This window comes from Cryobacterium sp. TMT2-4, assembly GCF_004402575.1.
Classification (GTDB): Bacteria; Actinomycetota; Actinomycetes; order Actinomycetales; family Microbacteriaceae; genus Cryobacterium; species Cryobacterium sandaracinum.
The window spans coordinates 1-57671 of record NZ_SOGE01000033.1 but is presented as its reverse complement, the minus strand read 5'-3'; the positions used below and the strand labels follow the sequence as shown (position 1 = coordinate 57671).

The window sequence follows — 57671 nt, the reverse complement described above, 5'->3', positions numbered from 1 at the left end:
TCGACGGCACCGAGGAGCTCACCTCCCTCGACCCGGCTCGCACTGGCATCGCACTGACCGGGGAAGGCCGCCTGATCAACTCGGGCGCGCTCAACGGCCTTAGCAAGAACACCGCGATCAAGCGCATGATCGAGCAGTTGGCCGCCGACGGTACCGGCCGCGCCGCCAAGAACTACCGTCTGCGTGACTGGCTCATCTCCCGTCAACGCTACTGGGGCACGCCGATTCCGATCATCCACGGCCAGGACGGCGCCGAGATCCCCGTGCCGGAAGACCAGCTTCCCGTGTTGCTGCCGCCCACCGACGGCCTCGACCTCAAGCCCAAGGGCACGTCGCCGCTGGGCGGCGCGGCCGACTGGGTCAACGTGCCCAACCCGATCGACGGCACCCCCGCACGCCGCGACGCGGACACCATGGACACCTTCGTCGACAGCTCCTGGTACTTCCTGCGCTTCCTGAACCCCACCGACGACACGAAGGCGTTCGACCCGAAGGAAGCCGAGAAGTGGGCGCCCGTCGACCAGTATGTCGGTGGCGTCGAGCACGCCATCCTGCACCTGCTCTACGCGCGCTTCATGACCAAGGTGCTTTTCGACCTCGGCTATGTCAGCTTCACCGAGCCGTTCACGGCTCTGCTGAACCAGGGAATGGTCATCCTTGACGGGGCCAAGATGTCCAAGAGCAAGGGCAACCTGGTCTACTTCACCGAGGAGGTCGACCAGTTCGGCGTCGACGCGGTACGGCTCACCATGGCTTTCGCCGGACCGCCGGAAGACGATATCGACTGGGCGGATGTCTCGCCGGTCGGCTCCGCCAAGTTTCTGGCCCGCGCCTGGCGCGTCGCCCGCGACGTCACGAGTACGCCCGACATCGATTGGAGGTCCGGCGACGCCGGTCTCCGCCGGGTCACCCACCGCTTCCTGGCCGATGCGCCCGGCCTGGTCGAATCGTTCAAGTTCAACGTGGTCGTCGCCCGACTGATGGAACTCGTCAACGCCACCCGCAAGGTGATCGACACCGGCGTCGGCCCCGCGGATGCCGCGGTGCGCGAGGCCGCGGAGGTCACCGCCATGGTGCTCAACCTGTTTGCTCCGTACGCGGCCGAGGATATGTGGCAGCTCCTCGGCCATGAGCCGTGTGTCGCCCTCGTGCAGTGGCGCAAGGCCGACCGAACCCTGCTCGTGGAGGAGTCGGTCACGGCCGTCGTGCAGGTCGACGGCAAGGTGCGCGACCGCATCGAGGTGTCCCCGAAGATCTCCGGCGACGAGCTGGAACGCCTCGCACGTACCTCGGCCGAGGTCATCCGCCGGATCGGTGACCGCGAGATCATGAACGTGATCGTGCGCGCGCCGAAACTCGTCAGCATCGTCACCCGCGGCCAGTAGCACCGCCTGCCTCGCCTCCCCAGGGCGGCACCTCGCGGCGCCGCCCACAGTGTACGGCCGTCCGCTGGGGGACCGGCACCCGTCGGCTTAGCCTGCGGGGATGGAGCCTGACCCGGTAATCGCGGCACTCGACCGCCTGGCCCCGAGCGCGCAGGGGCGCGCCCCTGCGCGCGTGCGCATCGGGGTGGGCGCAGCCGTCGTGCTGTTGATATTGGCGTTGGCCACCGCGGTAATCGTGTCCGCGCTCGGTCAGCAGGCCGGGCACCAGGTGGTGTCCCCGGCGCACCCGACCGCGGGTTCGGGTTCCGGTGGAGCCGACAGCGGCCCGGACCCGAGTTCCTCGGGGGCAGCCTCGGCATCCGGTGCCCTCATCTTCGTTCATGTGCTCGGCGCCGTGCGGCGTCCCGGTCTCTTCGAACTCTCCACCGGCGCCCGGGTGATGGATGCCGTGGCCGCCGCCGGCGGGCTGACCGAGACCGCCGATCCGGCCGGCACCAATCTCGCTCGCAAGGTCAGCGACGGCGAGCAGCTCTACCTGCCCCAGCTCGGCGAAGTCCCCGAGGGACCGCCGCCGGGCAGCGGTGCATCCCTCGGCGGCGCATCCGACCCAGGTGGCGGCGGCCCGGCGGTCCTGGTCAACCTCAACACGGCCAGCCTGGCCGACCTCGACACCCTGCCGCGCATCGGCCCGGCCATGGCCCAGCGCATTCTGGACTTCCGCGACGCCAACGGGCCGTTCGCGGCCGTCGAGGACCTGCGCAATGTCACCGGTATCGGTGAGAAGACGTTCGAGGGGCTCAAAGCCCTGATCACCGTGTGAGAGTGGCCGTGAACGGAGGGTGCCTGAAGTCCTGACGCATCGGTGCGGCGAGCGTATCCGGTGCTTGAAAACTGACCGACTGGCGGCAATGGGCGCTGTCGGCGGCCTGCTCGCGGGCTGAAGCGTGTCGTTTTTCACGAGCCGCTCCGTCGCCGCGGACCGGTGGCGAGGTCACCGGGCACGCCTCCACACCCCCGGTCCCGCGTCAACCGGGCACAGATTCCGGTGGCCACCGGGGGGAGCCGCGGGCGCACCTAGCCTCCCGGTATGGATTTTACGCGCGACATCGTAGCTCGCCGCCCGGATCACGGCATGACCGGGCTCGACCTGCGCTTGGTTTTCCCCGCGGCGACCGCCTGGCTGGCGGCCTGGTTGCTCATCGCCTTCCCCGGGTGGGCACCCGGCGCTCAGGCCGCGTTATGGGCCGCCGCACTGGGCGTGGGTCTGGTTGTGGCGCGTCGACTGCTCCGCGCCCGGGGGGTGTCGGCCTGGGGTGTCGGCCTGGTCTGTTGCGCTGCGGCCGCGCTGATGGCATCCGCGGTCACGGTCGCTGCGCCCGGGCGGCTGCCGGAAACCGTGCGGGAGAGCGCCGCCCGGCAGGAGTCAGTGACCGTGCTCCTCACGGTGGCGTCAATCCCGGTGCAGACCCAGTCGTTCGGTGCTCCCGCACTCTTCGGCCCGGCTGGCTCTGACTCCGGAGCGTCCGCCCGGGTGCGCTTCCGCGGCACCCTGACCGGGATCGACCAGGGCGAGGTCGCCCGGAAGGGTGCTGGGCGGGGTCTGTCGGTTCCGGTGGTCGTGTTCGCGGAGACTGCGAGCGGACAGACGACCGCGCTTCAGATCGGCAGTGTCGTGCGGCTGGACGCCACCCTTCGGCTCACGGCGGCCGGGGATGCGGCATCCGCCCTGGTGTTTGGGCGTGGTCCGCCCGAGCTCCTCGTGACACCACCCTGGTGGCTCGGCTGGGCCGGGGAACTGCGCACCCTGTTCACGACCGCCGCGGGCGATCTGCCCGGCGACGGCGGTGACCTGCTGCCCGGCCTGGCCATTGGTGACACGAGCTCGGTTGAGGCAGACCTCGACGCGGCCATGAAGACGAGTTCGCTCAGCCACCTCACGGCCGTGTCTGGAGCGAACTGCGCCGTGGTGATCGCGGGCGTCATGCTGCTGACCGGGTTTCTGGGACTGCGCCGCGGCATCCGGATCGCGATCTCGCTCCTCACCCTGCTCGGGTTCGTGGTGCTCGTGACGCCCGAACCCAGTGTGCTGCGTGCCGCTCTGATGGCGACGATCCTGCTGCTCGGGATTGCCTCCGGTCGGCCGGGCCGAGGTGTGCCGTTGCTCGCACTCGTCGTGATCCTACTGCTGGCGGCCGACCCATGGCTGGCCCGCAGTTACGGGTTCGCTTTGTCGGTTCTGGCCACGGCCGGCCTACTCGTGCTGGCCGGGCCGCTGACCCGAATGCTGCATCGGTGGCTGCCCACCTGGCTCGCCGCCGTGATCGCCATCCCGCTGGCCGCGCAGTTGGCCTGTCAGCCGGTGCTCGTTCTGCTCACTCCCACCCTCCCGCTCTACGGGGTGCCCGCGAATCTGCTGGCCGGTCCGGCAGCCCCGGCCGCCACCGTCATCGGTCTGATCGCGTGCCTGCTCTTGCCCTGGCTGCCCGGTGTCGCCGGGGGAGTGCTCTACCTGGCCTGGCTGCCGGCCGCCTGGATCGCGGCGATCGCCCGAACATCCGCAGAGCTGCCCGGCAGCCGCCTACCCTGGCTGGGCGGCCCGCTCGGTGTTCTCGTGACCGTTCTACTGACGGTGGCCGCGGTGGCGCTGGTGATGCGGGGCCGGGGGCAGGTTCGGGCGCGCTGGCCGATCGCGGCGATCGCGGTGCTGGTTCTCGCCGCCGGAAGCTACGCGGGCAGCCTGATCGGGGCAGGCGTCGGCCGGGCCGTGGCCTTCCCCGCGGACTGGCAGATCGCGGCCTGCGACATCGGGCAGGGTGATGCGGTCGTCGTGCGCGACCGCGACCGGTACGCGCTCGTCGACGTGGGGCCCGACCCGGCCCTGCTCGCCGACTGCCTCGACACGCTGGGGATCGACCGAATCGACATCCTCGTGCTGACCCACTACGACCTGGACCACATCGGCGGGGTCGCCGCCGTGATCGGCCGCGTCGACACGGCGCTGGTCGGCATCCCGGAGAACGCCGACGATGAGCGACTGCACGATGCCCTCGCCGCGGGCGGTGCCGAACTGCGGGGCGCTGCCCGCGGCGACACGGGCACCCTCGGGGAGCTGCGCTGGGAGATCCTCTGGCCGGTGCGGGGCTCAGCGGTGATGCAGACCGGAAACGAGGGGAGCGTGACGATCGGATTCGACGGTCGCGGCATCCGTTCCCTGTTCCTCGGGGATCTCGGCGAGGAATCCCAGGACGCGCTCCGGCGCAGCTCCAGCCCGGGCGAGGTGGATGTCGTCAAGGTCGCCCACCACGGGTCGGCAGACCAAAGCCCGGAGCTCTATGCCGATCTTCGGGCAACGGTGGGGCTGATTTCGGTAGGCAGGGAGAACGGCTACGGCCATCCCACCGACACGGTCCTGGACATTCTTGCGGCCGCGGGCACACTGCCCCTCCGCACCGATCAGCAGGGACTGCTGGTGATCGCTCCGGGGCCAGGTGGTGGTGCGCTGACGGTCTGGAGCGAGACCGTGCGGAACGAGACCGTGCCGGACACCGACCCCGGATAGTCTTAATGGATTCCGCACAGCCTCAATCGAAGGAACCCCGAGTGGCCGCACGCACAGCTTCATCCGGCCGGACCGCGCCCCGCGCTGTGCCGAAGTCGGCCGCCATCCCGCAGCTGGCCTGGCACCAGGTGCGGCCGGCGCCGATCATCCTGGTCTCCGGAACCGAAGTGTTCCTGGCCGAACGCGCGATCCGCCAGCTGCGGGACTTCCTCAAACTCGAAGACCCCAGCCTGGAGATCAGCGACGTGCAGGCCGACAGCTATGCGCCCGGCGAACTGCTCACCATGGCCAGCCCGTCCCTCTTCGGCGAACCGCGGCTGATCCGCGTCAGCTCCGTCGAGAAGTGCAGCGACACGTTCCTCGCGGAGGCCCTGGACTACCTGCAGAACCCGGCCGAGGACACCTACGTCGTGCTCCGGCACGGCGGCGGCGTGCGCGGCAAGAAGCTGCTCGACACCATCCGTTCGGGCGTCGGCGGCGCCATCGAGGTCGTCTGCACCGAGCTGAAGAAAGACTCCGACCGGCACGACTTCGCCTCCGCGGAATTCAAGACGGCCGGCAAGCGGGTCACTCCCAGCGCGCTGCGGTCCCTGGTCGCCGCGTTCTCCGGCGATCTGGCCGAACTCTCCGCGGCCTGCCAGCAGCTCATCGCCGATGTCGGCACCGAAGTGACCGAGACGACCGTGGACCGCTACTACGGCGGTAGGGTCGAGGCCAACGCGTTCAAGGTAGCCGATGCCGCCATCGCCGGGCATCAGGGGGAGGCGCTCGTCATCCTGCGCCACGCCCTGTCCTCCGGCGCCGACCCGGTCCCGGTGGTGGCCGCGTTCGCCATGAAGATCCGCACCATGGCGAAGCTCTGCGGGGTGCGCGGCGGCTCGGCCCAGCTTGCCTCCCAGTTCGGCCTCGCCCCCTGGCAGGTCGAGCGGGCCCAACGTGACCTGCGCAGCTGGTCCGACGAGGGTCTCGCCCGCTGCGTCGTGGCGCTGGCCGAAACGGATGCCGCAGTGAAGGGTGCCGAGCGCGACCCCGTCTTCGCTCTCGAGCGGCTCATCGGTGTGATCGCCCGCCGCGGTGAGAGCTGACCAGACCCGGCTTTCGCGCGCCTCCTTACCCTCGACGGTGAGCTCCGCGCCAGGGAGGGGTCGCTCACTGTGGTGCGCGCCGACTGATGCCCGAACTGAGAGGTGTGGGCCTGGGCGGACTCGGCGCGCACGACACGATCAGCGCGGCGAGCGGCAGATAGGCGACGGCTGCCAGGACCGCCGTCAGGGCGATGCTGCTGCGCCTGACCGGGCCCGGCCGTGATGAATTTCAGGTGACCGGTCCCCGACGGTTCGAGCCTCTGCCCGGACACACGAAAGCCCCCGCCGAGATGGCAGGGGCTGTTGTGTACGCCGGTCAGGGCCGGTGAACGATCCTGATCCCGGTCGGGCGCAGACTAGACGAGGGCGTTGACCGACTTCGCGATCGCGGACTTCTTGTTCGCGGCCTGGTTCTGGTGGATGACGCCCTTGCTGACGGCCTTGTCGAGCTTTTTCGAGGCAACGGCGAGGCTGGCAACAGCCTTGTCCTTGTCGCCCGAGGCGATCGCCAGGCGCGTCGCGCGGACAGCGCGCTTGAACTCGCTCTTGACCGACTTGTTGCGCTCCTGGGCCTTTTTGTTGGTGCCGATACGCTTGATCTGCGACTTGATGTTTGCCACGTTTATACGCTTTCGTTAGATTCTTTTTCGGATGGGCCGCTTGGCGGTAGAGGGCGCCGTACGGCAATTATCGTGTGGGGTGGGACCCAACACGCAAGCCAACAGGCAACGATACCAGTTATTCGTTCAGGTCGACAATCGGCCCGGGCCAGTCGATCGCAACCTCCGTGAGGATGCCGCTCAGCACCGCGGCGAAGCGTTCCGGTTGGGCCAGGCTGACGAGGTGCGACGCCCGGGGGACGATCACGAGGCGCCCGTCCCGGCAGGCGGCGAGGAAGCGGCGCTCATGCAGCCGGAACTGATCCAGAGAACCGTTGACCAGCCACACCGGGCCGGGATAGCGAGCCAGGCTGTCCAGCGGGCGGAGGCTGCCGGTGGCGCCGAGCCCGGCATCCATCACCGTCAGCGGCACACCGCCGGCGAGCGTGTCGGCGGCCCCTGCCGATGGGAGGAGCACCCGCACGAGTGTGGTGTGGAGCCACAGTCCCTGGTCGGGCAGTCGGCGGATCAGCCGGGCCAGGCCCCGGTAGGCGTCCAGCAGCCAGCCGGCCGGGAGCGCGCAGCTTCCCGCGGCGACCAGCCCGGCCACCTTCTGCGGGTGGCGCGCGGCGTACTCGATGGCGTAGTAGCCGCCGAGGGAGAGGCCGACCAGCAGCACCCGGCCGCCCAGAGCAGCGACGCCCTCGTCGATGGCGGCCAGGGCGCCCGCCACGGTGAACGTTTCGTCCATGCGGGCGCCGTGCCCCGGCAGATCGATCGCGAGTGCCGGATGCCCGGCCTCGCCCAGCATGGACAGCTGTCGTCGCCACATGGTGCCCGACGTGCGGATCCCGTGCACGAAAAGAACCGGGACGGCGGGTGTCATTCATTCCTCCTGGTGAGCAGCCGCACGAGAGGGTGACGGCGATACCGATGATAGACATCAGGGAGTAGCCGCACCAGATCAGCAGTGACAGCACCCGGTTCGCGTCAATCACTTCTGGCTCTTCCGTGGGTGAGTGCTCGGCCGGGCGCTGCGTCTGTGGCCAACTCAGGACATCCGTCGCACGGGTGGCCGGGCCACCGCGGACCAGTGCGGAACCGGTGCGGATGTCCGGCCTCGCCCGGTCGGATCTCCTGAGATGGCCACACTACCCGCCGAAGAGCCACGGCAGTGGTTCACGGCAGTGGTTCGCGGCAGTGGTTCGCTGCGAGCCGCCGGGTGCGGCCGTTCCCGCGCGCAAGCCTGGAACGATGCGCGGCAACGGCGAAACCGGGACCCAGCCACCTATGGGAGAATTGCAAGACCATGTCACCGAGACCCCTCACGGCGCTTGAACCGGCCGCCACCCCGCCCGAGTTCATCCGCAATTTCTGCATCATCGCCCACATCGACCACGGCAAGTCCACGTTGGCCGACCGGATGCTGCAGATCACCGGCGTCGTCGATGACCGTTCGATGCGCGCCCAATACCTTGACCGGATGGACATCGAGCGCGAGCGCGGCATCACCATCAAAAGCCAGGCCGTTCGTATGCCGTGGGAACTCGACGGGCAGACCTACGCCCTGAACATGATCGACACCCCCGGCCACGTGGACTTCACCTACGAGGTGTCTCGCAGCCTGGCCGCGTGCGAGGGAGCAATCCTCCTCGTCGACGCCGCCCAGGGGATCGAGGCGCAGACCCTCGCCAACCTCTACCTGGCGCTGGAGAACGACCTCACCATCATCCCGGTGCTGAACAAGATCGACCTGCCGGCTGCCGACCCCGACAAGTACGCGAAGGAGCTCGCCAGCCTGATCGGTGGCAGTCCCGACGACGTGCTCCGGGTTTCCGGCAAGACCGGTGTCGGTGTCGCCGAACTCCTCGACCGCGCCACCCGCCTCATCCCGGCTCCGGTCGGCGACCCGGCCGCCCCGGCCCGCGCGATGATCTTCGACTCGGTCTACGACAGCTACCGTGGCGTCGTCACCTATGTGCGCATGATCGACGGCAAGCTGGGCCCGCGCGAGAAGATCCAGATGATGTCGACCCGTGCCACGCACGAGATCCTCGAGATCGGCGTCACCTCGCCCGAGCCCACCACCAGCAAGGGCCTCGGCGTCGGCGAGGTCGGCTACCTGATCACGGGCGTGAAGGATGTGCGCCAGTCGAAGGTCGGCGACACGGTGACCACCGCGCTCCGCCCCGCCACCGTCGCCCTTCCGGGCTACACCGAGCCGAAGCCCATGGTCTTCTCGGGCCTCTACCCGATCGACGGCAGCGACTACCCGGCCCTCCGGGAGGCCCTCGACAAGCTCAAACTCTCCGACGCGTCCCTCGTGTACGAGCCCGAGACATCCGTCGCCCTCGGTTTCGGTTTCCGCTGTGGTTTCCTCGGGCTGCTGCACCTGGAAATCATCACCGAGCGGCTCGACCGGGAGTTCGGCCTCGACCTGATCACCACGGCGCCCAGTGTGATCTACGAGGTCACCACCGACGACAAGAAGTCTGTCACGGTCACCAACCCGAGCGAGTTCCCGAACGGGAAGATCGCCAAGGTCGAGGAGCCGATCGTGAAGGCGGCCATCCTCGCACCCAAGGACTACGTCGGCGTGATCATGGAACTCTGCCAGAGCCGCCGCGGCACCCTGCTCGGCATGGACTACCTCGGCGAGGACCGGGTCGAGATCCGCTACACGATGCCGCTCGGTGAGATCGTGTTCGACTTCTTCGACAATCTCAAGAGCCGCACCGCCGGCTACGGCTCGCTCGACTACGAACCCATCGGCTCTCAGGAGGCCGACCTGGTCAAGGTCGACATCCTGCTGCAGGGCGAACAGGTCGACGCGTTCAGCGCGATTGTGCACCGCGACAAGGCCTACGACTACGGCGTGCTGATGACGGGAAGGCTGCGCAAGCTCATCCCGCGCCAGCAGTTCGACGTGCCCATCCAGGCCGCGATCGGCGCCCGCATCATCGCCCGCGAGTCCATCAGTGCCATCCGCAAGGATGTTCTCGCCAAGTGCTACGGCGGCGACATCTCCCGCAAGCGCAAGCTGCTGGAGAAGCAGAAGGAGGGCAAGAAGCGCATGAAGATGGTCGGCCGGGTCGAGGTTCCCCAGGAGGCGTTCATCGCCGCCCTGTCCGGTGACGAGCCCCCGAAGAAGAAGTAGACGGATGCGCCGCGCCACCTTCACCGATACCGCCGTCACCTACGCGTCCATCGGCGGCACCCTCGCCCCGGACCTGCTCCGGTTCCCACCCAAGGGCTACCGGCCCCTCGAGCGCACCGTGCGCCTTGGCAGCGGTGAGGAGCGCTTCCAGCTGGCCTCGAAGTCGCTGATGACCTGGGGCGTGCAGCGGGGGAGTGGAATGATCGTCACCGACCTGCTGGACGGCACCGGCCAGCAGTACACGGGACTCGTCTTCGACGCCGACGGCCAGGCCGCCCGCGACCAGAAGCCCGAGCCGGACGAGGCCGTCTTCGCCGAGGACGGCACGCCCTACATCGTCAACGGCATGTCCGCGCACCTCACGAGCAAGTTAGGCCCCTTCACCATCGATGCCCCCGTGCGCGTGGTCTACGTGATCGATGAACCCGACCGCCTCGGCTTCGCGTACGGCACCATGGCCGGGCACCCGGCCAGCGGCGAGGAATCGTTCATCGTCGACAGACGCGAGGACGACTCGGTCTGGCTGACCATCCGCGCCTTCTCCCGCCCCGGCAACTGGTTCTACCGGCTGGGCTGGCCGTTCGTGCGGCGGCAACAGGCCAAAATCACCGCTCGGTACCTACGCGCGCTGCATCCGATCGGCGCGGTCTAACCGCATGGGCAGTGCCCTTCCCCTCGGCGACCCCGCACCCAGCGACGGACTGCTGCCGGCCTCGGCCGCCGTGGGAGCAGCCCAGCGCGATTTCGGCGTCTACCTGCATGTGCCGTTCTGCCGGGTCCGCTGCGGCTACTGCGACTTCAACACCTATACCGCCACCGAGTTGCGGGGCGCAAGCCAGCATGACTATGCCGGCCAGGCGATCACCGAGGTCCAGTCGGCTGGCCGGATCCTGACTCAGTCGGGCGTGCCGGCCCGCCAGGCGGCGACCGTCTTCTTCGGCGGCGGCACCCCCACCCTGCTCCCGGCCGACGACCTGGTGCGGATGCTGGAGGCCGTGCGCTCCACCTGGGGGATCGCACCCGGCGCCGAGGTGACCACCGAGGCGAACCCCGACTCCGTCGACGCCGCCTACCTCGGCCGCCTCGCCGAGTCCGGCTTCACCCGGGTATCCTTCGGCATGCAGTCCGCGGTACCGAGCGTGCTGGCCACCCTCGAGCGCACCCACGACCCCGAGCGGGTGCCGCTTGTGGTGCAGTGGGCGCGCGAGGCCGGCCTCGACGTGTCCCTCGACCTGATCTACGGCACACCGGGGGAGACCCTCGTCGATTGGCGCACCAGCCTCGAGCACGCCATCCGGCAGGCTCCCACCCACGTCAGCGCCTACTCGCTTATCGTCGAGGAGGGCACCAAGCTGGCCCGCCAGATCAAGCGCGGCGAACTGGCCCCTGTCGATGACGACGTTCAGGCCGAGTTCTATGAGCTGGCCGACGACCTACTATCCTCGGCAGGCTACGGCTGGTATGAGGTCAGCAACTGGGCGACGGATGACGCGCACCGCTCGCGCCACAACCTCGCCTACTGGCGCAGCCAGGACTGGTGGGGTGTGGGGCCCGGAGCCCACAGCCACATCGGTGGGGTGCGCTGGTGGAACGTCAAGCATCCGTCGGCCTACGGCGATCGGATTCGCGCCGGCGACTCACCGGCTGCCGGGCGGGAGACCCTCGATGCGGCCACTCAGGAGGTGGAGCGGGTGCTCTTGCTCACCCGAATCCGCGAGGGTATCCCCATCGACTCGCTCAGCCCGCTCAGGCGCCACGAGGTGGCGGGACTCATCGCCGACGAACTCATCGACGCGAAAGCAGCCCTCTTCGGTTCGATCGAACTGACCCTCAGAGGACGCCTCCTGGCGGATGCCGTCGTGCGCCGCCTGCTCGCCGACTGAACTCAGTTCACGAACTTGATCGACAGCGGATACGTGTAGTACTCGCCCCGGTTTGCGGCCAAGGCGGCCATGATGCCGAACACGACCATCAGAACGAAGGCAGCCAGGAGAACGAGGTAGCCGACGAGGATGATCGTCAGGACGCCGCCGACCGCGTAGGCGATCAGGAGCGTGAGCTGGAAGTTCAGTGCGGTCGCGGTGTGTGCCCGGATGAACGGGCCGCGGTCCTTGAGCACGATGTAGCCGATCAGGGCCGGCACGAAATAGAACAGAATGCCGCCGACGTGCACGAGGGTGGCCCACAGTTTTTCGTCGGCCGGGTTCATCGGGGTGGGAGCCTGGTTCGGGTTGGCGGGCGGTGGTGGGGTGGAATTGGTCATTGGTGCTCCTTCTGAAGAAAAACCGAGTGCGCCGGGCTACTTGATCAGGCGCAGGGCGAACGGGTACCGGTAGTGGTTGCCGTCCTTCGCCTGGAGGTAGCCGAGCACCGAGAAGACAACACCGAGGATGTACAGCACCCAGGCGAGACCGCCGATGACGCCGCCGATGCCGAATGTGAGGAAGCCGATGACCGTTGCAAAAAAGTTGATCGCGAAGTAGCCGATCAGAAGCGTGATCTGAAAGTTGAGCGCTTCCTTCGCCTCGACGCTGGTCAGAGGTCCGCGGTCTTTGAAGAGCAGCCACAGCACCAGGGACGGCACGAACATGAGGATCCCGCCCAGATGTGCGAGGGACGCCCATTGGCGGTCATCCGCCTCCGTCAGGGGTGCCGACGGTCCCGGGGCGGCAGGCTGGTAGGGCGGTTGCGGCGGCCGTTGGCCCTGGTACGGATCATCGGATCCGGGACCAGTGAAATTACTCATGATCATGCCTTTCAGTGCACCGGGGAAGAGGTGCTACATGCCTAAGTTACTGCGCCCCAACATTGGGGAGCAATGGGTAAGCCCAGCCGGTCGCGGTATGATTGGCAGTCACATACCGCGAGTGCCAATCGATGCTGCACTCGCGACGCTGGGAGGAGGCGAGCGCCATGGTGTCCGATCGCAGTCTCGAAGTCCTGCGTGTGATCGTTCAGGACTATGTAGCCTCCCGCGAACCCGTCGGTTCCAAATCTATCGTCGACCGGCATTCCTTCGGGGTCTCGGCGGCCACGATCCGCAACGACATGGCCCTGCTCGAAGAGGAAGAGTTGATCGCGGCTCCGCACACCTCGTCGGGCCGCATCCCCACCGATAAGGGCTACCGCCTGTTCGTCGACCATCTCGCCGATCTGCGCCCGCTCTCGGCGGCGCAGCGCCAAGCCATCGAGACGTTCCTCGGTCAGTCGGCCGACCTTGACGAGGTGCTGGCCCGCAGCGTGCGGCTGCTCTCGCAGCTCACCCATCAGGTCGCCCTGGTGCAGTATCCGTCGCTGTCCCGCGCGAAGGTGCGCCACATCGAACTGGTGCCCCTGTCCGAGACTCGCCTCCTGTCGGTTCTGATCACGGATGCCGGACGGGTCGAGCAACGCGTCGTCGACCTGCCCCGGCCTCTGGCTGAACCCGTTCTGATCGAACTGCGCACCCGGTTGAATTCTGCTCTGGTCGGGCTGGGCATGAGCGAGGCCGCCAGCACCCTTACCGGCAGCTCTCTCACCGCCGGCTCCGGCCTCGGCCCGCTCGAGCAGCAGGAGGCGGTGGATCTGATCACCGGCACCCTGCGGGACCAGGTCGGCGCGAACAGGCAGGACCGGCTCGTGATGGCCGGCGCCGCCAACCTCGTGCGCACCGAGGAAGACTTCACCGGCAGCATTTTCCCGGTGCTCGAGGCCATCGAGGAACAGGTCGTGCTTCTGCGGCTGTTCGGCGAGATGGCCTCTGACCAGCACGGCGTGTCCGTCAGTATCGGCCGGGAGAATGCCCCGTTCGGTCTGGCCGAGACATCCGTGCTCACCAGCGGCTACTCCTCGCAGGGCGGCAACCTGGCGCGCCTCGGCGTACTCGGCCCCACTCGGATGGACTACTCGAACAACATGGCGGCCGTCCGTGCGGTCGCCCGCTACCTTTCACGCCTTCTCGGCGAGAATTGACCAGTTCCCCTCGGCCCAGAAGCCGGCGGAACACCACATTTCAGAACAGACCTAGGAGAGCCAGCTTTGGCTGACCATTACGAAGTACTCGGCGTTGCCCGCGACGCCTCGACCGACGAGATCAAGAAGGCCTACCGCAGGCTGGCCCGGCAGCTGCACCCCGACGTGAACCCGGGCGCGGATGCATCCGAGCGCTTCAAATCCGTCACGCACGCCTACGACGTGCTCAGCGACGTCAAGCAACGCGACAACTACGACCGTGGCGGCAACGGCCGCTCGGGCGGCGGCGGAGGCGCCGGTTTCGACGGCAACTTCGGCAACTTCGGCGACATTTTCGAGACCTTCTTCGGCGGCGGGGGATCCAGCCGCGGGCCTCGGTCGCGCCGAGAGCGCGGCCAGGATGCCCTGATCCGGGTCGACCTCGACCTCGATGAGATCATCTTCGGCACGCACCGGGAGCTCGAGGTCGACACGGCCATCATGTGCGCGACCTGCAGCGGCACGTGCTGCCAGCCGGGCACCGCGCCCGTCACCTGCGACATCTGCCACGGCACCGGCACCATCCAGCGCGCCGTGCGGTCGCTGCTCGGCAATGTCATGACGAGCAGCCCCTGCGGTTCCTGCCGCGGCTACGGCACGATCATCGCCACTCCCTGCGTCACCTGCCAGGGCCAGGGCCGCGTGCGAGCGCGTCGCACGGTCCCCGTCGACATCCCGGCGGGGGTCGACACGGGCCTGCGCCTGCAGATGCCCGGCAGCGGCGAGGCCGGTCCGGCCGGCGGTCCCAACGGCGACCTCTACCTTGAGATGAAGGTGCGCCACCACGACGTGTTCAGCCGTGACGGCGACGACCTGCTCTGCACCCTCGAGGTGCCGATGACGGATGCCATCCTCGGCAGATCCGCGACCGTCAAGGCGCTCGACGGCGACATCGAGGTCGAGCTCAGGCCGGGCACGCAGAGCGCCGAGATCATCACGGTCAAGGACCGCGGCGTAACCCGTCTGCGCGGGAACGGACGCGGCGACCTGAAGGTCGGCGTGCACGTGGTCACACCGACCCGTCTCGACCACAAGGAGCGGGAGCTGATCGAGGCCTTTGCGGCCCGCCACAAGGCGCCGGTTCCTGCCCTCAGCGCCTTTCAGCAGGGACTTTTCGCCAAGCTGCGCGATCGGTTTCGCGGCTAGGCGTCGATGGCACACTTCTTCATCGATGAGGCGCTCCACGCCGCCGATTGCGTGCCGGGGGCGGTCGTCGGCATCGGCGGCGCCGAGGCCCGGCACGCGGTCACCGTCAGCCGGGTGCGCCCGGGCGAGCGCCTGCAGATCGGGAACGGGGCCGGGCTCATGCTCGCCGCCACCGTCGTTGACGCAGATGCGAGGCTGCTGACCCTGCGCGTCGAGACGGTGACCGTGACCGCGCTGCTGACGCCGCGCATCCGTCTGGTCCAGGCTCTCGCCAAGGGAGACCGGGACGAATTGGCTGTGCAGGCGGCCACGGAGCTCGGCATCGACGGGGTGATCCCGTGGGCCGCATCCCGCTCCGTGACGCGCTGGGAGGGAGCCAAAATCAAGAAGGGCCGGGATCGCTGGTCCAGCATTGTGCGCGAGGCCTCGAAACAGTCGATTCGCGCGTGGCTGCCCACGGTCGGGGAACCGGCGAGCACCAAAATGCTGGCCGAGCTGGCCGGCACTACCCGGATGCTGCTGCTGGAGCCCACCGCGAGCGAACGGCTGACCTCGCAGGCGGCGCCGACCGACGACCGGGATATCCTGCTCGTCGTCGGACCCGAGGGCGGCATCTCCCCGGCCGAGCTGACCCTGCTCGAGCAGGCAGGCGCCACCCGGGTGCGCCTGGGCGACAATGTGCTGCGCACCTCCACCGCCGGCCCGGCCGCCCTCTCCATCCTGAACGTGACGCTCGGCCGCTGGTAGCGCGTGAGCTTAAGATAGAGACATGTCTTCCACCGGCCAAGAACCGTCCATCTTCACTCGCATCGCCGCGCGCGAGGTCCCGGCGACCATCGTCGCCGAAACCGAACGGATCATCGCCTTCACCGACATCGCCCCGCAGGCGCCCGTGCATGTCGTCATCACGCCGAAAACATCCGAGTACAGCAACGTGGTCGAGCTCGCGGCCGGAGACCCCGGGCTGCTGACCGAACTCATCGAGGTGGCGGATGCTGTGGCGGCCCGGCTGTCCAACGGCCAGTTCCGGCTCGTGTTCAATACCGGCGCCAGCGTCGGGCAGACCGTTTTCCACGTCCACGCTCACCTGCTCGCTCCGCAGGCCGCCGGCGGAACCCTCGGGGAGGGAACGCTTGGTTTCCGGTGAGCCCGGGCCGGGCCAGGCCGAGGTGCACATCACGGTCGACGGCATTGCCATGGTGCGCCTGCTCGGCGCCGACGACCGTCTGCTCGCCGCCGTCGAGAAGGAACACCCCGGCGTCAGCGTGCACGTGCGCGGCAACGAGGTCACCCTGATCGGTGAGACCGAGCACGTCGAGGCGGCGCGTCGCCTGATCGAGGAGCTCCTGCTCATGGTGCGCGGCGGGCGTGACCTCGCCGAGTCCGAGGTGAGCACCTCCTCACGGATGCTCGACACGGACATCTCCACGAGCCCTTCCGAACGTCTGGGCCCGGCCATCCTCAGCTCCCGCGGCAAGAGCATCCGCCCCAAGACCATCGGGCAGAAGGAATACGTGGACGCCATCGACACCGACACCATCGTGTTCGGGATCGGGCCGGCCGGAACCGGCAAGACCTACCTGGCAATGGCCAAGGCCGTGCAGGCGCTGCAGCGCAAGGAGGTCGAACGGATCATCCTCACCCGCCCGGCCGTCGAGGCCGGGGAACGACTCGGCTTCCTGCCGGGCAGCCTCATCGAGAAGATCGACCCGTACCTGCGCCCCCTGTACGACGCCCTGAACGAGATGATGGACCCGGAACTCGTGCCCAAACTGCTCGCAGCCGGAACCATCGAGGTGGCCCCGCTCGCCTATATGCGCGGCCGCACGCTCAACTCCTCCTTTGTCGTGCTCGATGAGGCGCAGAACACCACTGCCGAACAGATGAAGATGTTCCTCACCCGGTTGGGGTTCGGCTCGAAAATGGTCGTGACCGGGGACATCACTCAGATTGACCTTCCGGCGGGCTCGAGCGGGCTGCGCTTGGTGAGCCGGGTGCTCGACGGGGTCGACGACATCCGTTTCGTGCGTCTGAGCAGTGCCGACGTCGTGCGGCACTCCCTGGTCGGCCGGATCGTCGACGCCTGGACCGCATACGACGCGCAGAAGCAGGCCGAGCGCTACGAAAGCGATCAGGCGCGGGAATTCGCAGGTCGCGGACCCGGCCGCCCCAACACTCCCCGCGACCGCCTTCCGAAACGGAGATCCTCTTGAGCATCGAAATCAACAACGAATCGACTATCCCGGTCGATGAGGCCGCCATCCTGCGTCTGACCGCCTACGCTCTGGACTCCATGCACGTGCACTCTGACGCCGAACTGGCGATCGTCCTCGTCGACGAGGGTGCGATGGAGCAGCTGCACGTGCAATGGATGGATGAGCCGGGCCCCACCGACGTGCTCAGCTTCCCGATGGACGAATTGCGCCCGGGCACCGAAGACGCCGAGACCCCGCCGGGGCTGCTCGGCGATATCGTGCTCTGCCCGCAGGTGGCCCAGGGCCAGGCCGAGACAGCCGGGCACAGCGCCCTCGAGGAACTCCTGCTGCTCACCACGCACGGCGTGCTGCACCTGCTCGGATTCGACCACGTGGAACCCGCCGAGGAGAAGGAAATGTTCGGCATCCAGCGAGACATCCTGATCGGCTTCGCCCTGCAGGAACGCCTCCGCGACCGATGATCGGGTGGTTTCTCACGGCGGCCATCCTGTTGGTCGCCTTCGGCGGCCTGATGGCCGCGGTGGACTCCGCCGTCACGAGCCAATCCCGGGCCGACATTCTTGACCTGGCCGAGAAGTCCCGTGCCAAGCGCTCCCTGACGGCGATCGCCGCCGACACCGGGGCGCACCTGAACACGATCAATTTTGTACGGATCATCGCCGAGACCACGGCGGCCGTGCTGGTGACCCTCGTCTTCGCGACCACGATCGAGGAGCTGTGGCTGGCACTGCTACTGTCCTCCCTGCTGATGACCGCGGTCTCCTTCGTGCTCGTCGGCGCCAGCCCGCGCAGCGTGGGCCGGGCCCACCCCGTGGAGTTGCTCTCCGCGACCGCCCCGCTGGTGCACTTCCTCCGGGTGCTCCTCGGCCCCATCGCCAACGCGCTTGTCGCCCTCGGCAACCGGGTCACCCCCGGGCGCACCCGGCTGGCCACGTTCACGTCGGAGGACCAGCTGCTCAGCATGGTCGACGAGGCCACCGAGCTCGACGTACTCGAGGAGGACGACCGGGAACTGATCCACTCGATCTTCGAGTTCAACGAGACCGTCGTGCGCGAGGTGATGATTCCGCGCACCGACATGGTCACCATCGAAGCGGACTCATCGATCGGCGCGGCGATGGGCCTGTTCCTGAGTAAGGGCTTCTCCCGGGTGCCGGTCATCGACGGCGAAGTGGATGACGTCACGGGCATCCTGTACCTGCGCGATGTGGCCCGGCTCGTCTACGAGCGGCCGCCGAACGCGGAGAGCCTCACGGTGCGGGAGCTCGAGCGACCGGCCGTCTTCGTGCCCGAGTCGAAGAAAGCCGACGCGCTGCTCCGCCAGATGCAGCTCGAGTCAAACCACCTCGCGATGGTGGTCGACGAGTATGGTGGCATCGCCGGACTGGTCACCCTTGAAGACCTGATCGAGGAACTCGTGGGAGACATCTCCGACGAGTACGACCGCGACGTTGTGGAGGTCGAGGTACTCGGCGACGGTCGCTTCCGGGTGAGCGCGCGGCTTCCGGTCGACGAGCTCGGTGAACTGTTCGACCTGGAACTGGACGACGACGAGGTTGATTCGGTGGGTGGCCTGCTGGCCAAGGCCCTCGGGCGCTTGCCGGTGGCGGGCTCGGTCGCCAGGGCGAGCGGGTTGGTCCTCACCGCCGAACGCACCGAAGGCCGCCGCAAACGAATCAGCACCGTGCTGGTTGAACGAGACCAAGCGCTGATAGACGCGCAGAACGCATTCCTCGGAGTGTCGGACGATGAGAGAGTGAACGGTCATGACTGAAGTAGAAGGATTCCGAGCGGGGTTCGTGTCGTTCGTGGGACGCCCCAACGTGGGCAAATCCACGCTGACGAACGCGCTGGTCGGGGAGAAGGTCGCGATCACGTCGTCGAAGCCGCAGACCACCCGGCGCGCCATCCGCGGCATCGTGCACCAGAAGAACGGTCAGCTGATTCTGGTCGACACCCCGGGTATCCACAAGCCGCGCACCCTGCTGGGCGAACGACTGAACAGCCTCGTGCAGTCGACGCTGTCCGGCGTGGACGTGGTGGGCCTCTGCATTCCGGCCAACGAGCCGATCGGCCCGGGCGACCGGTTCATCAACGAGCAGCTGGACAACTTTCCGCGGGCCCGCAAGGTGGCCATCGTGACCAAGATCGACATGTCCTCCAAAACCAGTGTCGCCAACCAGCTCCTCGCCGTGTCACAGCTGCGTGACTGGGAGGCGATCGTGCCGATCTCGGCGACCAGCCGCATCCAGCTCGATATCCTCAGCGCAGAGCTGCTGCGCCTGCTGCCCTTGTCGGATGCCCCGCTCTACCCGGCCGACGCGGTCACCGACGAGAGCCTCGAGTCTCGCATCTCGGAGTACATCCGGGAGGCGGCGCTCGAGGGCGTCACCGACGAGCTGCCGCACTCGATCGCCGTGACGATTGACGACATCATCGAACGCGACGACCAGGAACTGGTCGAGATCTACGCGAACCTGTTCGTCGAGCGCGACAGCCAGAAGGGCATCATCATCGGCAAATCCGGCAGCCGGTTGAAGGATGTTGGTGTGCGCGCCCGCAAACAGATCGAACCGCTGGTGGGAAAGCGGGTCTTCCTCTCGCTCCGGGTCAAGGTCGCCAAGGAGTGGCAGCGCGACCCGAAACAGCTGGGCCGCCTCGGTTTCTAGCCGGCACTCCGCCAGCACCCCGAACCGCCAGCACCCCGAACGAATTCGACGGAGATTTTGCCTGTATCGGCCACGGACAGCCGGAAACCTGCCATTTCCCGAAATTCTCCGTCGAATTCGTGCAACGCCGGATGCGATCGGGTGGCGTGACCCGATCCGCTGCCGAGGGTGCTGCCGAGGGTGGTAGCCTGCACTTATGTTTTTCGGTGAGCTGCTTCTTCGCTGCCGCGACGAGTCCTAATCTGAGGCCTCCCTCGTCGCGGAGTTCGTCGTTGGCTACCCACCATTCGCGAGGAGATCCCAGATCATGAAAAACAATCAGACCGCATCCCAGATGCCGATTCACAAGTATCGCCCGTATCAGGAGCAGTTCACGATCGAGCTGCCCGACCGCACCTGGCCGGACAAGCACATCACCGCGGCCCCGCGCTGGTGCGCCGTCGACCTGCGGGATGGCAACCAGGCGCTGATCGATCCGATGAGCCCCGAGCGCAAGCGCATCATGTTCGACATGCTCGTGCGGATGGGCTACAAGGAGATCGAGGTCGGCTTCCCGTCGGCCAGCCAGACCGACTTCGACTTCGTGCGCAGCCTGATCGACGGAAATGCCATTCCAGACGACGTGACCATCCAGGTGCTCACCCAGGCGCGCGAGCACCTGATCCGGCGCACCTACGAGTCGATCGCGGGCGCCAGGCAGGCCATCGTCCACCTTTACAACTCCACCAGCGTGCTGCAGCGCAAGGTCGTGTTCCGCGAAGACAAGCAGGGCATCATCGACATCGCGTTGGCCGGCGCGCGTCTCTGCCGCGCCGCCGAGGCATCCGTCCCCGGCACCACGGTCTACTACGAGTACTCCCCGGAGAGCTACACCGGTACCGAGCTGGGATTCGCCGTCGACGTCTGCAACCAGGTGCTGGAGGTCCTCGAGCCCACGCCGGAGCGCAAGGTCATCATCAACCTGCCCGCGACCGTCGAGATGGCCACACCCAACGTCTACGCCGACTCCATCGAGTGGATGTCCCGCCACCTCGCCCACCGCGAGAACGTGCTCATCTCCCTGCACCCGCACAACGACCGCGGCACAGCCATCGCGGCCGCGGAATTGGGCTACCTGGCCGGGGCCGACCGCATCGAAGGCTGCCTGTTCGGCAACGGGGAGCGCACGGGCAACGTCGACCTGGTGGCGTTGGGCGTCAACCTGTTCACCCAGGGTATCGACCCGCAGATCGACTTCAGCAACATCGACGAGGTCAAGCGCACCGCGGAGTACTGCAACCAGCTGCCTGTGCCCGAGCGCAGCCCCTGGGCCGGCGACCTGGTCTTCACCGCGTTCAGCGGCTCGCACCAGGACGCCATCAAGAAGGGCTTCGAGGCCATGGCAGTGGATGCCGCCACGCAGGACTGCGGCGTCGACGACCTGCTCTGGGCGGTCCCATACCTGCCGATCGACCCGAAGGACCTCGGACGCAGCTACGAAGCCGTGATCCGGGTCAACTCCCAGTCCGGCAAGGGCGGCGTGGCCTACCTGCTCAAGACCGACCACGCCCTGGACCTGCCGCGCAAGCTGCAGATCGAATTCTCCGGCGTCGTGCAGTCCAAGACCGACCAGGAGGGCGGCGAGGTCACCAGTGAGCAGATCTGGGAGATCTTCAACGACGAGTACCTGCCGGCCAGCCACACCACGCCCGACGCCAAGTGGGGTCGGTTCGAGCTGCACGCCACGCGCACCTCGAGCGACCTCTCCGGTTCGGTTGAACTGTCCGTTGACCTGCGCGACGACACGACCGTGTCCAGCGCGGTCGGCGCGGGCAACGGCCCGATCGCGGCGTTCCTCGGCGTGATGGCCGAACGCGGCATCGCCATCACCCTCTACGACTTCGTCGAGCACGCCATGTCGGCAGGCGGCGACGCCCTCGCCGCGGCCTACGTCGAACTCGACGTCAACGGCACGCGGTTCTGGGGCGTCGGCATCGACGCGGACATCTCGACCGCCTCGCTCAAGTCGGTGGTGTCGGCGGTCAACCGCGGCATCCGCGCCGAGGCCGGCAAGCGGTCTCTGGCGGACGCGACCGCCTGACCCCGGGTAGCCTCAGCCGGCACGTGAACTCAGCCGGCGCGTGAGCAGAAAATCGTCAGCCCGGCCGAGTGCCTTCCCCGGGGGAGGCGCTCGGCCGGAGCGATGGTTCTCGGCTGCGTGCTGTCAGTCCGGCTCTAGACCCGCGCCGTGTCCTTCGTCTTCGCCCGGTGCGTCGGAGCGACGTGAGTCGGGTCGGCAGTCGCCCTGGCCGGTCGTGCCTTGGGCGCAGGGGTCAGCACCATCGTGCAGTCGTCGATCGCGCCGGCGAGCAGGTCGTAGAGCTGGCCGTCCGGGTCGGGAACGCACGCTTCCGCGATGCCCTGCACGGACACCCGGATGATGGTCTCCGCCGTGCGGTCCGTGAACTTGCTCCGAGACCAGGATCCCATCGAGGCGATGAAGTCTCGCGCCCACCGTTCGGTCGCCGGTGCCGCGTCAAACGAATTGCGGATGCGCAGGGCGACGTCGTCGGGAATGGTGCCGTTGGCCTCGGTCAGGTACCGTTCGCAGTTGAGGATCCCCACGGCAAGGGCCCGTTGGTGGTCTGCACTCGTGACCGGGAGCGCGGATGTGGCCGCCCGCAGAGCGATCAGCAAGCGCACCCGTGCGTTGTCCCCGCGCAGACCGATCACCGACGGGATCAGCGGGACCAGCCGGGCCCGGGCGGTGTCCGACGTGCAGTCGTTCACCATCCGAGCGACGGAGGCGAGTAACGGATGAGTGCAGGCAGGGTGGTCACTCCAGGCCACTCCGGCGAGATAGGAGGCGAACTCCATGAAACAGGCGCCGGAACGTGGGTTTCTGTGCTTGCCTCGGGACAGGACCGGCATCAAATCCGGCATCGAATCGGGCACGTTGCCCTTCATCATGTTCATGAGGTTCCTCCAAACGACGTGAGATCTTCTTACCAGTCTGACCCGGGACGCAATGAAAGGCGAGAGCGGAATCCGTCGTTTGTGGACCAGTTTCGGGCCCGTTCGGGGCCTCAGGCGCCGCGGTTCCTGCGCCGCCGGAAGGCGACGATATTGTCGCGCCGCCACCGGGGCCAACTGCCGATCGCGCGCTGCTGCGGCAGGCTCCAGCCGTACCGCGCGGCGAGGATCCGGATGACCGTCGTCACCACGACGCAGGCGATCCCGGCGATGGTGATGGGCACCTGCAGCATGAAGAGCACCACGAGCAGGCCGCTGCCGACCCCGGCCGCGACGGCGTAGAACGAGCCGACGTGCATCACGGCGATCGGCACGTTCAGCATCATGTCCCGCAGGGCCGACCCACCCACCGCCGTGACGACCCCGACGAACAGGGCGGGGATCTCCGGCAGGCCGACGGCGAGTGCCTTGCTCGTGCCGAGGGCGCCGAACAGCCCGATGGTCACGGCGTCGAGGGCGATGATGAACGGGCCGAGCCGGTTGAACAGGCTCTGCAGCAGCATGCCGAGCAGAGCCGCCCCCGCGCACACCGGCAGGTACCAGTTACTCTGCAGCGCGGCCGGCACGCCGCCCAGCAGGATATCGCGGAGCAAACCGCCGCCGAGCCCCACGGTGACGCCGATCAGCGCGATGCCGAGCAGGTCGAAGCGGCGGTCGGTGAAGCGACCGGCGAACATGGCGCCCTGCACGGCTCCGATGGCCACGGCCGTGAGGTCGAGCCAGAGCGGGATGAAGAATGAGGTGGAGGGCACCCCTAATGAAACCACTGAAACGGTGGGTATCGGCGCGCTTGACGACCCCGCGCTCCCGCCAGGTGGGAGAATTCAGGGGTGCCTGTCTACCGTGATGATGTCGTCGTGCTGCGCACCCAGAAACTGGGCGAAGCCGACCGCATCGTCACCATGCTCACGCGCCAGCACGGGAAGGTGCGCGCGGTAGCCAAGGGTGTGCGCCGCACCGCGTCGAAATTCGGGGCCCGGCTCGAACCGTTCATGGTCGCCGACGTGCAGCTTTGGGAGGGGCGGAGCCTCGACGTCATCACGCAGGCGGAGTCCATCGCTTCTTACGGAGCCCTGATCACGGCCGACTACCCGAGCTACACGGCGGCCAGCGCCATGGTCGAAACCGCCGACAAGCTCACCGAGGCGGAGGGTTCGCTGCAGCAGTACCTGCTGCTCGTGGGTGCCCTCCGGTCGCTCTCCCGCCGTGAGCACGGCGCCGGCCTTACCCTCGACTCCTATCTGCTCCGAGCACTGTCGATGGCCGGCTGGGCACCCAGTTTCCAGGACTGCGCACGGTGCGGAGCCCGGGGAGCCCACTCAGCGATGGTTGTGCAGGCTGGCGGGATCGTCTGCGACGATTGCGCAGCCCCTGGTTCGCCGAGGCTCGATCCGGCCACCATCACCCTGCTCGGCTCCCTCCTGACCGGCGACTGGGAGCACACCAAATCCACCCCTCCCCAGACCAGAGCCCAGGCCACCGGGGTTGTCGCCGCCTACACGCAGTGGCACCTCGGGCGCGGCCTTCGATCGTTGGAACACGTGAGTCGATGACCCCTGCGCCCTTCCTCAATCCCTTCGGCCAGAAGCCCCTGACCCACAAGGATGCGGTGCCGTTCAAACCCTTGGACTGGACGGGCCTGTACCCGCCCGCCCTGCCGAAGCAGGCCGTTCCCGAGCACGTGGCGGTCGTGATGGACGGCAACGGCCGGTGGGCGAACGCGCGCGGGCTGCCTCGGGTGGAAGGCCACAAGGCGGGGGAGGCTGCGCTTCTCGACGTCGTCGCCGGGGCCATCCAGATCGGCGTCAAACACCTGAGCGTCTACGCGTTCTCCACCGAGAACTGGAAGCGGTCACCCGACGAGGTTCGCTTCCTGATGGGATTCAACCGGGACGTCCTGCACCGCCGGCGCGATCAGCTCAACGAATGGGGGGTGCGCGTGCGGTGGGCCGGACGCAAGCCCCGGCTGTGGGCATCCGTCATCAAGGAACTGCAGTTCGCCGAACGGCTGACCACCGGGAACGACGTGCTCACCCTCACCATGTGCGTGAACTACGGCGGGCGCACCGAGATCGCGGATGCCGTGCGCGCCTTGGCTGAGGACGTGGCCGCAGGCAGGTTGAAGCCCGCCGGGATCACCGAGAAGTCGATCCAGCGGTACCTGTACACCGCGGACCTCCCCGACGTGGACCTGTTCCTGCGCAGTTCGGGGGAGCAGCGCACCAGCAACTTTCTGCTCTGGCAGAGCGCCTACGCGGAGATGGTGTTTTTGGACACCCTCTGGCCGGACTTCGGCCGTGGGGACCTGTGGCGGGCGATCGAGCTCTACGCGGCCCGTAACCGCCGCTACGGCGGCGCCGTGGACGCCCCGACCGTCTAGGCCGGGAATACAACGTGGGGCTCCATCGGTTGACCTCACAGTGAGTGAAGCCATCAAAGTAGACATCTGGTCCGACGTTCAGTGCCCCTGGTGCTACATCGGAAAGCGCAAGTTCGAGGCCGGGGCGGCCCTGTTCGACGGGAACGTCGAGGTTGAGTATCACAGCTTTGAACTCGCCCCGGATACCCCGGTCGACTTCGATGGCAGCCCCGTCGACTACCTCAGTCAGCGCAAGGGCCTGCCGGTCGCCGAGGTCGAGCAGATGCTCGAGCGCGTCACCGGCATTGCCGAGAGCGTCGGGCTGCACTACGACTACGACTCCGTGCATCAGACCAACACGGTCATCTCGCACGAGCTGCTGCACTACGCGAAGGCGCACGGCCGCCAGCTCGACATGAAAGAACGACTGCTTAAGGCCTACTTCGTCGACGGCCGCCACGTCGGCCGGATCGCCGACCTCGCAGACCTCGCCGCCGAAATCGGCCTGGACCGTGACGACGTCATCCGCGCCCTGACCGCCCACGACTTCCTCGCGGATGTCAAGGCCGACGTCGCTCAGGCCAACGCCTACGGCATTCAGGGGGTGCCCTTCTTCGTCATCGACGGCAAATACGGGATCTCCGGCGCCCAGGACCCCGACACCTTCGTCCAGGCCCTCCGCCAGGCGCACACCGAAAAATCCGAGGAGAAGAACAAATGAGCGACGCACCAGATACCACCGCCCCGGTCGCCCCCGCCGAGGCCGCGTCCGTTCCCACGATCGAACTTCTCGGCCAAGCCGCGGCCGGCGGATGCTGCGGCGGCGGCTCCTGCGGCGTCTAGCCGGGTCGTCAGGTAGGCGTCCCGGCGTGGGGGAGAATTGAACGGATGACTTCCGTAACCCAGACCAGCCCGGCGAACCTCACGATCGGCCCGCTCACGCTCGACGTGCCCGTCGTTCTCGCGCCCATGGCAGGGATTACCAACACGGCGTTTCGTCGTCTGTGCCGTGAATACGGCGCAGGCCTCTATGTCAGCGAGATGATAACCTCCCGTGCGCTGGTCGAACGCACGCCGGAGTCGATGCGACTGATCAACCATCACGAGAGCGAAAAGACCCGCTCAATCCAGCTGTACGGCGTGGACCCGAAGACCGTCGCCGAGGCGGTCACCCTGCTTGTGGCCGAGGACCGGGCCGACCACATCGACCTCAACTTCGGCTGCCCGGTTCCCAAGGTCACCCGCAAGGGCGGCGGCGCCGCCCTGCCCTGGAAGCTCGGGCTCTTCCGTCAGATCGTCGAGGGTGCCGTCACCGCGGCCGGTGACGTGCCGGTTACCGTCAAGATGCGCAAGGGCATCGACTCCGATCATCTGACCTATCTGGAGGCCGGCAAGGCGGCCGAGGGCGCCGGTGTCGCGGCCATCGCCCTGCATGCCCGCACGGCCGCCGAGTACTACTCCGGCCAGGCCGACTGGTCCGCCATCGCGACCCTCAAGAAAACCGTCACCAGCGTGCCCGTGCTCGGCAACGGTGACATCTGGTCCGCCGAGGACGCCCTGCGCATGGTCGCGGAGACCGGCTGTGACGGCGTCGTCGTCGGGCGTGGCTGCCTGGGCCGCCCCTGGCTGTTTGGTGACCTCGCCGCGGCTTTCCGCGGCGGCGAGTTCGGCGCGGCGGCTGCCAGGATCCAGCCCAACCTGGGCCAGGTCGCCGACGCCTTCCGCCGCCACGCGGTGCTCTTGACCGAATTCTTCGAGAGCGAGGAGCGAGCCTGCCGGGACATCCGCAAGCATGTGGCCTGGTATTTCAAGGGCTACCCGGTCGGCGGCGACCTGCGGGCGAGCCTGGCCTCGGTCGTCTCGCTCGCGCAGCTCGACGATCTGCTGGGCACCCTCGACGGCGATCAGGACTACCCCGGCGAGGGCGCCGAGGGGCCCCGTGGTCGGGCCGGCAGCCCGAAGAAAACCTCACTTCCTGAACACTGGCTCGACTCCCAGGAGCTGGTGTCGGCGGAGCGCGCCAATCTGACCGAAGGTGAAGGGGACACAAGCGGTGGCTAATCAGACCGGATACAGCAGGCACGACGAGGAACGCTGGCTGCCTGAGGAGCACGGCTCCAGGCGCAGCGATTTCGCTCGCGACCGGGCCCGGCTTTTGCACTCGAGCGCTCTGCGCCGGTTGGCCGCGAAGACCCAGGTGCTGAGCCCGGCCGCCGGTCTCGATTTCGCGCGCAACCGACTCACCCATTCTCTCGAGGTCGCCCAGGTCGGGCGCGAACTCGCTCTGCGGCTGGGCCTCGACCCGGACATCGTCGACACCGCCTGCCTGGCGCACGACATCGGCCATCCGCCCTTCGGCCACAACGGCGAGAAGGCCCTCAACACCTGGTCCGCAGACATCGGCGGCTTCGAGGGTAACGCGCAGACGCTCCGCCTGCTCACCCGACTCGAACCCAAGGTCTTCGGCCGTCACGGCCGCAGCTATGGGCTCAATCTCACACGGGCGAGCCTCGACGCGAGCTGCAAATACCCCTGGCCAGCCGACTCGTCGGTCGCCGATCCGAGCGGCCGCGCCAAGTACGGCTTCTACCCGGACGACAGGGAGGCCTTCGAGTGGATGCGCTCCGGCGCCGCGGAGCGCCGGCGCTGCATCGAGGCGCAGGTGATGGACCTCTCCGACGACATCGCGTATTCCGTGCACGACTTCGAGGACGCCGTCGTCAACGGCTACATCGACGTCGGCCAGCTCGGCAGCCGGACCAACCACGAGTCGCTTCTGGCCACGATGACCGAGTGGACCGGCGATGGTCTCTCCGAGGAGGACCTGGCCGACGCCTTCGACCGGCTGGACTCGCTCAACGCCTGGCTTGAGACCTGGTCGGGCAGCCGCCGCGACCAAGGCCTGCTGAAGAACTTGACCAGCCAGCTGATCGGCCGCTTCAGCGGTGCCGCCGTGCGCGCCACCCGCGACGCCAACCCGGGGGGCGACCTGATTCGGTTCGGCGCCCACGTGGTCGTGCCGCGGGAGGTCGAGGCGGAGATCGCCGTGCTCAAGGGCATCGTGGCGACCTTCGTGATGACGCGACAGACCCGCAAGCCCATCTATGTGGAGCAGAGGCAGGTGCTCACCCTGTTGGCGCGCACGCTGCACGCGACGGGGGACGAACACCTCGACGCGGGATACCGGGAGGACTGGCACGCAGCCGCCGACGCCGCAGCCCGCAAACGCGTCGTCGTCGACCAGGTCGCCAGCCTTACCGACCAGTCCGCGCTGGCCTGGTACGAACGCCTGGTAAAGCACTGACCCGCGCGAACAACAGCACGGACAGCACGGGCAGCACCGCACAGAACGACGCCACTACACCGAACACCGACACGGGCAGGACTAACATTCAGCTATGGCAGGCCTGATTCGACAAAACGACATCGAAGAGGTCAAGTCCCGCACCAACATCGCCGACATCGTCGGCGACTACGTGAGTCTCAAGTCCGCCGGCGTGGGATCGATGAAGGGGCTGTGCCCCTTTCACGACGAGCGCAGCCCAAGCTTCCACGTGCGCCCACAGGTCGGTTTCTACCACTGCTTCGGTTGCGGCGAGAGCGGCGACGTCTACTCCTTTCTGCAGAAAATGGACCACGTCAGTTTCAGTGAGGCCGTCGAACGGCTCGCCGGCCGGGTCGGTATCGAGTTGCACTACGAGGGCGGCGCCGGCGAGGCTCCCGACCACACCAATCGGGCCCGCCTTTACGCCGCCAACCAGGCCGCGGCCGACTTCTTCGTGGAACGCCTCGGCAGCCCCGGCGCCCTGGTCGGGCGTACCTTCCTCGGCGAACGCGGCTTCGACTCCCTCGCGGCCGCCCGGTTCGGGGTCGGCTTCGCCCCGAAAAGCTGGGACGAGCTCACCAACCACCTGCGCGCCAGGGGGTTCTCCACCGAGGAACTCACGCTGTCCGGTCTCGTTTCCAGCGGCGACCGCGGCGTGTACGACCGGTTCCGCGGCCGCCTGGTCTGGCCGATCCGGGACATCACCGGGCAGACCATCGGCTTCGGGGCGCGTCGGCTCCTCGACGACGACAAGGGACCCAAATATCTGAATACCCCCGAAACGCCGATCTACCACAAGTCCCAGGTGCTCTACGGGCTTGACCTCGCCAAACGCGACATTTCCCGAGGCCACCAGGTCGTCGTCGTGGAGGGCTACACCGACGTCATGGCCTGCCACCTTGCCGGGGTGACGACCGCGGTCGCCACCTGCGGCACATCCTTCGGGGTCGATCACATCAAGGTGCTGCGTCGCGTGCTCGGCGACGACAGCGGGGTCGGCGAGGTCGTGTTCACGTTCGATCCGGATGCCGCCGGCCAGAAGGCCGCCGTGCGCGCATTCAGCGAGGAGCAGCGTTTCTCCGCCCAGACGTACGTGGCCGTCGCGCCCGAGGGACTGGACCCCTGCGACCTGCGACTGCACCGCGGCGATGACGCCGTGCGCCGGCTGATCGACTCGAAAAAGCCCATGTTCGAATTCATGATCCGGCAGTTGCTCGGCCAATACAACCTCGACACGGTGGAGGGTCGCGTCGCCGCGCTTCGCGCCGCGGCGCCGATCGTCGGCGACATCCGTGACCCGACCCTGCGACCCGGTTACACGCACGAGCTGGCGCGCATGCTCGGCATGGAGCTCGGCGAGGTCGGCAAGGCCGTCTCCGCCGCCCTGTCGCGCTCCCGGAGCACCGGTACGGCCACTCCGGGATCTCGGCCGGGGGAGAACGAGCCGGTGCCCCGGGAGCAGCCGTTCTCCATGATCGACCTGGCGACCGACCCCGTCACCCGGCTGGAACGCGACGGTCTGATGGCCATGCTGCAGCGCCCTACCGTCGTCGGGGTGGATCTGATCCAGCGCGCCGCGGCCACGAACTTCGTGAACACCTCCCTGGCGGTGGTGCGCGACGCCATCGCGGCCACCGCGCCCCAACACGACGCCGTCGACTGGCTCGACCGCATCGTCGCCGAGGTCCCGGCCACGCTGGAAAACCTGGTCAAGGAGTTGGCGATGGCTTCCCTGCCCGAACGGTCCGAACGCGAAATCGGCCGCTACGTGCGCGACATCACCGTGGCCCTGATCGACCGGGACCTGCTTCGCCAGAAAGCCGAACTGCTCGGTCGGCTCCAGCGCGCGGATGCGACCAATCGCGACGTCTATGTGGCACTCCAGCGGGAGCTGGTGCGAGTCGAGGCCGAGCGCCGCAACCTCCGGGAGGATTAGACCGGGCTCGTCTCGCCCGGCTCCTCCTTGGTTGCAGCTCGATAAAGATGCATCGTATTGCGCCGGGACACCGCGCATTCTGTGCTATTTCTTTTCCTACAGCAATGCTGGCCGTGCACGATTCCTGCGCCCGGCATCGGTTTTCTAGAGGAAGAGGCTCACGGCTATGGCATTCTCATCCACTTCACGCGCGAGAGGGCTCAGTGCCGCCGCGGTTGTCGCGGTCGCCGCGTTGACCCTGGCGGGCTGCTCCGCCGGCGGAACCGACGACGAGACCAGCTCGGGTGGCGAAGCCATCACGATCGGCACGACCGACAAGATCACGTCGCTCGACCCGGCCGGTTCCTACGACAACGGCTCGTTCGCGGTGCAGAACCAGGTCTTCCCATTCTTGATGAACACGCCCTACGGCAGTCCGGACGTCGAGCCCGACATCGCCACGGCCGCCGCGTTCACCAGCCCCAACGAGTACACGGTCACCCTCAAGCCCGGTCTGAAGTGGGCCAACGGCAACGAACTCACCTCCTCCGACGTCAAGTTCACCTTCGACCGCCAGCTGGCGATCGCGGACGACAACGGCCCCTCCTCGCTGCTCTACAACCTGGACAGCGTCGCGGCCCCCGATGACACCACGGTTGTCTTCACCCTCAAGCAGGCGGACGACCAGATCTTCCCGCAGATCCTGTCCAGCCCGGCTGGCCCCATCGTCGACGAGGACACCTTCTCGGCCACGAAGCTCACGCCGGACCAGGACATCGTCGACGCCAACGCGTTCGCCGGCCAGTACGTCATCACCAGCTACGACTTCAACAACCTGGTCGGCTACAAGGCCAACTCAGACTACGAGGGTCTCCTGGGCGCGGCCAAGACCGACGTCGTCAACGTGAAGTACTACGCCGACGCCTCCAATCTGAAGCTCGAAGTGCAGCAGGGTGATATCGACGTGGCGTTCCGTAGCCTGTCGGCCACCGACATCGAGGACCTGCGCGGCAACGATAAGGTCAAGGTCGTCGACGGACCCGGCGGCGAACTCCGCTACATCGTCTTCAACTTCGACACCCAGCCGTTCGGCGCCAAGACCGCCGAGGCCGACCCGGCCAAGGCCCTTGCCGTGCGCCAGGCCGTGGCCGACCTGGTCGACCGCGACGAAATCGCCGAGCAGGTCTACAAGGGCACGTACACCCCGGTGTACTCCTACGTTCCCGCCGGACTGACCGGTGCCACCGAGTCCCTCAAGGGCCTCTACGGCGACGGTGAGGGTGCCCCCGACGTCGACAAGGCCGCGGCAACCCTCAAGTCCGCCGGCGTGACCGGTCCGGTAAAGCTCAACCTCCAGTACAGTAACGACCACTACGGCCCGTCGTCCGGCGACGAGTACGCCCTGGTCAAAGACCAGCTGGAAGCCTCGGGCCTCTTCACCGTCGACCTGCAGACCACCGAGTGGGTTCAGTACTCGAAGGACCGCACGACGGATGTCTACCCCATCTACCAGCTCGGTTGGTTCCCGGACTACTCTGACGCCGACAACTACCTGACCCCGTTCTTCCTCGAAGGCGGCTTCCTCAAGAACCACTACAGCGACACGGTGGTCGACGCCCTGATCCTGAAGCAGGCCGTCACCGCCGATCCCGCCGAGCGCACGAAGCTGATCGAGGAGATCCAGGACAAGGTCGCCGCGCAGCTGTCGACCGTGCCGCTGCTCCAGGGCGCCCAGGTTGCCGTCACCGGCCCCGATGTGACCGGAACCAGCGACACGCTCGACGCGTCGTTCAAGTTCCGTTACGCGGCACTGGTCAAAGGTTAGTTCGTCAACCGGTTAGCATTTTCTAATTTGAAACCCGGGGGCATCCAGCCGCTTGCGCGCTGGGTGCCCCCGTCACGTTCTAATCGCACAGTCCTATCGTTAGGCAGGAATGACCACTGTGACCACGCGCCCCCCGTCGCCCCGCGCGACGGGACGCAAGAAACGTCCCGCAACTGACGGCGGGATCGGCCGGTACATCCTGATCCGTTTTCTGCTGATCTTTCCCACCATCTTCATCCTCGTGTCCATGGTCTTCTGGCTGATGCGCACGACCGGTGACCCGATCACGGCCGCTCTCGGCGGGCGTCTCGGGCCCGAACAGCTGGCCGAGCGCATCCAGGCCGCCGGCTACGACCGGCCCATCTTCGTGCAGTACATCGAGTACCTGGGCCAGGTGTTCACCGGCAACTTCGGCACGACCATCAGCACCAACCGTCCCGTCTCCGAAATCCTGGTCACCTATGGGCTGGCCACGTTCGAGCTCGTGTTCTACGCCCTCGTCGTCGCGTTCATCGTCGGGATTCCCCTGGGCATGGTCGCCGCCTATTGGCGGGACAAATCCGCGGACGCCTTCCTCCGGGTTTTCGCGATCCTCTGCTACGCCACGCCGGTGTTCTTCTCCGGGCTGTTGTTCAAACTCGTCTTCGCCGTCTACCTCGACGTGCTTCCCGTCTCCGGGCGGGCCTCGACCGGTTCCGAGCTGCAGATGCAGCTGTTGCCGAACCAGACCGGCCTGTACACGATCGACGCCATCCTGACCGGGGACCCGACCGTGCTCGGGGACGTTCTCGAGCATGCCGTGCTCCCCGCGCTGACGCTCGGGCTGCTCACTGCGGGGGTCTTCCTCCGCCTCGTGCGCACCAACGTGATCGGAACCCTCGGCACCGATTACGTCGACGCCGCTCGCTCGCGTGGGGTGAGCGAGTTCCGCCTGGTGCGGAAGCACGCCTACCGGCCGGCCCTGATCCCGATCATCACCGTGATCGGCCTCCAGATCGCCCTGCTGCTCGGCGGCGCCGTGCTGACCGAGACCACCTTCGAATGGAAGGGCCTGGGCTTCATGCTCTCCGAGTTCCTCAAGGCCCGGGACTTCGTGGCCGTGCAGGGGATCGTCGCCCTGCTCGCCGTGATCGTCGCCCTCTCCAACTTCGTCGTCGATATCATCGCCGCACTGATCGACCCGAGAGTGAGGTACTGAGATGAGTGACGCCACCGTGATCTCCGCCCGGCAGAAGCGCAGCGTCTGGTCCCGCCTCCCCGTCGTGCACCAGCTCAGGCAGAGCATCGGACTCCAGCGCGGGATGCTGGTCGCCGGCCTGGTGATCACCACTCTCTTTGTGCTGACCGCCATTTTCGCCCCCGTGCTCGCGCCCTACGGCTTCAGCCAACTGCGCGACGCCGACGGCGCCTTCGGAGCCCAGCAGCCGCCCGGGGGCGCGCATCCGCTGGGCACCACCGTCAGCGGCTACGACGTGCTCTCCCGAGTGCTGTGGGGTGCCCAGACCGCCCTGTTCGTGATCATTGTGGCCGTCCTGCTGTCGATCTTCGCCGGGGTGTTCCTCGGACTGGTGTCGGGCTATTTCGGCGGCTGGCTCGACCGGATCCTGGTGGTCGTCTCCGACGCCGTCTACGCGTTCCCATCGCTGCTTCTCGCCATCGTGATGTCGATCGTCATCTCCGGGGGCAAGTCCAACCTGATCGGCGGTGTGCTGGCGGCGGCGATCTCGATCACCGTGGTCTTCATCCCGCAGTACTTCCGAGTGATCCGCGCCGAAACGGTGCGGATCAAGGCGGAGGCCTACGTGGAATCCGCACGCGTGCTGGGTGCCGGCAGCGGCCGGATCATGTTCCGGCACGTGTTCCGCAATGCCACCCGCACCCTTCCGCTGATCTTCACCCTGAACTCGTCGGAGGCCATCCTGACCCTCGCGGGCCTCGGCTTTCTCGGGTTCGGCATTGAACCGACGGCCGCCTCCGAGTGGGGCTACGACCTCAACAAGGCCCTCTCGGACGTCACCAGCGGCATCTGGTGGACGTCACTGTTCCCCGGCCTGGCCATCGTGCTCGTCGTGCTCGGCATTACGCTGGTCGGCGAAAGCCTCAACGACCTGGCCGATCCCCGCCTGCGCGGACGCCGCGCAGTCGGCCAGTCGGCCGGGATCGTCGCGCAGACCTCGGTCGTTCCCGGTGGCACCCTCGTCGCCGGCCCCGGCGGGCTCGGCGGACTGGAAGGCACCGCAACCCATCCCACCGAAGGACTCGAGGACCGACCATGACCGACGTGCTCACCATCACCGATCTGGGCATTTCGTTCGCGACCGACGCCGGAGCCGTTCGGGCCGTTGACGGCGTCACCCTGCGGGTCGCTCCCGGCGAGGTCCTGGCCATCGTCGGCGAGAGCGGGAGCGGCAAGACCGTCACCGCCAAGACCATCCTCGGGCTGCTGCCGGAGACGGCGACCGCCTCCGGGGCCGTCATCCTCAGCAGCAAGGACGGCTCGAGCGAGAGCAACGTCATCGCGCTCAGCACAGCCCAGCTGCGGCAGGTTCGCGGCACCGACGTCTCCATGGTGTTCCAAGAACCCTCGACCGCGCTGAACCCCGTCTTCACGGTGGGTTGGCAAATCATGGAGGGCATCCGCGCGCACGGCCAGTTCAGTCGCAAGGAAGCCCGTAAGAAGGCCATCGAGATCCTCGGGCGGGTCGGTATCCCCGACGCGGAAACCCGCGTCGACTACTACCCGCACCAGTTCTCCGGCGGCCAGAAGCAGCGCGTCGTGATCGCCATGGCCCTGGTGCTCGACCCCGGCCTGATCGTCGCCGACGAGCCGACCACGGCGCTCGACGTGACCGTGCAGGCCGAGATCCTGGACTTACTGCGCCGCTGCCGCGATGAATTCGGCACGGCGATCGTGCTCATCACCCACAACATGGGCGTGGTCGCAGACCTCGCCGACCGGGTTGCGGTGATGTACCAGGGCAAGGTCGTCGAAGAGGCGGATGCTCAAACCCTCTTCCGCTCGCCGCAGAACGACTACACGAAGAAGCTGCTCGCCGCCGTGCCTCACGTGGGCCAGGGGGTCGTGCACGCCGCCGCCCGTGCCACGGCCCGCGCGGCCGGCTGGGAGCAGCAGGCGCCGGTCGTCGTCGCCGACCAGCTCCGAATCGAATACCCCGGCCGGCTCGGCCGGTCCGGTTTCACCGCCGTCGACGGCGTGAGCTTCCTGATCCGGCCCGGTGAGGTTCTCGGTCTGGTGGGGGAGAGCGGTTCTGGCAAGACCACGATCGGGCGGGCCATCGCCGGCCTGACCCGGGTGACCGGTGGCTCTCTGACCGTGATGGGCCACGAGATGAACGGGTTCAAGGAGCGTGCGTTCCGGAAGTTCCGCAGCGACATCGGGTTCGTCTTCCAAGACCCGGCGTCGAGTTTCAACCCGCTGCTGACCATCGCCGACTGCGTCGCTGAACCGCTGGTGGTGCACGGTCGGGCGAAGAACGCCGCCCATGCTCGCCCGCGGGTCAACGAGCTCCTCGAGGCCGTGCAGCTGCCGCGTGCCTACGGCGACCGTTACCCGCACGAGCTGAGCGGCGGCCAGCGCCAGCGCGCGAGCCTGGCGCGGGCGCTCGCCCTGGAGCCGCCCCTGCTGATCGCCGACGAGCCCACCAGCGCTCTCGACGTCTCCGTGCAGGCGCGGGTGCTGGAGCTGTTCGCCGAACTCCAGCGGGAGTTCGGCTTTGCCGCGCTGTTCATCAGTCATGACCTGGCTGTCGTCGACCTCGTCGCGGACCGGATCGCGGTGCTGTACCGAGGAAAACTTGTCGAGGAGGGCACCAGCGCCGAGGTTCTCGGTGCACCCAAGGATCCCTACACCCAGCGGCTCCTGGCCTCCCTGCCCGTGCCGGACCCGGCCGAGCAGGCCCTGCGCCGGGAGGGACTGCGCCGACTGCGTGAGGCAGGATAGACACATGATCCGCGGCGCCGCACCGACAAGTCCGACAAGTCCGACAAGTCCGACAAGTCCGATCTCCACCAGTGACCTGACGGTCGAGTACCCGCCCCACGGTGCCAGCGGCGCATTCACGGCCGTGCGTGGCCTTACCCTGCGGATCGGGGCCAGCGAGGTGCTCGGACTTCTCGGGCAGAGCGGTTCGGGCAAGAGCACGCTGGCCCGGGTTCTGTCGGGCGCCGCGTTCAGCCACGGCGGCGGAGGCACCGGCGACGTTCGACCAGAGATCACCGGGGGAGAGGCGACGGTGCTCGGGTACCGGCTCCGCGGCATCCGTCGGCGCAAGCTGGCCCGGCTCACCTTCGGGGTGGGGCACCTCGCCCAGGATGCCGCCGACACGCTGCCCTCGACTCTGACGGTGGCGGAGATCGTGGCCGAGCCCGTGCTCGACCGAGACCGGCGCTACGACCGGCACATCCTCGACGAGCAAGTGGCGACCATGGTCGACGCGGTGCGGCTTCCGTTGTCGGTGCTCACCAAATTCCCCTACGAGCTGAGCAATGGTCAGCGTCAGCGGGTGGCGCTGGCCCGGGCGCTGGTATTCGGGCCGTCGGTCCTGATCGCGGACGAGCCGACGGCCGGCGTCGATGCCACCGTCCGGGACGCCGTGGTCGACCTGATCGGCGAGCTGCAGCGCGAGCGGGCCTTCTCGGCGCTGGTGATCAGTTCCGATCTCAGCGTGCTTCGCCGGGTCGCAGACCGAATCGCCGTGCTGCACCAGGGCGTGCTGGTGGGGCTGGGCACGATCGACGAGGTGTTCGACGACCCGTGGCATCCGTATGTCGCCGGCCTGGCTGCGGCTCTGATGGGGGAGGCGCCGGACGAGGAGAACGACGACGACAACTACGATTACGAGAGTGAATCCGACGAACATGTCATCGAAAACTGAATCCGTGCAACACCAGGCCGTTCTCACCGACGAGGTCACGCCCCTTCCGGCGCACCGACGACCGGCCCCCGGTCCGATCACCATCCTGCCGCGGCCGGAACCGGCCTTCTCCCGGGCGGTCGAGGCTGCCGGGGGAACCGTGACGGAGCTCTCCGGCGAGACCCGCGGACTGATCTGGCTGGACTACGGCCGGGCCGACGAGCTGCGCGCCACCCTGCACGCGTATCCCGGCATCGGGTGGGTGCAGCTCCCCTGGGCGGGCGTCGACGCCTTCAGTGGGGTGCTTGCCGGCCTGGACCGCCCGGACCTTCTCTGGACCAGCGCGAAGGGCGCGTACGCGCAGCCCGTCGCCGAACACGCCCTGGCTCTCACCCTGGCGCTGTTGCGGGTGCTGCCGAAGCGCGCTCGGGCCGAGGGCTGGAGCACGCTCTCCGAGGGGCGCTCGCTCTACGGCCTCAACGTGACCATCATCGGCGCTGGTGGGATCGCCCGTGAGCTGATCCGCCTGCTCGCGCCGTTCGGCACCCACGTCACAGTGGTGCGCCGCAGCACCGAGCCGGTGCCCGGTGCGGCTCAGACGGTGGTGACGGACGCCCTCTCCGGCGTTCTCCAGACCAGCGACGTCGTCGTCGTGGCGGCTGCGCTCACGGGCGGCACCCGCCACCTGATCGGCCGGGCCGAACTCGAGCTGATGCGGCCCGAGACCGTGCTCGTCAACATCGCCCGCGGCCCGCTCGTCGACACGGACGCTCTGGTGGCAGCGCTGGCCGCAGGAACCATCGCCGGCGCGGCCCTCGACGTGACGGATCCGGAGCCGTTGCCGCAGGGGCATCCGCTCTGGGCCGAGGCGCGGTGCTTGATCACGCCGCATTCGGCCGACACGCCCGAGATGACCGCCCCGCTCCTGGCCGAGCGGATTCGCCTGAATGTGGGTGCCTTCCTTGCGGATGGGCGGTACGTCGGGGTCGTTGACCCTCAAATCGGCTACTGACGGTTGACGCCGATTTGGCAGATCACCAACTTTTGATAAAGTAACAGAGCTGTTCAAGCGACATTCCTCGATAGCTCAATTGGCAGAGCAGCGCACTGTTAATGCGCAGGTTCTTGGTTCGAGTCCAAGTCGGGGAGCGAAAGGCCACCAAGGGCTCCACCCCTGGTGGCCTTTTTTGTATCCCGTTCACTTCCGTGCGACGCGGTCGCAGAAAAGGCGGCATCCGTGGAGTCCTGGCTCACCGTGAGCACCGTTCTGGCCGTGCTCGTCGTCGGGCTGCTCGCCCTCTGGCTGGTCACCCTTGTCCGGGCCCGGCGCGTGGTCTTCGACCGCACGGCGGCCGAACGGCTACGCATTGACCTGCAACTGTCTCTTGCCGAACAACAGGGCCGGCTCGGCATCATCCGGGATCTTCAGGACGTGGCCGTGCTGTCCGTCGCGCGGCTGATCACCCGTGCCGAAGGTGCCCGCTACACGGCCGAGAGCGACCCGTCCAGCGCCGTGCGGGTGGCGACGGCATTGGTCGACGATGGCCGGGTGGCGCTGGCCGACATGCGCCGCGTGCTGACGATCGTGCGCGAGGGTGAATCTGTCTCCGCCGCCCAGCCGGGCCTGCAGTCGGCGAAGGACCTGTTCCGAGTCATGCGTGACGCGGGCGTCACCGTGGTCTTCACCGAGTCAGGCGAGCGGTTCCCGCTCAAGCCGGGCGCCGAACTGGCCGTCATCCGTATCCTGCAGAGCGCGCTGGCCAACACCCTCACTCATGGAGGACGAGGCACGGAGGCTCGGGTCACGATCTCGTGGACTCAGGACGGGCTGCAGCTGCTGGTCGCGGATGACGGCATCCGTGCGGTGGCTCGCCGGGACAGTGCCGACGCCGCCGACTTCGCCGCGCGCACGAAGTACACGATCGACGACGACCTCAAGGCGCTGAGTGCGAACGTAGCCGGGGCAGGCATCACCCAGATGCGCGAGCGCACCGCGATGTTCGGTGGCATCTTCAACGCCGGGACCGTGCCCGGCGTCGGGTTCACGGTCACGGCCATCTTCCCGTCATTGCGCTTCCACAACGGCATCCACGGAGTGGACCTCGACCGCGGCTGATTCTTTCGCCGGGCCAGCGGATCAGGCCGGGCCTACCTGGTCAATCTTCAAGGTTGTCGACGCCGGGCATCCAGCTGAGCCCGGGCGTGCCCCAGCCACGCTTGCGGGTCACCTTGAAGGCGATCTTGGCGTAGAAGTGCTCGAGGCGATCCACGTACAGGGTGCCGTCGAGGTGGTCGTACTCGTGCTGGAAGATGCGGGCCAGCCAGTCTTCGGCGTGAATCTCGAAGGGCTTCTGCTCAAGGTCCACCGCGCGCAGGCTGGCGGAGGGGGAGCGTAGCAGCGGGAAGCGTTCGCCCGGATAAGACAGGCAGCCCTCGACGTCCTCGTTCTCGTCGGCCTCGCCCGAGGGAACCGGGGTGATCCACAGTTCCGGGTTGATGGCCGCGCCACGCCACAGGTGGCCGTCGTCATCGAGGTAGTTGTAGGTGAAGAGCCGGAGCGGCACTCCCACCTGCGGCGCCGCCAGACCGACGCCGGGCGCGGCATCCATTGTCTCGAACATGTCCCGCACGAGTTCATGCAGATCATCGTCGAAATCAGTGACGGGAAGGGCGGGGAAGTGGAGAACGGGATCTCCTGAAATTGCTATCGAACGAACGGCCATTCTTCAAGGATAACGGGCCGGTTCTCGATAGGCTCGTTTGAGTGAACCCCGACCTGACCGACCTGGCTGCGGAAATCGCAATCAATCCACGTCAGGCAATAGGGATTCCACTCGCCCTGGTGGGTGCCGTATTCCTGTCGCTGGGAGCTCAATTCCAGCATCGCGGCGTCACGAAGGTCGAGGCCAAAACGGCTGAGGTCACCGGGGGACTCAACCCGCGCCAGTTGATGCTGCTGCTCGGTCGGCCTTCCTGGGTCTTCGGCACGATAATGCTCGGGCTGGCGATCGTTTTCCAGCTCTCCAGTCTGGCCTTCGCCCCCATCATCATGGTTCAACCGCTCGGCGCCGTCGCCCTCGTGATCACGTCCATCCTGAACTCCCGCATCACCCGGGTCCCCGTCAACCGCGCGTCGAAGATCGCGATCGCGATGTGCGTCGGCGGCGTGGCCCTTTTCGTCACAGTGGCCGCGTTCACCGCCGTGGACAAACCAGTCACCGACGGCAACCTGATCACGATCCTGATCGTGCTCGGCGTCGTGTTGTCCCTCTTCGGCGTCGCGTTCCTCAAGCTGCGTACCCAGTTCAAGGCGATGTTCTACATTGTCGGCGCCGGGGTGCTCTACGGGTTCGTCGCGACGCTGGCCAAGGTCGTCATCAACCGAACCCAGAACGGCAACTTCGAGTGGCTGACCCTGACCTGCGTCATCGGGCTTTTGCTGGCGGCGGTGCTCGGCGCCTACTTCGTGCAAAACGCTTACGCGTCCGGCCCGCCGGACCTGGTCATCGCCGGACTCACCGTGATCGATCCGCTGATCGCCGTCGGCATCGGCATCGTCGTTCTGGGCGAGATCGAACAGGCTCCGCCGTGGGCGGCTGTCGCCTTCCTCGTCGCGGGTGTCGTCGCCATCGTCGGGGTCTTCCTGTTGGCCCGGTATCACCCTCTCGCCGACGACTGACGGCGCTCCAAGCACTCCGTTGGGCGTCCGCGTGGGCGCGCCGCCCCCGGTATGGCTGTTGCAGCACCGGATTAGAATAGGGTTCTAGAAGACTTCGTCAGCGTACGCGCCGTCGAAAACATGATTTATCGCCGGATGACGAACTCCGGCTCACTTACGTTGGGACATTGTCTTTTGTCAGATTTGACCGATTTGCCGAGCGAGTCGTGCCCCCGCGAGCCGGCGAAGAAGCCTCTCCGCATCCTGATCGCGGCGGACACCTTTGCCCCCGACGTGAACGGCGCGGCCCGGTTCGCCGAGCGTCTTGCCGCCGGGATGGTGGGCCGCGGGCACGAAGTGCACATCATGGCTCCAGCCGCGTCACGCAAGTTCGGCACGTGGACCGAGGTGCATGAAGGCCAGCCGATGGTCGTGCACCGTCTGCAGAGCTGGCGCTGGTACCCGCACGATTGGCTGCGGTACGCCCTGCCGTGGTTCATTCCGCGAGAGACCCGGAAAATCCTTGATACGGTCAAGCCGGATGTCGTCCATTTCCAGTCCCACATCAACGTGGGTCGTGCCGTCACGATCGAGGCAGCGAAGCGCGGCATCCGCATCATCGGCACGAACCACTTCATGCCAGAGAACATGCTGGAATTCACCCTTGTCCCAAAGGGCCTGCACGATCGCCTCATCAAGGCCGCCTGGCGGGCTGCGAGGCGTACCTACGGCCGGGCGGAAGCGGTCACCACACCGACCCTGCGAGCCGCCCAGTTCCTGGAGCGCTACACCGGCCTCGAGGGCGTGCTGGCGATCTCATGCGGCATCGACGCCCACAACTACTCGCCGACTTTCGCGCCACGCACCGAGAACCGCATCCTTTTCGTTGGCCGCGTGACCGGCGAGAAACAGATCGACGTGCTGCTGCAGGCCGTGGTCCTGCTCTCGCCCGACCTCAATGTGAAGGTGGAGATCGTCGGTGGCGGCGACCAGAAGCGCAACCTTGAACATCTGTCGCAGGCGCTCGGACTCAGTGGTCGGGTCACGTTCACGGGTTATGTGACGGATGCCGAACTGGCGACCGCCTACACCCGCTCGACGGTGTTCGCGATGCCGTCGATCGCGGAGTTGCAGAGCATCGCGACTATGGAGGCGATGGCGTCTGGATTGCCGATCGTGGCCGCCAACGCCATGGCGCTCCCACACCTCGTGCACGATGGCCAGAACGGCTACCTGTTCGAGCCCGGAAACGCTCAGGACCTCGCCGACAAGCTCACGACAGTTCTGACGGCCGCACCCGACGACCTGAACGCGCTCAAAAACAGTTCCCTCCGGCTCATCGGTGTGCACGACATCAACCGCACCCTGAACACGTTTGAGTGCCTGTATCGCGGGGAACCGGTTATCGACGCGGTCACTTCCGACGCGGCCGCCCGCGGCGCGGAGTAGGCGGGCGAGCCCGCCTTTCGAGCCTGTATCGTTGAACCCGGTGATCAACCCGATCACCACAGAATCGGTCGCACACTCGTCAGAGCAGTTGCGTCGATTGGGGCGGTAGCTCAGCTGGTTAGAGCAGCGGACTCATAATCCGTCGGTCCCGGGTTCAAGTCCCGGCCGCCCTACTGCAATATGCTGGTCAGATGTCATATTTCTGTTTTTGTTTATTTCATGTTTGAAGTCAGCTACCTATGCAGCTACCTGGGTCATTTCGTGGGCGTTTTTTCAATCCCCAAAGAATGACTGATGTCCGCGGAACCAGGCTTTGGAGAAGCTGCTTTCGGGCCTCATTCTTGATGAGTTTTTGGCTGGTAGAACACGGGAAGGCGGGAACGGTGATCGTTCCCGCTGCGGGGCTGCGCGACAACGACCTCATTCCCGGATCGTCGAATTCATCGTGGAGCAAGACGGCGACGTCCTCGAACTCCTGCTAAACGGACGCATCTGTTCCTCAAAGAGCACTGGGAACACGCGCTGCACGCAAGTACAGATTCCGGTGGGCGGTCGATGATGATGATCAGCCGGGCGGAGTTCTCGACGCCGGCCCTAGTAGTCAGTTCAAGTGTGATGCCACTTCGCCCCAAACCGGCTTCTTCGATCCTCATAGGAATAGACGACGCTGAGTGGACCTGGGATCCCAGCGTTCCTCATCGGAGGGAACAACGACGTCCTGCAGAGGCCGTCGATCGTTGATCGTTGTGCGTCGAGAGCGTCCTTCGTGGACGACCAGTCCATGGCCTCTAGGTACGTGTACTCGTAGAACACAACTGAATAAACTCCAGCCGGCAGCCGGCAGCCGGCAGCCGGCAGCCCGCGGTCGCCTGTGGATTCCTCCAATGATCCGCTGATGCTCACTTCGGAGTACAGCCCCGGAAACTGGCCCCTAAACTGCGGGATGGTTGCCCTCTCCGCCTCGACCTAGGCAAGCAACGCCTCCGCGTTCTCGACTTGCGCGTCGTCAGCCTGTGCGGTGCGCTGCTCGGCGTACGAACCAGAGCCCGAAGGCACGGAAGCCGACGAGCACGCGGTGGGTTTGTCGGCTGGTTTATTGATCCATGCCGTCTCGGGAATGGACAGGATCTTTGGTGCCTGATTGGTGCTGAATCGCTCGGGGAAGCGTTTCCGTGCCGGGTCACGTCCCGCTGAGTGGTGGAATTTCTCAACACCATGCAGGTCAGTAGTTTAGGCGGCGGCGAGTTCGGGGAGGATCACCGCCTCGTCGAGGACCTCGATGGGGTTGTTCATGACGGCCAGCTCGAGCATCGAGGCTTCGGAGAAGTAGCGGCGTTCGTCGGCTTCCCACTCGTCGTGCTGCTCGATCAACACCGACCCGGCCAGGCGCAGCAGGGCCGCGGCGTTGGGGAACACGCCGACGACGTCGGTGCGGCGTTTGATCTCCTTGTTCACCCGTTCGAGCGGGTTCGTGGACCAGATCTGGCGCCAGTGCCGCCGCGGGAAGCCGGCGAAGGCGAGGAGGTCGGGTTGCGCGTCGACGAGCATCGCGGCGACCTTCGGGTGCGAGCGGGAGAGCATCGTGGTCACCTCGCGGAACTGTTTCTCGATGTGCTCGCGGTCGGGCTGGGCGAAGATGGTGCGGATGATCGAGGCGACCATGTCCTGCGATCCCTTCGGCACCACGGCGAGGACGTTGCGCATGAAATGCACCCGGCAGCGCTGCCAGCCGGCGCCCTGGAACACGGTCCCGATGGCCTTCTTCAGGCCGGTGTGCGCGTCAGACATGACCAGCTTGACCCCGTCGAGGCCGCGAGTCTTCAACGACCGCCGGAAGCTGGTCCAGAAGCCCTCGTTCTCGCTGTCACCAACGTCGAAGCCGAGGACTTCCCGGCGTCCGTCGGCCGCGACGCCGACCGCGACGACGATGGCCTGGGACACGATCCGGTGCCCAACGCGGGCCTTGCAGTAGGTCGCGTCGAGGAACACGTAGGGGAAGTCCTGCGCGGCGAGGGTGCGGTCGCGAAACTGGGCCACCTCAGCGTCCAGGCCCGCGCAGATCCGGGACACCTCCGACTTCGAGATCCCCGTGTCCGCTCCGAGGGCCTTGACCAGGTCGTCGACCTTCCGGGTCGATACACCGTGAACGTAGGCCTCCATCACGACAGCGAACAACGCCTGGTCGACCCGGCGGCGCCGCTCCAAAAGCGCCGGGAAGAAGGAGCCGGCGCGCAGCTTCGGGATCTTCAGGTCGAGGTCCCCGGCCGTCGTCGTCAACGTCCGCGGCCGGGTGCCGTTGCGGTGGGTGGTGCGGTCGCCGGAGCGTTCGAACGGGGCGGCGCCGATGAACGCGGTCGCCTCCGCATCGATCAGTTCTTGGTAGAGAGTTTCGGTCGCGACGCGGATTCGGTCGGTGACATAGGTGAGTTTGAGTTCTCCCAGCAGGTCAAGCAGGGCAGACTGGTCTAGAGCCATCGTGTGGTGTCCTTTGTGAGTTGCTTTAGTCGGTACTCACTGACCATCCCACGGTGGCTCTTCACGTTGACGAAGCAACACTCAAGAGCGGGAAATCACACCACTCACGGGGACGTAACCGTCATGAGTCGTGCTCGCCGATCCGGAGGGCAATGAATTCTGCATTCTGGAAAACCTAAACTCGACGGAATCGAGCGCCATGAAGCTGGATCGTTCTGGTGAGGCTAGTTTCGACGTGCGATTATCATTTCGTCTAGTTCCGTAACGTGTAGTTGCGTATCTTGGCCAGCTCTGTTACGTTACTGATGGATACGTAATAGGGAGTTGGTTCTGATGTCCGAGTCGCAAATGGCGCCGCGCCGCCCCGGTGGCCGTGGCAGCGATATCGGGCGTCCCCGTGACCCGGACATGGATCAGGCCATCCTGCGGGCGGCGATTGAGTTGCTCTCCGAGGTCGGCTATGTCCGTGTAACGGTGGCGGAGGTCGCCCGGCGGGCGGGGGTGAGTAAGCCGGCCATCTACCGGCGGTGGTCGCAAAAGTCCCAGCTCGTCGTCGAGGCGATGGTGACCCAAATCCGCCCGGGCAAGGACAACGATTCCGGCAGCGCCGCGGGCGACTTGGTGGCCCTGACCGACGAGCTGATCGATGTCCTGACCCGGACCCCTCTCGGCCGCGTGCTGCCTGGCCTGGTGGCCGAGATGGCCGCCGATCCGGTGCTCGCCGCCAGCTACCGCGATCTGATCATCAAGCCGAACCTGCGACACTGGCGCGCGGCCGTCGAGCGCGGAATCGCCTCCGGCGAGCTCTCCGTCGATATGGATGTCGACTTCGTGCTCAACGCGCTTGTCGGCCCCCTGTATTTCAGCCTTCTGATCACGGGAGAGCCCATTGCGGCCGGCTACGCACGCGCTGCCGTCAACCTTGTCCTCGCCGCTCACAAAACCGCGCCCGGCTAACACCCGAACGTCGGCACCTCTCGTTGCTTTACGCCTTCAGGTGAGCGCGTGGTTCCAACGCGCCTGCGCCTGACAGCGCCCGCGTCAGTCGAACGCGCTCATCGCACGATCACTCTCCGACCCACTGCACCTTCCGACAGGAAAAAAACATGACCAACAACCCGACCACGAAATCCCTTCAGATTCGCTCCGCGACAGCCATCCCCGCGTCGGCCATTGCTTCGGCGAGGGGCGTGGTGAAGACCTATGGGCGGGGTGACACAACGGTGCCAGTTTTGGCGGTTATCGATGTTGATTTCACTTGTGGTGAGCTGACAGCGATCATGGGCCCGTCCGGGTCGGGCAAGTCCACCCTCCTGCACTGCATGGCCGGGCTGGACACAATCACCTCTGGGACCGTGACGATTGACGGCGAAGACGTCGGCCGGATGAACCAACGCCAACTGACGAAGCTTCGCCGCACCCGGCTGGGGTTCATCTTCCAGGCCTTCAACCTGGTTCCTACGCTCACTGCGGCGGAGAACATCACGTTGCCGCTGGACATCGCCCGTAAGCCGGTCGATCGTGCGCACTTCGACAAGGTCGTGGCCGCATTGGGGCTGGAGTCACGTCTACACCATCGCCCCAGCGAGCTGTCGGGAGGTCAACAACAGCGAGTCGCGTGCGCCCGAGCGCTCGTCGCCAAACCTGCGGTGATCTTCGCCGATGAGCCCACCGGCAACCTCGATTCGAAGGCGTCCACCGAGTTGCTGGGCTTTCTGCGCCGCTCCGTCGACGATCTCGGCCAAAGTGTCGTCATGGTCACCCACGACCCCCGCACGGCCACCTATGCCCACCGTGTCCTCTTCTTGGCCGATGGCCGGCTCGTCGGCGAATTAGTAAACCCTACACAAGCATCCGTGCTCGAAGCGCTCGCTAGTCTCGACGTTGCACCCACTGCGGACAAAGGCAAAACCGACAACGACACCTCTGCAATGCTCCTCCCGGTGCGTGTCTGATGCGCCGCGTGGCGTTGCGCGGAATACGCGCGCATCTCGTGCGATTCATCCTCTCGGTCCTGGCTGTCGCGCTCGGAGTCGCTTTCGTGGCAGGCACTTTCTCCCTGCGCACAATGATGTCTTCCACATTCTCCGGAATCGTGGACTCGACCCTGCTCGGAGACGCCTACATTCGCGGAGCCGAACCTGCGCTCGGGCGCAGTATGACCGGCGCAATCGGTGAAAACCGCAACACCGTGCCTGCCGCTCTTGCCGGTCGGATTGCCACAGTACACGGTGTCGACAAAGCGTTCGCCGGGATTACCGGCCCAATCGTCGTTGTCGGAAAAGACGGCACCGCGGTCCAGAGCACCCAGGCGCCCAGCTTCGGGGTGGCGTTGTATCCCGACGACACCACCGTCATAGTTGCCTCCGGACGCGCTCCCAGCGGACCGGCCGAGATCGGACTCGAGTCCGCGACCCTGGCGTCTTCCGGTTTGTCGGTGGGAGACCAAACGAAAATCGTTGTGGCCGGCGAAATTCGCGCTGTGCGGGTCACCGGGAAAATGTCGATGGGCACCGCACTGGCCGGGGCCACGATCGTGTACCTTGACGTTGCAACCGCCACGGCGGTCTACGCCCCAGACGGCATGGTCTCCTCGATCGCCGTATATGCAGATTCGGATGTGACCCAAGCGAACCTGGTCGCAAAACTGACCCCAGTGCTTTCGCGCGACAAAACAGCCGTTGCCGAGGCTCTCACCGGTGACGCAATGCGAGCCGAAGCGCGCACGGACATTGAAGCTCAGCTCGGGTTCGTGCAGGCGTTCATGTTGGTATTCGCGGGCATCTCGCTATTTGTTGGGGCCTTCATCATCTCCAATACCTTCTCCATGTTGGTGCGCCAGCGCACCCGCGAGTTCGCTCTGTTGCGCGCCGTTGGCGCGTCGCCGACCCAGGTGTTCGCGTCCATCCTCATCCAGGCCGCCGTTGTCGGTTTGCTCGGGTCCGCGCTGGGAATCGCGGGGGGCCTTGGCCTGGTCTCGCTGCTTCGGATCGGCTTTGACCAGGTCGGCATGGACCTGTCCGGATCCATCCCTCTCGATGCTCCGACCGTGATCGTCTCGTTGCTTATCGGCACCGTCGTAGCCGTCGTGGCGGCCGCCCTGCCGGCCCGCCGCGCCGCCCTCACCGCGCCGGTCGAGGCCATGCGCGAGGCGACGGCGACCGAGAGGTCTCTGCGTGTCCGCACTATTATCGGCGGTGTTCTCGCCACCTTAGGTGCTGCAGGGCTCGTCGTGGCGCTACTCGCGCCCGACAGCAACGGGTCAGCTCTGGTCGGCGTCGGTGCGGGGCTGCTCGCCCTCGGCACGCTGCTTCTGGCCCCGTTCCTCGTTCGCCATTGCCTGGGGGTGCTCTCCGCGGTGTTCGTCGCCGCAGTCCGGCCGCTGGGTAGGTTGGCCCGCGGAAATGTCGTCCGCAACCCGAGACGCACCGCGAATACTGCCAGTGCGCTGATGATCGGCATGGCACTGGTCGGCGCCGCCTCGGTCCTGGCTGCTTCGGCCACGGTCTCCACCCGCGCCATCGTCGACGACGGCTGGACGTCGGACTTCTCCATTCAGTCAACTACCGGAGTGCCCGTCGGCGCGGTGGCTGATGTCCGTGCGCTCGACGCTGTCGGCGCGATGGACGTGCTCGCCTACGGCCCCACCGTCGTCGTCGGCCCGGGGGAGAGCGCGGCCAAGCAAGATGCCTCGTTCGTCGTCGGACTCCCACCGAAGGCATTCGGGCGCACCATCGACCTCGATGTCGTGGAGGGTTCCCTCGACACCCTTGCCGACGGCGCGATCGCGGTGCAGGCGAGGACCGCGAAGGAACGCGGCTGGACTGTCGGCGACACGGTGACGTTCGCCTCCCGGGCCGGTGCCGTGTCGGCGTCGGCGCGGGTGGGTGCAATCATCGACTCCCGTCTGATCGGCGATTCCATCGTCATGTCGGACAAGCTTCTCTCCCAAGTCGTTCCCTCAGGCCAGGTAAGAATCGATTTCCTGCTCATCCACGCTGCTCCTGGGGTGACTGCGGCGAACCTGCGCGCCGACCTGGTCAAGGCGGTCGGACCATATGTGGTGCTCTCAGTATCCGACAAGGGTGACTTTGCGGACGACCTTGCGGGCCAGGTCAACCAGATCCTGGTAATCCTCTATGCGCTGCTCGGGCTCTCGATCATCATCGCCATCCTGGGCATCGTCAACACATTGGCCCTGTCGGTAATCGAGCGCACCCGCGAGATCGGCCTCATGCGCGCCGTCGGCCTCGGCCGGCTCCAACTGGCCGGGATCATCACCATCGAGAGCGTTCTGACGGCCCTGTTCGGCACCGTCGTCGGCGTTGTTCTTGGCGTTGCCATTGCATCAGTGATGCCGACCGTGTTCAACGGGGTCGGTCTGACCACACTGGCCATCCCCTGGGCGCAGCTCGCCGGCATGCTCGTCTTAGCTGTCGTCGTCGGCGTGTTGGCCGCATTGTGGCCAGCATCCCGTGCCGCCCGACTGCCCATGCTCGACGCCGTCGCATCCGACTGAGTCACCACCACCAGCCCAACCCAACCCACCCCAACCCCACGAAAACGAAGGCACGTATCATGTCAGCCACCCGCACGGACCGCGTCAAAAACTCTTTCCCCCGCCAAATTCGGGACGCGACCCGATGAGAACCTTCATGCGGTGGTTCGTCGTTGTCGTGATCGTCGGGCACGGTCTCATCCACCTGCTCGGCGCAGCCAAAGGGTTCGACTGGGCGGAGGTGGAGGCTCTCACCCAGCCGATTGAACCGGCGCTCGGCCTGGTCTGGCTGACCGCCGCCATCGTGGTCATAGCGACCGGGGTGCTGCTCGCGGCCCGCAATCGCAGGTGGTGGGTCGCCGGCACTATCGGCGTCCTGATCTCGCAGGCCGCGATTCTCACTTCATGGAGCGACGCTAAAACTGGCACGCTGGCAAACCTTCTGCTGTTGGCCGCCCTGGGATACACCTTCGTGTCCCGCGGCCCCACGAGTTACCGCGCCGAGTACCAGCGTCTCGTTCAGGCCGCGCTCAGCGAAGCCCAACCGCGCTCCGGCGTAGCCGTGACCGAAGCCGACTTGGCCCACCTGCCAGGGTTGGTCGCCGAGCACGTCCGTCGCTCCGGGGCAGTCGGTCAACCCCGAGTGTCTTCCCTGCGCGCCAATATTCACGGCCGGATACGTGCCAGCGCCACGTCGCGATGGATGACCTACACCGGCGAGCAGGTCAACACCTACGGGCCCGCGCCCAGCCGGTTGTTCTGGATGGACGCCACGATGTTCGGCCTGCCGGTCGACGTCCTCCACGTCCTCGTCGGGCGCACCGCCACCATGCGCGTCAAGCTGTGCTCGATGCTGCCGATAACAAATGCTGCAGGGCCGGAGATGGATCGGGCCGAAACCGTGACACTGTTCAAAGATTTCTGCATCCTCGCCCCCGCGGCGCTCATTGACGCCCCTATCGTCTGGCAGCCCCTCGACGACAGCCATGTCCGCGGGGTTTTCACCAACGGTGCGCAGACCGTGACCGCCGACCTGACCTTCCGCGACGGCGACCTCGTCGACTTCATCTCCGACGACCGGATGAGCACCAGTCAGGACGGCTCCACCTTCACCCCTCAACCCTGGTCGACACCCGTGAGCGACTATCGAGCGTTCGGCAGTCGGCGACTCGCCGCCCGCGGCGAGGGCCGTTGGCATCCCACTGCCCCGCACAACCAGTTCGTGTACTTCGAGTACAACCTCGACACCATCACCTACAACCCCGACGCCGCAGCGGCTAACACGTCGGGCCAAGTTTTACGGGTGCGGAGTCCGAGGCTCCCGAAATGACGGCCTCGGTTTCACGCGCCTTGTACAATCCCTGGTTTGGCCGACGAATCCACCACTCACCAGCGTCCTCGCCGCAGGGGCCCTAGCTCTCGGGGCACGGTCCCGCCGCCTCCGAAGCTCCCACCCCTGAACCCCCCACCGGGCATCCGTTCAACAGCGGACATCCGTTTAAGAGAAAAATCCCCAACATGACCGCAATAGCCCACCAACATCCGGGAACAACCGGCTTCACCGACGAGTTCCACCGTGTGCGCGACTTCCTCGTACGGATCAACCATGCAATCCCAACCACCCCCGGCTTCCTGTGGGGGCGATGGGAATGGATGTTTTCCCTGCCCTACCTCGACGCCAGCGCGCTGCACCGCATTAGAATCTGGGAGCACAACGGACGCGTGGTGGCTGTCGTCACCTACGAAACCGAACTCGGCTCGGCCTACCTACTAACTGACCCCGAACACGCCGACCTGCTGCCAGACATGCTCCAGTACGCGCTCGAGCACCTCACCCGGGGCGGGGAAGTCAGGGTGCTCGTCGGTGAAACCGACCACAACCTGCAGCGCATCGCCGCCGCGCACGGCTTGACCGCGACGGCAGAGGCCGAAGCAAACGCCGTCCTCGACCTCGCCGGGGACTTGTCCTACCGCCTCCCCGCCGGCTACCGCATCGCAGCCTCGCGAACGAACGCGACATGCTCCGCTTCGACCGACTCCTGCACCGCGGCTTCAATAACCCTGGACTCCCGAGAGCCAACGCCGAGGCGATCCAGGAACGCCTAACCAGCGTATCTGGACCACACCTCAACCCCGAACTCAACATGCTGGTCGTCGCCCCCGACGGGGACTACGCCGCCTACTGCGGAATCTGGCACGAGCCCGGCACAACTTACGCCCTCGTCGAGCCGGTGTGCACCGACCCCGACCACCGACGTCGCGGCCTCGGACGCGCTGCCGTGCTCGAAGCCGCGCGGCGTTGCCGAGACCTAGGCGCCCAGGCCGCCTACGTCGGCTCGAATCAAGCGTTCTACTCCGCTCTGGGGTTCACACCCCACTCCAACGGGATCTGGTGGAAGCTGTGACTCGCACGTCCCCTCGACCGCGCGACACCACCGTTGCTGGCGCTCCAGATGTCGCGTAGGCGCATGACCTGACAGTGTCTGCGTCGTGCTTGTCAAAGCGATTTGGAAGTTGAGAAGTCGTTGCGGATTTGTCTTTCAGTGTTGCTACAGGACATGCCTTTTCTTGTGCCGTTACTCTAGGGGGGCCGGCTTTTCGGTGGCAGCTTCGGGTCCGCACAATTGGGCACAGAGCCCGACACTTTTTGCCCTTCTCACCGTCCGCGCCCTTCGGAACTCTTGGCGACGGCGGGCCCCGCTCGAAATGCGGGTGTCCGCGTCCGCGTCGGTCCGCGACAGACGAATGAAGTGCAATGCGCAAGGACGGGCCAATGATCAGGTCGAGGCTGATCGTGCTGGAAGGCGTAGCCGGGTCTGGCAAGTCGACGCTGGCGAGTTACATCGCTGACTTGCTCCACGCGAGAGGGGTCCGCTGCCACCTGATTGTCGAGGGCTGCCTCGATCATCCGGCTGACTATGAATCGGCGGCGTGGCTGTCTGGGCCCGAGTACGCTCACTTTCTCGAGCAGCACGCGTCGGATGGTGACCCCATCGAGCGCTCCGCGGAGCCCCACGACGGCGGATTCCTCGTCCCCTACGGCAAGCTGCAAGCCGCGGGGCTAGTGGGCACTCCAGCACTAGACGCCCTCGCCGCCTACGACGTCTATGAGCTCGCCGAACCGATCTACCGACGTCTTGTTCTGCAACGCTGGCAGGCCTTCGCGAAACGAGCATCTGCGGAGCCTGATACGTGGGTGCTCGACTGCTGCATGCTGCATGCTGCATGCTGCATGCTGCATGCAGCAGGCTGCAGAACCCAATCACGACCCTCATGATGAAACACAACACCGATGAACGAACCGCAAACGGGGCAGCGGAGTGGCCGTGACCGACTGTTGATTGAGCAGCGTGTCAAGCACGTTTCGGGCCAGCTGTATTGGATCAATGACTTCAGTTGATCGGCATTTCGAGATCAGTGGCGAAGAGCATGAGGGCAATCCTAGGGATCTAGGCCCATCTGAACGACGGGCTACATCCGGCGGTCGCTGGCGGACTAGGTTGCCGACCTGCTCCGACAAGCCCTCTGTGACCTTCCGCGGTTTGGCTCGCCTCAAGAATGGCGCTCTTGCGCCGTCCCCAGCGGATGAAAAGCCCCAGAGCCACGACGACCCCAACCACAACGAGAACCTGGACTAGCACCCAGAAGTTCCACCAAAAAAGAGCACTGAATTCCATCTCGACCACCCCTCGATTCGCGGACACCTGAGTGCCCTACTTAGCGCGACCCTACGACCGCGTGGTCGTTCGGGGCAATACGCCGTCGATTGCCTGGCCAGTCCGGAGCAGCTCGCCAGACGAACCCTCGCCGGGACGTGGTTGCTTTGGGACGGTTCAGCTGGTGGGCTGGGCTGCTCGCCAGTTGCGTGCATGGGTCAGTATCTGCTGGATGACAGCACTCTTGGCTTCGGCGTAGTGGTTCATGTCGCTCCATGTGTTGGCCGCGAGCGTCCGCTTTGTGGATTCGTAGAGTGCACGGTCTGCAGCGCTGACCCGGAGCCAGTCGCGGAGGTCGAGATAGTCGATCCGCTCAGCGGTCTCTGGCGGAAGAACATGCACGTGGAAGTCCAACTCCGCCGTGCGGAGCATCCGGTGGCCGTATTCTCGGACACGGAGCCGCAACCCGATGGCTTCCATTGGCACGATGTAGGACTCCTCGTCGTCAATGTCGGCCACGACCAACAGCATGTCGATCACCGGTTTCGCAGCGAGTCCAGGGACTGAGGTCGAACCAATGTGTTCGACCGACAGCGCAGCCGGGCCCAAGGAGTCCTGGATCTTTTGAGCCATGGAAGCTGCCTTCGAGGACATGTGTCGTCGTAATCGACGATGACGATCGCCCGTTGCTCACGACCACCGATCAGGATGGTGTCGAGTTCCGTGTCTCTTGCTTGGCCCATCCAGCGAGTCTGGCACGACAGACTCGACCGTTGAGGCCTCATTGAAGTCCGCCAGCAGGGAACGCCGAACGCCGAACGGTCTGCGCGACATCTCAGCGCTACCTAACCGGCACGCGCCGCTGACCCGTCGGCTCGTCCCGAGCCCGGCATCCGCCCGAGGCCGCTACGCGAACGGCAGCCCGCACCTGCGGTCGCGGGTGCGGCCTGCCGAAACCCGCGCGGCGAGCGAACTCAGCGGGACGGCCTACACCAGCGCTGCCTACAACAGCGGTGCCCACAACAGCGGTGTCGACTACACCGGTGCGTACAACAGGGGCGAGAAGGCCTGGGCCACGAGCACCCTGAGGCTCTCGAGACTGCCGCTGGCCAGGCCGAGCGCCCGGGCCTGCACTAGGACGTTGCCGATCGCGGTGGCCTCGACCGGCCCGGCGAGCATGGGCAGGCCGGTCAGGTTCGCGGTCAACTGGCAGAGCAGAACATTCTGCGAGCCGCCGCCGACGATGTGCACCGTTCGGATGTCCGCCCCCGACAGTTCGCTCGCCGCCCGCAGGGTGCGCGCGTACGCGGTCGCGAGGCTCTTGACGATGCTTCGCACGAGATCGGCGGGCGTCGCGGGCACGGCGAGGCCGTGGGCCAGGCAGTGTGCGCGGATCCGCGCGGGCATCTCACCCGGGGCCAGGAATCCCGGGTCGTCGACGTCGAAGATCGTCACCGGCCCGGTTACCTGCGCGGCCTGCGCGAGCAGGGTCGGCAGGTCGAAGGTGATGCCTTCGAGAGCCCAGCTGCGCATCGACTCGCTCAACAGCCACAGGCCCATCACGTTGCGCAGGTAGCGAACCCGGCCGTCGACGCCGCCCTCGTTGGTGAAGTTCGCCGCCCGGCTGGCCTCGCTCAACACGGGCGAACGCAGCTCGACGCCGACCAGGGACCAGGTCCCCGACGAGATGTAGGCGGAGTTCTCGTCCCGCATGGGGGCGGCCACGACGGCGGATGCCGTGTCGTGCGATCCGACGGCGACCAGGTCGAGCCGCGAGCCGGCCCCGATCTCGCGGGCCACCCCGGGCAGCAGGGCACCGATCCGGGTGCCGGGGTCGACGAGTCGCGGGAAGATCGAGCGCGGCAGCCCGAGTCGGGCGATCAGCGCGTCGTCCCACTCGCCGTGCCCGGTATCCGCGGCCGCCGACACGGTCAGCAGCCCGGTCGTCGAGGCGTTGGTGCGCTCGGCGACGCGCTCGCCGGTCAGCCAGAAGCCCAGCAGATCGGGTATGAGCAGCATCGTGTCCGCCCGGTCGAGCTCGCCGGCCCGCTTCTCGGCCTCGAGCTGGTAGAGCGTGTTGAACGGCAGGAACGCCAGGCCGTTCCCGGCATAGAGCTCGGCGGGGGAGACCCGGTCGTGCGTGGCGGTCACGGCGTCCGCGCTGCGCTCGTCGCGGTAGTGGTAGGGGTTTCCGAGCATCCGTTGCCCGGCCAGAAGCGCATAGTCGACTGCCCAGGAGTCGACCGCCGCACTCTGCAGAGCCGGCTCCTCGTGCACGGCGGAGTGCAGCCCGGCGAGCACATTGCGATAGAGGTCGAGGATGTCCCAATGCAGCCCGTCGATCGTGCGCACCGGCAGGTTGGGGAACCGGGCGACCGCGTGCAACTGCAACTCGTTGGGCCCGACGTGCCCGAGCATGACCCGCCCGCTCGAGGCGCCGAGGTCGATCGCGGCGACGGTGCCCGCGCCGGTCACCATGATCCGGCCTCGCCCGCGCTGCCGGACCGGCCGCCCGCGGTCATCGCAGGAAGGCGGCGGCGACGCCTGCGTCGACCGGAATGTGCAGCCCGGTGGTGTGGCTGAGGTCGCTCGTGCAGAGCACGAAGACCGCGTTGGCGACGTTATCGGGGAGCACCTCGCGCTTGAGCAGCGTGCGCTGCGCGTAGTACTTGCCAAGGTCCTCCTCCGGCACCCCGTAGACCGCGGCTCGTTTCGCGCCCCAACCGCCGGCGAAGATGCCCGACCCACGCACGACCCCGTCCGGGTTGATGCCGTTGACCTTGACGCCGTACTCGCCGAGCTCGGCGGCGAGTAGACGCACCTGGTGGGCCTGGTCGGCCTTCGTCGCCGAGTAGGCGATGTTGTTCGGCCCGGCGAAGACGGAGTTCTTGCTCGAGATGTAAATGATGTCGCCGCCGAGCTTCTGGTCGATCGGCACCCGGGCGGCCGCGCGCGAGACGAGGAAGGACCCCTTCGCCATCACGTTGTGCTGCAGGTCCCAGTCGGCCACCGTGGTCTCCAGCAGGGACTTCGAGAGCGAGAGCCCGGCGTTGTTGACAACGAGGTCGAGACCGCCGAAGGCGAGCACGGCGGCGTCGATACCCGCCTGCACCTGCGTTTCGTCGGTCACGTTCGCCTGCACGCCGATCGCGGTGTCCGTGCCGCCGAGCTCGGCCGCGGCGGCCTCGGCCTTGGACAGGTCCAGGTCGGCGATGACCACGCAGGCACCCTCGGCCGCCAGGCGCACGGCGATCGCCTTGCCGATGCCGCCGGCCGCGCCGGTCACGAGGGCGATACGTCCGGCGAGCGGCTTGGGCTTCGGCATCCGCTGCAGCTTGGCCTCCTCGAGGGCCCAGTATTCGATGTTGAACTTCTCGGCCTCGTCGATAGGGGCGTAGCTGGACACGCCCTCCGCGCCGCGCATGACGTGAATGGCGTTGACGTAGAACTCTCCGGCGACCCTGGCGGTCTGCTTGTTCGCGCCGTAGCTGAACATCCCGACGCCGGGGATAAGCACGATCAGCGGGTCGGCGCCGCGGATGGCGGGCGATTCCGGGGTGGCGTGCCGGTCGTAGTAGGCCTGGTAGTCGAGGCGGTACTGCTCGTGGAGGTCGTGGAGTCGGGCCAGCGAGTCCTCGATCGAGGCATCCGCCGGGAGATCGAGCAGCAGCGGGGTGACCTTGGTGCGCAGGAAGTGGTCGGGGCAGCTCGTGCCGAGCGCGGCGAGGCGGGGGTGTTCAGCATGGGCGAGGAAATCAAGCACCTCGGGCGCATCGGTGAAGTGGCCGACCTTGGGACTGTCGGTGGAGACGAGGCCACGGAGGGTCGGCGCGAGCGCAGCCGCCTTGGCGCGACGCTCCTCGGCGGAGAGCGCACCGAAACCGGCCAGTTCGGGGCCGAACGGCTCCGCCTGGGAGTGCTCCTCGATGTAGGCGGTGGCGGTGTCGATGATCCAGAGCGAGTGCGCCTCGGCCTCCTCGCTCGTGTCTCCCCAGGCGGTGATGCCGTGTCCGCCGAGGATGGCGCCGATGGCTCCGGGGTGGGCGTCCTTGATCGCCGCGATGTCCAGGCCCAGCTGGAAGCCGGGACGGCGCCAGGGCACCCAGATCACCTTGTGGCCGAAGATCGAGTCGGTGAGCTCCTCACCGTCGGCCGCCGTCGCGATCGCGATGCCGGCATCCGGGTGCAGGTGGTCGACGTGGGCAGCATCGACGAGGCCGTGCATGGCCGTGTCGATCGACGGCACCGCCCCGCCCCGGCCGTGGAGAGCGAAGTCGAGGGCGCCGACCATCTCGTCCTCACGGTCGAGGCCGGGGTAGACGTTCACCATCGAACGCAGCCGGTCGAGGCGCAGCACGGCCAGGCCCGACTCGGTGAGGGTGCCGAGGTCGCCGCCGGAACCCTTCACCCAGAGCAGTTCGACGGTCTTGCCGGTGACCGGATCGGCCTCCGACCCCTTCGCGGAGGTGTTGCCGCCCGCGTAATTCGTGTTCTTGGGGTTCGCGCCGAGCCGGTTCGAACGAGCGATGAGCGCTGCGGCCGTGGGGTTGATGGTCATGATCTGCTTTCCAGGGGCTGAGAGAGGAGCTAGAGGGCAAAGGATGAAGAGTCGGGTGGGGTTAGGCGCCCCAGCCTGCTTGGGTGCCGCCGATGCGGTCGGTGGAGATCTTCTCCTGGTAGCCGGATGCCGCGAATGCGGCCATGGGGTCGGCGGGGAGGCCGCGGGCGGTCATTTCCTGCACGTTGAGGACCGAGCGGATCTGGCCCGGGATCTTCTCTTCGACGTTGTGGCACTGGTCGAGCATGAAAGCGACGGTGG

Annotated in this window: 50 protein-coding genes, 2 tRNA genes and 1 pseudogene (1 of these 53 running past the window's edge); 41 read left to right on the top strand and 12 right to left on the bottom strand. The window is 66.8% G+C overall.

Annotated elements, in window-relative coordinates:
* The 4 genes from leuS to holA all read left to right on the top strand — a co-directional run.
* On the top strand, positions 1 to 1385 hold the 3' portion of the coding sequence (gene leuS, locus E3O54_RS11225; protein ID WP_104100007.1) for a leucine--tRNA ligase. Its footprint begins 1198 nt before the window's first position; 1385 of the gene's 2583 nt are visible here — the last part of the coding sequence; its start codon lies off the left edge, out of view; its stop codon occupies positions 1383 to 1385.
* A 100-nt stretch (positions 1386 to 1485) separates the two neighbouring features.
* Positions 1486 to 2205 (top strand): helix-hairpin-helix domain-containing protein, encoded by a 720-nt coding sequence (locus E3O54_RS11220; RefSeq protein WP_104100006.1) that lies wholly within the window; start codon positions 1486 to 1488, stop codon positions 2203 to 2205.
* Positions 2206 to 2472: 267 nt separating this feature from the next.
* Positions 2473 to 4944, top strand: coding sequence for a ComEC/Rec2 family competence protein (locus tag E3O54_RS11215; RefSeq protein ID WP_134401613.1), 2472 nt, complete (start codon positions 2473 to 2475; stop codon positions 4942 to 4944).
* A 41-nt stretch (positions 4945 to 4985) separates the two neighbouring features.
* Positions 4986 to 6029, top strand: coding sequence for a DNA polymerase III subunit delta (gene holA / locus E3O54_RS11210; RefSeq protein WP_233191251.1), 1044 nt, complete (start codon positions 4986 to 4988; stop codon positions 6027 to 6029).
* 356 nt (positions 6030 to 6385) lie between these two features.
* Here holA and rpsT read toward each other — a convergent pair whose 3' ends face one another.
* Both rpsT and E3O54_RS11200 read right to left on the bottom strand, forming a co-directional pair.
* Positions 6386 to 6649 carry a 30S ribosomal protein S20 gene (gene rpsT, locus E3O54_RS11205; RefSeq protein WP_104100003.1) on the bottom strand — a complete coding sequence of 88 codons (264 nt, stop codon included), beginning with the start codon at positions 6647 to 6649 and terminating at the stop codon, positions 6386 to 6388.
* A 118-nt stretch (positions 6650 to 6767) separates the two neighbouring features.
* Positions 6768 to 7514, bottom strand: coding sequence for an alpha/beta fold hydrolase (locus E3O54_RS11200; RefSeq protein ID WP_104100002.1), 747 nt, complete (start codon positions 7512 to 7514; stop codon positions 6768 to 6770).
* Positions 7515 to 7937: 423 nt separating this feature from the next.
* Between E3O54_RS11200 and lepA the strand changes: the two genes are divergently transcribed.
* The 3 genes from lepA to hemW are packed head-to-tail and all read left to right on the top strand — an operon-like array spanning position 7938 to position 11668.
* A complete protein-coding gene (gene lepA, locus E3O54_RS11195) occupies positions 7938 to 9785 on the top strand; it encodes a translation elongation factor 4 (protein WP_104100001.1) in 1848 nt (615 codons plus the stop codon).
* Positions 9786 to 9789: 4 nt separating this feature from the next.
* Complete coding sequence (locus E3O54_RS11190; RefSeq protein ID WP_134401612.1) at positions 9790 to 10437, top strand: DUF1990 family protein; 648 nt, start codon at positions 9790 to 9792, stop codon at positions 10435 to 10437.
* 4 nt (positions 10438 to 10441) lie between these two features.
* On the top strand, positions 10442 to 11668 hold the full coding sequence (hemW, locus tag E3O54_RS11185; RefSeq protein WP_104169679.1) for a radical SAM family heme chaperone HemW: 1227 nt from the start codon (positions 10442 to 10444) through the stop codon (positions 11666 to 11668).
* 2 nt (positions 11669 to 11670) lie between these two features.
* On the opposite strand, the gene E3O54_RS11180 is transcribed toward hemW, so the two are convergent.
* Together E3O54_RS11180 and E3O54_RS11175 are read right to left on the bottom strand one after the other, a co-directional pair.
* A complete protein-coding gene (locus E3O54_RS11180) occupies positions 11671 to 12048 on the bottom strand; it encodes a DUF4870 domain-containing protein (protein ID WP_241976871.1) in 378 nt (125 codons plus the stop codon).
* Positions 12049 to 12084: 36 nt separating this feature from the next.
* Entirely contained in the window at positions 12085 to 12531 is a 447-nt protein-coding gene (locus tag E3O54_RS11175) for a DUF4870 domain-containing protein (RefSeq protein ID WP_134401611.1), read from the bottom strand.
* A gap of 167 nt (positions 12532 to 12698) precedes the next feature.
* Between E3O54_RS11175 and hrcA the strand changes: the two genes are divergently transcribed.
* From hrcA to leuA, 9 genes are all read left to right on the top strand, one after another.
* Positions 12699 to 13736: a heat-inducible transcriptional repressor HrcA gene (hrcA, locus tag E3O54_RS11170; RefSeq protein ID WP_134375024.1), complete on the top strand. Its 1038-nt coding sequence runs from the start codon at positions 12699 to 12701 to the stop codon at positions 13734 to 13736.
* 66 nt (positions 13737 to 13802) lie between these two features.
* Positions 13803 to 14921 (top strand): molecular chaperone DnaJ, encoded by a 1119-nt coding sequence (dnaJ, locus tag E3O54_RS11165; RefSeq protein ID WP_104099997.1) that lies wholly within the window; start codon positions 13803 to 13805, stop codon positions 14919 to 14921.
* A 6-nt stretch (positions 14922 to 14927) separates the two neighbouring features.
* On the top strand, positions 14928 to 15668 hold the full coding sequence (locus E3O54_RS11160; RefSeq protein ID WP_134375022.1) for a 16S rRNA (uracil(1498)-N(3))-methyltransferase: 741 nt from the start codon (positions 14928 to 14930) through the stop codon (positions 15666 to 15668).
* A 22-nt stretch (positions 15669 to 15690) separates the two neighbouring features.
* Entirely contained in the window at positions 15691 to 16068 is a 378-nt protein-coding gene (locus tag E3O54_RS11155) for an HIT domain-containing protein (RefSeq protein ID WP_104099995.1), read from the top strand.
* A gap of 49 nt (positions 16069 to 16117) precedes the next feature.
* Positions 16118 to 17134: a PhoH family protein gene (locus tag E3O54_RS11150; protein WP_134401620.1), complete on the top strand. Its 1017-nt coding sequence runs from the start codon at positions 16118 to 16120 to the stop codon at positions 17132 to 17134.
* Positions 17131 to 17598 carry an rRNA maturation RNase YbeY gene (gene ybeY, locus E3O54_RS11145; RefSeq protein WP_134401610.1) on the top strand — a complete coding sequence of 156 codons (468 nt, stop codon included), beginning with the start codon at positions 17131 to 17133 and terminating at the stop codon, positions 17596 to 17598. Before E3O54_RS11150 ends, ybeY begins: the two co-directional genes overlap by 4 nt.
* A complete protein-coding gene (locus E3O54_RS11140; RefSeq protein WP_134401609.1) occupies positions 17595 to 18911 on the top strand; it encodes a hemolysin family protein in 1317 nt (438 codons plus the stop codon). Before ybeY ends, E3O54_RS11140 begins: the two co-directional genes overlap by 4 nt.
* Positions 18904 to 19806 (top strand): GTPase Era, encoded by a 903-nt coding sequence (era, locus tag E3O54_RS11135; protein WP_104099992.1) that lies wholly within the window; start codon positions 18904 to 18906, stop codon positions 19804 to 19806. Before E3O54_RS11140 ends, era begins: the two co-directional genes overlap by 8 nt.
* 307 nt (positions 19807 to 20113) lie before the next feature.
* Positions 20114 to 21886, top strand: coding sequence for a 2-isopropylmalate synthase (gene leuA / locus E3O54_RS11130; RefSeq protein WP_134401608.1), 1773 nt, complete (start codon positions 20114 to 20116; stop codon positions 21884 to 21886).
* A gap of 134 nt (positions 21887 to 22020) precedes the next feature.
* Here the strand turns inward: leuA and E3O54_RS11125 are convergent, their stop codons facing one another.
* Entirely contained in the window at positions 22021 to 22761 is a 741-nt protein-coding gene (locus tag E3O54_RS11125; RefSeq protein ID WP_174720215.1) for a hypothetical protein, read from the bottom strand.
* A 110-nt stretch (positions 22762 to 22871) separates the two neighbouring features.
* A complete protein-coding gene (locus E3O54_RS11120) occupies positions 22872 to 23570 on the bottom strand; it encodes a trimeric intracellular cation channel family protein (RefSeq protein WP_233191248.1) in 699 nt (232 codons plus the stop codon).
* A gap of 78 nt (positions 23571 to 23648) precedes the next feature.
* On the opposite strand from E3O54_RS11120, the gene recO reads away from it, so the two are divergent.
* The 15 genes from recO to E3O54_RS11050 all read left to right on the top strand — a co-directional run bounded on the left by recO (position 23649) and on the right by E3O54_RS11050 (position 39232).
* Positions 23649 to 24371, top strand: coding sequence for a DNA repair protein RecO (recO, locus tag E3O54_RS11115; RefSeq protein ID WP_104099989.1), 723 nt, complete (start codon positions 23649 to 23651; stop codon positions 24369 to 24371).
* Positions 24368 to 25198: an isoprenyl transferase gene (locus E3O54_RS11110; protein WP_104099988.1), complete on the top strand. Its 831-nt coding sequence runs from the start codon at positions 24368 to 24370 to the stop codon at positions 25196 to 25198. Before recO ends, E3O54_RS11110 begins: the two co-directional genes overlap by 4 nt.
* A gap of 40 nt (positions 25199 to 25238) precedes the next feature.
* Positions 25239 to 25898 (top strand): DsbA family protein, encoded by a 660-nt coding sequence (locus E3O54_RS11105; RefSeq protein ID WP_134401607.1) that lies wholly within the window; start codon positions 25239 to 25241, stop codon positions 25896 to 25898.
* Complete coding sequence (locus tag E3O54_RS17180) at positions 25895 to 26020, top strand: hypothetical protein (RefSeq protein ID WP_255409015.1); 126 nt, start codon at positions 25895 to 25897, stop codon at positions 26018 to 26020. Before E3O54_RS11105 ends, E3O54_RS17180 begins: the two co-directional genes overlap by 4 nt.
* A gap of 45 nt (positions 26021 to 26065) precedes the next feature.
* Entirely contained in the window at positions 26066 to 27238 is a 1173-nt protein-coding gene (gene dusB, locus E3O54_RS11100; protein ID WP_104099986.1) for a tRNA dihydrouridine synthase DusB, read from the top strand.
* Positions 27231 to 28481 carry a deoxyguanosinetriphosphate triphosphohydrolase gene (locus E3O54_RS11095; protein WP_134401606.1) on the top strand — a complete coding sequence of 417 codons (1251 nt, stop codon included), beginning with the start codon at positions 27231 to 27233 and terminating at the stop codon, positions 28479 to 28481. The genes dusB and E3O54_RS11095 overlap by 8 nt, the downstream gene beginning before the upstream one ends.
* A gap of 94 nt (positions 28482 to 28575) precedes the next feature.
* Positions 28576 to 30438, top strand: a complete 1863-nt coding sequence (dnaG, locus tag E3O54_RS11090; RefSeq protein ID WP_134401605.1) for a DNA primase — start codon at positions 28576 to 28578, stop codon at positions 30436 to 30438.
* Positions 30439 to 30604: 166 nt separating this feature from the next.
* Positions 30605 to 32242 (top strand): ABC transporter substrate-binding protein, encoded by a 1638-nt coding sequence (locus E3O54_RS11085; protein ID WP_104099983.1) that lies wholly within the window; start codon positions 30605 to 30607, stop codon positions 32240 to 32242.
* Between the two features lie 109 nt (positions 32243 to 32351).
* Positions 32352 to 33440 carry an ABC transporter permease gene (locus E3O54_RS11080; RefSeq protein WP_104099982.1) on the top strand — a complete coding sequence of 363 codons (1089 nt, stop codon included), beginning with the start codon at positions 32352 to 32354 and terminating at the stop codon, positions 33438 to 33440.
* A 1-nt stretch (position 33441) separates the two neighbouring features.
* Entirely contained in the window at positions 33442 to 34518 is a 1077-nt protein-coding gene (locus E3O54_RS11075) for an ABC transporter permease (RefSeq protein ID WP_104099981.1), read from the top strand.
* Positions 34515 to 36203, top strand: coding sequence for an ABC transporter ATP-binding protein (locus tag E3O54_RS11070; protein ID WP_104099980.1), 1689 nt, complete (start codon positions 34515 to 34517; stop codon positions 36201 to 36203). Before E3O54_RS11075 ends, E3O54_RS11070 begins: the two co-directional genes overlap by 4 nt.
* 4 nt (positions 36204 to 36207) lie before the next feature.
* The gene (locus E3O54_RS11065; protein ID WP_134401604.1) at positions 36208 to 37137 is read left to right on the top strand and encodes an ATP-binding cassette domain-containing protein; all 930 of its coding nucleotides are present in this window, start codon (positions 36208 to 36210) and stop codon (positions 37135 to 37137) included.
* A gap of 82 nt (positions 37138 to 37219) precedes the next feature.
* Entirely contained in the window at positions 37220 to 38128 is a 909-nt protein-coding gene (locus tag E3O54_RS11060; RefSeq protein ID WP_370247802.1) for a D-isomer specific 2-hydroxyacid dehydrogenase family protein, read from the top strand.
* Positions 38129 to 38192: 64 nt separating this feature from the next.
* A tRNA-Asn gene (locus tag E3O54_RS11055) sits at positions 38193 to 38265 on the top strand.
* An 88-nt stretch (positions 38266 to 38353) separates the two neighbouring features.
* Entirely contained in the window at positions 38354 to 39232 is an 879-nt protein-coding gene (locus tag E3O54_RS11050; RefSeq protein WP_134343382.1) for a sensor histidine kinase, read from the top strand.
* Between the two features lie 40 nt (positions 39233 to 39272).
* Here the strand turns inward: E3O54_RS11050 and def are convergent, their stop codons facing one another.
* Positions 39273 to 39839, bottom strand: coding sequence for a peptide deformylase (gene def / locus E3O54_RS11045; RefSeq protein WP_104099976.1), 567 nt, complete (start codon positions 39837 to 39839; stop codon positions 39273 to 39275).
* A gap of 41 nt (positions 39840 to 39880) precedes the next feature.
* On the opposite strand from def, the gene E3O54_RS11040 reads away from it, so the two are divergent.
* From E3O54_RS11040 to E3O54_RS11030, 3 genes are all read left to right on the top strand, one after another.
* Positions 39881 to 40795, top strand: a complete 915-nt coding sequence (locus tag E3O54_RS11040; RefSeq protein ID WP_104099975.1) for a DMT family transporter — start codon at positions 39881 to 39883, stop codon at positions 40793 to 40795.
* A gap of 192 nt (positions 40796 to 40987) precedes the next feature.
* Positions 40988 to 42223, top strand: a complete 1236-nt coding sequence (locus E3O54_RS11035) for a glycosyltransferase (protein ID WP_241976872.1) — start codon at positions 40988 to 40990, stop codon at positions 42221 to 42223.
* Positions 42224 to 42322: 99 nt separating this feature from the next.
* Positions 42323 to 42396 (top strand) — tRNA-Ile (locus E3O54_RS11030).
* Between the two features lie 1057 nt (positions 42397 to 43453).
* On the opposite strand, the gene E3O54_RS11025 is transcribed toward E3O54_RS11030, so the two are convergent.
* A complete protein-coding gene (locus tag E3O54_RS11025; RefSeq protein ID WP_134401603.1) occupies positions 43454 to 44698 on the bottom strand; it encodes an IS256 family transposase in 1245 nt (414 codons plus the stop codon).
* A 333-nt stretch (positions 44699 to 45031) separates the two neighbouring features.
* Here E3O54_RS11025 and E3O54_RS11020 point away from each other — a divergent pair, with 333 nt between their 5' ends.
* The 7 genes from E3O54_RS11020 to E3O54_RS10990 all read left to right on the top strand — a co-directional run bounded on the left by E3O54_RS11020 (position 45032) and on the right by E3O54_RS10990 (position 52473).
* Positions 45032 to 45655: a TetR/AcrR family transcriptional regulator gene (locus E3O54_RS11020; RefSeq protein ID WP_134401602.1), complete on the top strand. Its 624-nt coding sequence runs from the start codon at positions 45032 to 45034 to the stop codon at positions 45653 to 45655.
* A 149-nt stretch (positions 45656 to 45804) separates the two neighbouring features.
* Positions 45805 to 46653, top strand: coding sequence for an ABC transporter ATP-binding protein (locus E3O54_RS11015; protein WP_134401601.1), 849 nt, complete (start codon positions 45805 to 45807; stop codon positions 46651 to 46653).
* 113 nt (positions 46654 to 46766) lie between these two features.
* Entirely contained in the window at positions 46767 to 49217 is a 2451-nt protein-coding gene (locus E3O54_RS11010) for an ABC transporter permease (protein WP_370247780.1), read from the top strand.
* 124 nt (positions 49218 to 49341) lie between these two features.
* Positions 49342 to 50526: a DUF6544 family protein gene (locus E3O54_RS11005; protein WP_134401599.1), complete on the top strand. Its 1185-nt coding sequence runs from the start codon at positions 49342 to 49344 to the stop codon at positions 50524 to 50526.
* 188 nt (positions 50527 to 50714) lie between these two features.
* Positions 50715 to 51302 carry a hypothetical protein gene (locus E3O54_RS11000; RefSeq protein ID WP_134401598.1) on the top strand — a complete coding sequence of 196 codons (588 nt, stop codon included), beginning with the start codon at positions 50715 to 50717 and terminating at the stop codon, positions 51300 to 51302.
* Entirely contained in the window at positions 51215 to 51601 is a 387-nt protein-coding gene (locus E3O54_RS10995; protein WP_134401597.1) for a GNAT family N-acetyltransferase, read from the top strand. The genes E3O54_RS11000 and E3O54_RS10995 overlap by 88 nt, the downstream gene beginning before the upstream one ends.
* Positions 51602 to 51951: 350 nt before the next feature.
* Positions 51952 to 52473 carry a hypothetical protein gene (locus E3O54_RS10990; RefSeq protein WP_134401596.1) on the top strand — a complete coding sequence of 174 codons (522 nt, stop codon included), beginning with the start codon at positions 51952 to 51954 and terminating at the stop codon, positions 52471 to 52473.
* Between the two features lie 556 nt (positions 52474 to 53029).
* Here the strand turns inward: E3O54_RS10990 and E3O54_RS10985 are convergent.
* The 4 genes and pseudogenes from E3O54_RS10985 to E3O54_RS10970 all read right to left on the bottom strand — a co-directional run.
* Positions 53030 to 53506 (bottom strand): GrpB family protein, encoded by a 477-nt coding sequence (locus tag E3O54_RS10985; protein WP_370247777.1) that lies wholly within the window; start codon positions 53504 to 53506, stop codon positions 53030 to 53032.
* 381 nt (positions 53507 to 53887) lie between these two features.
* A complete protein-coding gene (locus tag E3O54_RS10980; protein WP_134401595.1) occupies positions 53888 to 55330 on the bottom strand; it encodes a rhamnulokinase family protein in 1443 nt (480 codons plus the stop codon).
* A gap of 40 nt (positions 55331 to 55370) precedes the next feature.
* Entirely contained in the window at positions 55371 to 57410 is a 2040-nt protein-coding gene (locus E3O54_RS10975; protein WP_134401594.1) for a bifunctional aldolase/short-chain dehydrogenase, read from the bottom strand.
* A 61-nt stretch (positions 57411 to 57471) separates the two neighbouring features.
* A pseudogene (locus E3O54_RS10970) lies at positions 57472 to 57671 on the bottom strand (rhamnose isomerase); the annotation flags it as partial.

Excerpts from the sequence above, each read along its gene's own strand:
- E3O54_RS11220 (WP_104100006.1), top strand. The coding sequence starts at position 1,486 with ATGGAGCCTGACCCGGTAATCGCGGCACTCGACCGCCTGGCCCCGAGC.
- E3O54_RS11215 (WP_134401613.1), top strand. The coding sequence starts at position 2,473 with ATGGATTTTACGCGCGACATCGTAGCTCGCCGCCCGGATCACGGCATG.
- E3O54_RS11200 (WP_104100002.1), bottom strand. The coding sequence starts at position 7,514 with ATGACACCCGCCGTCCCGGTTCTTTTCGTGCACGGGATCCGCACGTCG.
- lepA (WP_104100001.1), top strand. The coding sequence starts at position 7,938 with ATGTCACCGAGACCCCTCACGGCGCTTGAACCGGCCGCCACCCCGCCC.
- E3O54_RS11190 (WP_134401612.1), top strand. The coding sequence starts at position 9,790 with ATGCGCCGCGCCACCTTCACCGATACCGCCGTCACCTACGCGTCCATC.
- hemW (WP_104169679.1), top strand. The coding sequence starts at position 10,442 with ATGGGCAGTGCCCTTCCCCTCGGCGACCCCGCACCCAGCGACGGACTG.
- E3O54_RS11180 (WP_241976871.1), bottom strand. The coding sequence starts at position 12,048 with ATGACCAATTCCACCCCACCACCGCCCGCCAACCCGAACCAGGCTCCC.
- E3O54_RS11175 (WP_134401611.1), bottom strand. The coding sequence starts at position 12,531 with ATGAGTAATTTCACTGGTCCCGGATCCGATGATCCGTACCAGGGCCAA.
- hrcA (WP_134375024.1), top strand. The coding sequence starts at position 12,699 with ATGGTGTCCGATCGCAGTCTCGAAGTCCTGCGTGTGATCGTTCAGGAC.
- E3O54_RS11160 (WP_134375022.1), top strand. The coding sequence starts at position 14,928 with ATGGCACACTTCTTCATCGATGAGGCGCTCCACGCCGCCGATTGCGTG.
- E3O54_RS11155 (WP_104099995.1), top strand. The coding sequence starts at position 15,691 with ATGTCTTCCACCGGCCAAGAACCGTCCATCTTCACTCGCATCGCCGCG.
- E3O54_RS11150 (WP_134401620.1), top strand. The coding sequence starts at position 16,118 with ATGGTGCGCCTGCTCGGCGCCGACGACCGTCTGCTCGCCGCCGTCGAG.
- E3O54_RS11140 (WP_134401609.1), top strand. The coding sequence starts at position 17,595 with ATGATCGGGTGGTTTCTCACGGCGGCCATCCTGTTGGTCGCCTTCGGC.
- era (WP_104099992.1), top strand. The coding sequence starts at position 18,904 with ATGACTGAAGTAGAAGGATTCCGAGCGGGGTTCGTGTCGTTCGTGGGA.
- leuA (WP_134401608.1), top strand. The coding sequence starts at position 20,114 with ATGAAAAACAATCAGACCGCATCCCAGATGCCGATTCACAAGTATCGC.
- E3O54_RS11125 (WP_174720215.1), bottom strand. The coding sequence starts at position 22,761 with ATGAACATGATGAAGGGCAACGTGCCCGATTCGATGCCGGATTTGATG.
- E3O54_RS11110 (WP_104099988.1), top strand. The coding sequence starts at position 24,368 with ATGACCCCTGCGCCCTTCCTCAATCCCTTCGGCCAGAAGCCCCTGACC.
- E3O54_RS17180 (WP_255409015.1), top strand. The coding sequence starts at position 25,895 with ATGAGCGACGCACCAGATACCACCGCCCCGGTCGCCCCCGCCGAGGCC.
- dusB (WP_104099986.1), top strand. The coding sequence starts at position 26,066 with ATGACTTCCGTAACCCAGACCAGCCCGGCGAACCTCACGATCGGCCCG.
- dnaG (WP_134401605.1), top strand. The coding sequence starts at position 28,576 with ATGGCAGGCCTGATTCGACAAAACGACATCGAAGAGGTCAAGTCCCGC.
- E3O54_RS11085 (WP_104099983.1), top strand. The coding sequence starts at position 30,605 with ATGGCATTCTCATCCACTTCACGCGCGAGAGGGCTCAGTGCCGCCGCG.
- E3O54_RS11080 (WP_104099982.1), top strand. The coding sequence starts at position 32,352 with ATGACCACTGTGACCACGCGCCCCCCGTCGCCCCGCGCGACGGGACGC.
- E3O54_RS11075 (WP_104099981.1), top strand. The coding sequence starts at position 33,442 with ATGAGTGACGCCACCGTGATCTCCGCCCGGCAGAAGCGCAGCGTCTGG.
- E3O54_RS11070 (WP_104099980.1), top strand. The coding sequence starts at position 34,515 with ATGACCGACGTGCTCACCATCACCGATCTGGGCATTTCGTTCGCGACC.
- E3O54_RS11065 (WP_134401604.1), top strand. The coding sequence starts at position 36,208 with ATGATCCGCGGCGCCGCACCGACAAGTCCGACAAGTCCGACAAGTCCG.
- def (WP_104099976.1), bottom strand. The coding sequence starts at position 39,839 with ATGGCCGTTCGTTCGATAGCAATTTCAGGAGATCCCGTTCTCCACTTC.
- E3O54_RS11025 (WP_134401603.1), bottom strand. The coding sequence starts at position 44,698 with ATGGCTCTAGACCAGTCTGCCCTGCTTGACCTGCTGGGAGAACTCAAA.
- E3O54_RS11020 (WP_134401602.1), top strand. The coding sequence starts at position 45,032 with ATGTCCGAGTCGCAAATGGCGCCGCGCCGCCCCGGTGGCCGTGGCAGC.
- E3O54_RS11015 (WP_134401601.1), top strand. The coding sequence starts at position 45,805 with ATGACCAACAACCCGACCACGAAATCCCTTCAGATTCGCTCCGCGACA.
- E3O54_RS11010 (WP_370247780.1), top strand. The coding sequence starts at position 46,767 with ATGATGTCTTCCACATTCTCCGGAATCGTGGACTCGACCCTGCTCGGA.
- E3O54_RS11005 (WP_134401599.1), top strand. The coding sequence starts at position 49,342 with ATGAGAACCTTCATGCGGTGGTTCGTCGTTGTCGTGATCGTCGGGCAC.
- E3O54_RS11000 (WP_134401598.1), top strand. The coding sequence starts at position 50,715 with ATGACCGCAATAGCCCACCAACATCCGGGAACAACCGGCTTCACCGAC.
- E3O54_RS10995 (WP_134401597.1), top strand. The coding sequence starts at position 51,215 with ATGCTCCGCTTCGACCGACTCCTGCACCGCGGCTTCAATAACCCTGGA.
- E3O54_RS10990 (WP_134401596.1), top strand. The coding sequence starts at position 51,952 with ATGCGCAAGGACGGGCCAATGATCAGGTCGAGGCTGATCGTGCTGGAA.
- E3O54_RS10985 (WP_370247777.1), bottom strand. The coding sequence starts at position 53,506 with ATGTCCTCGAAGGCAGCTTCCATGGCTCAAAAGATCCAGGACTCCTTG.
- E3O54_RS10980 (WP_134401595.1), bottom strand. The coding sequence starts at position 55,330 with ATGGTGACCGGCGCGGGCACCGTCGCCGCGATCGACCTCGGCGCCTCG.
- E3O54_RS10975 (WP_134401594.1), bottom strand. The coding sequence starts at position 57,410 with ATGACCATCAACCCCACGGCCGCAGCGCTCATCGCTCGTTCGAACCGG.